The 56,937-nt window shown below is 69.0% G+C and carries 51 protein-coding genes, 4 tRNA genes and 2 pseudogenes (1 of these 57 running past the window's edge); 30 read left to right on the forward strand and 27 right to left on the reverse strand.

Going from position 1 to position 56,937, the window contains the following annotated elements:
• Both LX16_RS05515 and LX16_RS05520 read left to right on the forward strand, forming a co-directional pair.
• Window positions 1-1,983, forward strand: the 3' portion of a protein-coding gene (locus LX16_RS05515) for an FtsX-like permease family protein (RefSeq protein ID WP_211354296.1). 375 nt of this gene lie to the left of the window's left edge; 1,983 of the gene's 2,358 nt are visible here — the last part of the coding sequence; its start codon lies beyond the left edge, outside the window; the stop codon is at window positions 1,981-1,983.
• A gap of 14 nt (window positions 1,984-1,997) precedes the next feature.
• The gene (locus tag LX16_RS05520) at window positions 1,998-2,765 is read left to right on the forward strand and encodes an ABC transporter ATP-binding protein (protein ID WP_147134058.1); all 768 of its coding nucleotides are present in this window, start codon (window positions 1,998-2,000) and stop codon (window positions 2,763-2,765) included.
• Window positions 2,766-2,942: 177 nt separating this feature from the next.
• Here the strand turns inward: LX16_RS05520 and LX16_RS05525 are convergent, their stop codons facing one another.
• The gene (locus LX16_RS05525) at window positions 2,943-3,998 is read right to left on the reverse strand and encodes a hypothetical protein (RefSeq protein ID WP_147134061.1); all 1,056 of its coding nucleotides are present in this window, start codon (window positions 3,996-3,998) and stop codon (window positions 2,943-2,945) included.
• 363 nt (window positions 3,999-4,361) lie between these two features.
• On the opposite strand from LX16_RS05525, the gene LX16_RS05530 reads away from it, so the two are divergent.
• Window positions 4,362-4,676: an AIPR family protein gene (locus LX16_RS05530; RefSeq protein WP_147134064.1), complete on the forward strand. Its 315-nt coding sequence runs from the start codon at window positions 4,362-4,364 to the stop codon at window positions 4,674-4,676.
• 191 nt (window positions 4,677-4,867) lie between these two features.
• On the opposite strand, the gene LX16_RS05535 is transcribed toward LX16_RS05530, so the two are convergent.
• Window positions 4,868-4,956 (reverse strand) — tRNA-Leu (locus tag LX16_RS05535).
• Window positions 4,957-5,359: 403 nt separating this feature from the next.
• Here LX16_RS05535 and LX16_RS28170 point away from each other — a divergent pair.
• Window positions 5,360-5,443, forward strand: coding sequence for a hypothetical protein (locus tag LX16_RS28170; RefSeq protein WP_425304418.1), 84 nt, complete (start codon window positions 5,360-5,362; stop codon window positions 5,441-5,443).
• Here the strand turns inward: LX16_RS28170 and LX16_RS05545 are convergent.
• Window positions 5,430-6,617: an MFS transporter gene (locus LX16_RS05545; protein WP_147134070.1), complete on the reverse strand. Its 1,188-nt coding sequence runs from the start codon at window positions 6,615-6,617 to the stop codon at window positions 5,430-5,432. The two genes, LX16_RS28170 and LX16_RS05545, sit on opposite strands and share 14 nt — an antisense overlap.
• Window positions 6,618-6,838: 221 nt before the next feature.
• Here LX16_RS05545 and trxA point away from each other — a divergent pair, with 221 nt between their 5' ends.
• The 4 genes from trxA to LX16_RS05565 all read left to right on the forward strand — a co-directional run bounded on the left by trxA (window position 6,839) and on the right by LX16_RS05565 (window position 10,136).
• The gene (gene trxA / locus LX16_RS05550) at window positions 6,839-7,204 is read left to right on the forward strand and encodes a thioredoxin (protein ID WP_147134073.1); all 366 of its coding nucleotides are present in this window, start codon (window positions 6,839-6,841) and stop codon (window positions 7,202-7,204) included.
• A 115-nt stretch (window positions 7,205-7,319) separates the two neighbouring features.
• Window positions 7,320-7,802: a cation:proton antiporter regulatory subunit gene (locus tag LX16_RS05555; RefSeq protein WP_147134076.1), complete on the forward strand. Its 483-nt coding sequence runs from the start codon at window positions 7,320-7,322 to the stop codon at window positions 7,800-7,802.
• Between the two features lie 9 nt (window positions 7,803-7,811).
• Window positions 7,812-9,005, forward strand: a complete 1,194-nt coding sequence (locus tag LX16_RS05560) for a cation:proton antiporter (protein WP_170283844.1) — start codon at window positions 7,812-7,814, stop codon at window positions 9,003-9,005.
• Window positions 9,006-9,125: 120 nt separating this feature from the next.
• Window positions 9,126-10,136: a lactonase family protein gene (locus LX16_RS05565; RefSeq protein WP_147134080.1), complete on the forward strand. Its 1,011-nt coding sequence runs from the start codon at window positions 9,126-9,128 to the stop codon at window positions 10,134-10,136.
• A 14-nt stretch (window positions 10,137-10,150) separates the two neighbouring features.
• Here LX16_RS05565 and LX16_RS05570 read toward each other — a convergent pair whose 3' ends face one another.
• Window positions 10,151-11,695, reverse strand: a complete 1,545-nt coding sequence (locus LX16_RS05570) for a molybdopterin-dependent oxidoreductase (protein ID WP_147134083.1) — start codon at window positions 11,693-11,695, stop codon at window positions 10,151-10,153.
• Between the two features lie 193 nt (window positions 11,696-11,888).
• Between LX16_RS05570 and LX16_RS05575 the strand changes: the two genes are divergently transcribed.
• Together LX16_RS05575 and LX16_RS05580 are read left to right on the forward strand one after the other, a co-directional pair.
• The gene (locus LX16_RS05575; protein WP_147134086.1) at window positions 11,889-13,220 is read left to right on the forward strand and encodes a M20/M25/M40 family metallo-hydrolase; all 1,332 of its coding nucleotides are present in this window, start codon (window positions 11,889-11,891) and stop codon (window positions 13,218-13,220) included.
• 13 nt (window positions 13,221-13,233) lie between these two features.
• The gene (locus LX16_RS05580) at window positions 13,234-13,896 is read left to right on the forward strand and encodes a hypothetical protein (protein ID WP_147134089.1); all 663 of its coding nucleotides are present in this window, start codon (window positions 13,234-13,236) and stop codon (window positions 13,894-13,896) included.
• A 7-nt stretch (window positions 13,897-13,903) separates the two neighbouring features.
• On the opposite strand, the gene LX16_RS05585 is transcribed toward LX16_RS05580, so the two are convergent.
• From LX16_RS05585 to LX16_RS05595, 3 genes are all read right to left on the reverse strand, one after another.
• The gene (locus LX16_RS05585) at window positions 13,904-14,119 is read right to left on the reverse strand and encodes a DUF5703 family protein (protein WP_147134092.1); all 216 of its coding nucleotides are present in this window, start codon (window positions 14,117-14,119) and stop codon (window positions 13,904-13,906) included.
• Window positions 14,120-14,213: 94 nt separating this feature from the next.
• Window positions 14,214-14,927 (reverse strand): type 1 glutamine amidotransferase, encoded by a 714-nt coding sequence (locus LX16_RS05590; protein WP_147134095.1) that lies wholly within the window; start codon window positions 14,925-14,927, stop codon window positions 14,214-14,216.
• Window positions 14,917-16,140, reverse strand: coding sequence for a MurT ligase domain-containing protein (locus LX16_RS05595; RefSeq protein ID WP_147137079.1), 1,224 nt, complete (start codon window positions 16,138-16,140; stop codon window positions 14,917-14,919). The genes LX16_RS05590 and LX16_RS05595 overlap by 11 nt, the downstream gene beginning before the upstream one ends.
• A 318-nt stretch (window positions 16,141-16,458) precedes the next feature.
• On the opposite strand from LX16_RS05595, the gene mraZ reads away from it, so the two are divergent.
• The 4 genes from mraZ (at window position 16,459) to LX16_RS05615 (ending at window position 20,742) form a co-directional block, all read left to right on the forward strand.
• Window positions 16,459-16,890, forward strand: a complete 432-nt coding sequence (gene mraZ / locus LX16_RS05600) for a division/cell wall cluster transcriptional repressor MraZ (protein WP_147134099.1) — start codon at window positions 16,459-16,461, stop codon at window positions 16,888-16,890.
• Between the two features lie 146 nt (window positions 16,891-17,036).
• Complete coding sequence (gene rsmH, locus LX16_RS05605) at window positions 17,037-18,062, forward strand: 16S rRNA (cytosine(1402)-N(4))-methyltransferase RsmH (protein ID WP_147134102.1); 1,026 nt, start codon at window positions 17,037-17,039, stop codon at window positions 18,060-18,062.
• Window positions 18,059-18,634 carry a cell division protein FtsL gene (ftsL, locus tag LX16_RS05610; RefSeq protein ID WP_147134104.1) on the forward strand — a complete coding sequence of 192 codons (576 nt, stop codon included), beginning with the start codon at window positions 18,059-18,061 and terminating at the stop codon, window positions 18,632-18,634. Before rsmH ends, ftsL begins: the two co-directional genes overlap by 4 nt.
• A 101-nt stretch (window positions 18,635-18,735) precedes the next feature.
• Window positions 18,736-20,742 carry a peptidoglycan D,D-transpeptidase FtsI family protein gene (locus LX16_RS05615; RefSeq protein WP_211354413.1) on the forward strand — a complete coding sequence of 669 codons (2,007 nt, stop codon included), beginning with the start codon at window positions 18,736-18,738 and terminating at the stop codon, window positions 20,740-20,742.
• A 48-nt stretch (window positions 20,743-20,790) separates the two neighbouring features.
• On the opposite strand, the gene LX16_RS05620 is transcribed toward LX16_RS05615, so the two are convergent.
• Window positions 20,791-22,260: an MFS transporter gene (locus LX16_RS05620; RefSeq protein WP_244615689.1), complete on the reverse strand. Its 1,470-nt coding sequence runs from the start codon at window positions 22,258-22,260 to the stop codon at window positions 20,791-20,793.
• Window positions 22,261-22,429: 169 nt separating this feature from the next.
• Here LX16_RS05620 and LX16_RS05625 point away from each other — a divergent pair, with 169 nt between their 5' ends.
• Window positions 22,430-22,807, forward strand: a complete 378-nt coding sequence (locus LX16_RS05625) for a winged helix-turn-helix transcriptional regulator (RefSeq protein ID WP_147134113.1) — start codon at window positions 22,430-22,432, stop codon at window positions 22,805-22,807.
• A 63-nt stretch (window positions 22,808-22,870) separates the two neighbouring features.
• A complete protein-coding gene (locus LX16_RS05630; RefSeq protein WP_147134118.1) occupies window positions 22,871-23,830 on the forward strand; it encodes a hypothetical protein in 960 nt (319 codons plus the stop codon).
• A gap of 243 nt (window positions 23,831-24,073) precedes the next feature.
• On the opposite strand, the gene LX16_RS05635 is transcribed toward LX16_RS05630, so the two are convergent.
• Window positions 24,074-26,413 (reverse strand): Tex family protein, encoded by a 2,340-nt coding sequence (locus LX16_RS05635; RefSeq protein WP_147134121.1) that lies wholly within the window; start codon window positions 26,411-26,413, stop codon window positions 24,074-24,076.
• Between the two features lie 148 nt (window positions 26,414-26,561).
• On the reverse strand, window positions 26,562-27,077 hold the full coding sequence (locus LX16_RS05640; protein WP_147134124.1) for a methylated-DNA--[protein]-cysteine S-methyltransferase: 516 nt from the start codon (window positions 27,075-27,077) through the stop codon (window positions 26,562-26,564).
• 155 nt (window positions 27,078-27,232) lie between these two features.
• On the opposite strand from LX16_RS05640, the gene LX16_RS05645 reads away from it, so the two are divergent.
• The 3 genes from LX16_RS05645 (at window position 27,233) to LX16_RS05655 (ending at window position 27,493) form a co-directional block, all read left to right on the forward strand.
• Window positions 27,233-27,305: transfer RNA gene (locus LX16_RS05645), tRNA-Gly, on the forward strand.
• Window positions 27,306-27,335: 30 nt separating this feature from the next.
• Window positions 27,336-27,406 (forward strand) — tRNA-Cys (locus LX16_RS05650).
• Between the two features lie 12 nt (window positions 27,407-27,418).
• A tRNA-Val gene (locus tag LX16_RS05655) sits at window positions 27,419-27,493 on the forward strand.
• Between the two features lie 762 nt (window positions 27,494-28,255).
• Here LX16_RS05655 and LX16_RS05660 read toward each other — a convergent pair.
• The gene (locus LX16_RS05660; RefSeq protein WP_147134128.1) at window positions 28,256-31,102 is read right to left on the reverse strand and encodes an Hsp70 family protein; all 2,847 of its coding nucleotides are present in this window, start codon (window positions 31,100-31,102) and stop codon (window positions 28,256-28,258) included.
• Window positions 31,103-31,776: 674 nt separating this feature from the next.
• Between LX16_RS05660 and LX16_RS05665 the strand changes: the two genes are divergently transcribed.
• Window positions 31,777-32,175, forward strand: a complete 399-nt coding sequence (locus LX16_RS05665) for a hypothetical protein (protein WP_147134131.1) — start codon at window positions 31,777-31,779, stop codon at window positions 32,173-32,175.
• Here the strand turns inward: LX16_RS05665 and LX16_RS05670 are convergent.
• Window positions 32,172-33,038, reverse strand: coding sequence for a GNAT family N-acetyltransferase (locus LX16_RS05670; RefSeq protein ID WP_147134133.1), 867 nt, complete (start codon window positions 33,036-33,038; stop codon window positions 32,172-32,174). The two genes, LX16_RS05665 and LX16_RS05670, sit on opposite strands and share 4 nt — an antisense overlap.
• A 184-nt stretch (window positions 33,039-33,222) precedes the next feature.
• On the reverse strand, window positions 33,223-34,164 hold the full coding sequence (locus LX16_RS05675) for a phosphotransferase (RefSeq protein WP_147134136.1): 942 nt from the start codon (window positions 34,162-34,164) through the stop codon (window positions 33,223-33,225).
• Window positions 34,165-34,551: 387 nt separating this feature from the next.
• On the opposite strand from LX16_RS05675, the gene LX16_RS05680 reads away from it, so the two are divergent.
• Window positions 34,552-35,193 (forward strand): tetratricopeptide repeat protein, encoded by a 642-nt coding sequence (locus LX16_RS05680; RefSeq protein WP_211354298.1) that lies wholly within the window; start codon window positions 34,552-34,554, stop codon window positions 35,191-35,193.
• 60 nt (window positions 35,194-35,253) lie between these two features.
• Here the strand turns inward: LX16_RS05680 and LX16_RS28175 are convergent.
• Window positions 35,254-35,343, reverse strand: a pseudogene (locus tag LX16_RS28175) (dihydrofolate reductase); the annotation flags it as partial.
• A 511-nt stretch (window positions 35,344-35,854) separates the two neighbouring features.
• Between LX16_RS28175 and LX16_RS05690 the strand changes: the two are divergent.
• On the forward strand, window positions 35,855-36,631 hold the full coding sequence (locus LX16_RS05690; protein ID WP_147134139.1) for a hypothetical protein: 777 nt from the start codon (window positions 35,855-35,857) through the stop codon (window positions 36,629-36,631).
• Window positions 36,632-37,651: 1,020 nt separating this feature from the next.
• On the opposite strand, the gene LX16_RS05695 is transcribed toward LX16_RS05690, so the two are convergent.
• The 7 genes and pseudogenes from LX16_RS05695 to LX16_RS05725 form a co-directional block, all read right to left on the reverse strand.
• Entirely contained in the window at window positions 37,652-38,233 is a 582-nt protein-coding gene (locus LX16_RS05695; protein ID WP_147134142.1) for a dihydrofolate reductase family protein, read from the reverse strand.
• A 27-nt stretch (window positions 38,234-38,260) separates the two neighbouring features.
• Window positions 38,261-39,175 (reverse strand): AraC family transcriptional regulator, encoded by a 915-nt coding sequence (locus LX16_RS05700; RefSeq protein WP_147134146.1) that lies wholly within the window; start codon window positions 39,173-39,175, stop codon window positions 38,261-38,263.
• Window positions 39,176-39,250: 75 nt separating this feature from the next.
• Complete coding sequence (locus tag LX16_RS05705; protein WP_147134149.1) at window positions 39,251-40,555, reverse strand: inositol-3-phosphate synthase; 1,305 nt, start codon at window positions 40,553-40,555, stop codon at window positions 39,251-39,253.
• A gap of 212 nt (window positions 40,556-40,767) precedes the next feature.
• On the reverse strand, window positions 40,768-41,385 hold the full coding sequence (locus tag LX16_RS05710) for a hypothetical protein (RefSeq protein ID WP_147134151.1): 618 nt from the start codon (window positions 41,383-41,385) through the stop codon (window positions 40,768-40,770).
• A gap of 223 nt (window positions 41,386-41,608) precedes the next feature.
• Window positions 41,609-42,224, reverse strand: a pseudogene (locus tag LX16_RS28180) (class I SAM-dependent methyltransferase).
• Window positions 42,225-42,376: 152 nt separating this feature from the next.
• Window positions 42,377-43,675: a GNAT family N-acetyltransferase gene (locus LX16_RS05720; RefSeq protein ID WP_211354302.1), complete on the reverse strand. Its 1,299-nt coding sequence runs from the start codon at window positions 43,673-43,675 to the stop codon at window positions 42,377-42,379.
• 81 nt (window positions 43,676-43,756) lie between these two features.
• Window positions 43,757-44,401 carry a hypothetical protein gene (locus tag LX16_RS05725; RefSeq protein ID WP_147134155.1) on the reverse strand — a complete coding sequence of 215 codons (645 nt, stop codon included), beginning with the start codon at window positions 44,399-44,401 and terminating at the stop codon, window positions 43,757-43,759.
• A gap of 294 nt (window positions 44,402-44,695) precedes the next feature.
• On the opposite strand from LX16_RS05725, the gene LX16_RS05730 reads away from it, so the two are divergent.
• Window positions 44,696-45,121: a barstar family protein gene (locus LX16_RS05730; RefSeq protein ID WP_158645494.1), complete on the forward strand. Its 426-nt coding sequence runs from the start codon at window positions 44,696-44,698 to the stop codon at window positions 45,119-45,121.
• Between the two features lie 47 nt (window positions 45,122-45,168).
• Here LX16_RS05730 and LX16_RS26495 read toward each other — a convergent pair whose 3' ends face one another.
• Window positions 45,169-45,315, reverse strand: a complete 147-nt coding sequence (locus tag LX16_RS26495) for a hypothetical protein (protein WP_158645495.1) — start codon at window positions 45,313-45,315, stop codon at window positions 45,169-45,171.
• Window positions 45,316-45,512: 197 nt separating this feature from the next.
• Here LX16_RS26495 and LX16_RS05735 point away from each other — a divergent pair, with 197 nt between their 5' ends.
• Window positions 45,513-46,115 carry a DUF7691 family protein gene (locus tag LX16_RS05735; protein WP_147134161.1) on the forward strand — a complete coding sequence of 201 codons (603 nt, stop codon included), beginning with the start codon at window positions 45,513-45,515 and terminating at the stop codon, window positions 46,113-46,115.
• 90 nt (window positions 46,116-46,205) lie between these two features.
• Here the strand turns inward: LX16_RS05735 and LX16_RS05740 are convergent, their stop codons facing one another.
• Window positions 46,206-47,003 (reverse strand): ABC transporter permease, encoded by a 798-nt coding sequence (locus LX16_RS05740; RefSeq protein ID WP_147134165.1) that lies wholly within the window; start codon window positions 47,001-47,003, stop codon window positions 46,206-46,208.
• Complete coding sequence (locus tag LX16_RS05745) at window positions 47,000-47,962, reverse strand: ATP-binding cassette domain-containing protein (protein ID WP_147134168.1); 963 nt, start codon at window positions 47,960-47,962, stop codon at window positions 47,000-47,002. Before LX16_RS05745 ends, LX16_RS05740 begins: the two co-directional genes overlap by 4 nt.
• A 211-nt stretch (window positions 47,963-48,173) precedes the next feature.
• On the opposite strand from LX16_RS05745, the gene LX16_RS05750 reads away from it, so the two are divergent.
• Both LX16_RS05750 and LX16_RS26500 read left to right on the forward strand, forming a co-directional pair.
• A complete protein-coding gene (locus LX16_RS05750; RefSeq protein WP_147134171.1) occupies window positions 48,174-48,941 on the forward strand; it encodes a GbsR/MarR family transcriptional regulator in 768 nt (255 codons plus the stop codon).
• 101 nt (window positions 48,942-49,042) lie between these two features.
• Window positions 49,043-49,432, forward strand: a complete 390-nt coding sequence (locus LX16_RS26500) for a hypothetical protein (protein ID WP_158645496.1) — start codon at window positions 49,043-49,045, stop codon at window positions 49,430-49,432.
• A 184-nt stretch (window positions 49,433-49,616) separates the two neighbouring features.
• Here the strand turns inward: LX16_RS26500 and LX16_RS05765 are convergent, their stop codons facing one another.
• Window positions 49,617-50,261 carry a TetR/AcrR family transcriptional regulator gene (locus LX16_RS05765; protein WP_147134181.1) on the reverse strand — a complete coding sequence of 215 codons (645 nt, stop codon included), beginning with the start codon at window positions 50,259-50,261 and terminating at the stop codon, window positions 49,617-49,619.
• A gap of 95 nt (window positions 50,262-50,356) precedes the next feature.
• Between LX16_RS05765 and LX16_RS05770 the strand changes: the two genes are divergently transcribed.
• Both LX16_RS05770 and LX16_RS05775 read left to right on the forward strand, forming a co-directional pair.
• On the forward strand, window positions 50,357-51,379 hold the full coding sequence (locus tag LX16_RS05770; RefSeq protein WP_147134184.1) for a glycoside hydrolase family 113 protein: 1,023 nt from the start codon (window positions 50,357-50,359) through the stop codon (window positions 51,377-51,379).
• Between the two features lie 172 nt (window positions 51,380-51,551).
• Window positions 51,552-51,974: a rhodanese-like domain-containing protein gene (locus LX16_RS05775; RefSeq protein WP_147134187.1), complete on the forward strand. Its 423-nt coding sequence runs from the start codon at window positions 51,552-51,554 to the stop codon at window positions 51,972-51,974.
• A 105-nt stretch (window positions 51,975-52,079) separates the two neighbouring features.
• On the opposite strand, the gene LX16_RS05780 is transcribed toward LX16_RS05775, so the two are convergent.
• Window positions 52,080-53,039, reverse strand: coding sequence for a GlxA family transcriptional regulator (locus tag LX16_RS05780; RefSeq protein ID WP_147134191.1), 960 nt, complete (start codon window positions 53,037-53,039; stop codon window positions 52,080-52,082).
• Window positions 53,040-53,091: 52 nt separating this feature from the next.
• On the opposite strand from LX16_RS05780, the gene LX16_RS05785 reads away from it, so the two are divergent.
• Complete coding sequence (locus tag LX16_RS05785; protein WP_170283845.1) at window positions 53,092-54,366, forward strand: APC family permease; 1,275 nt, start codon at window positions 53,092-53,094, stop codon at window positions 54,364-54,366.
• 184 nt (window positions 54,367-54,550) lie between these two features.
• On the forward strand, window positions 54,551-55,903 hold the full coding sequence (locus tag LX16_RS05790; protein ID WP_147134195.1) for a tetratricopeptide repeat protein: 1,353 nt from the start codon (window positions 54,551-54,553) through the stop codon (window positions 55,901-55,903).
• 299 nt (window positions 55,904-56,202) lie between these two features.
• On the opposite strand, the gene LX16_RS05795 is transcribed toward LX16_RS05790, so the two are convergent.
• On the reverse strand, window positions 56,203-56,721 hold the full coding sequence (locus tag LX16_RS05795; RefSeq protein ID WP_147134198.1) for a hypothetical protein: 519 nt from the start codon (window positions 56,719-56,721) through the stop codon (window positions 56,203-56,205).
• Between the last annotated feature and the right edge of the window lie 216 nt (window positions 56,722-56,937).

A 56,937-nucleotide genomic window follows, 5' to 3' on the forward strand; every position in this document is an offset into this window, starting at 1 on the left:
ATTCCCGAGCCCGCCGTCGGCGAGGTGTACCTTCCGGTGGGCTATCAGCAGTCCTTCGATCTTCAGGCCGGGGACGAACTGCGGATCCGCACCGAGTCGGGGATCCGGGTACTGCGGATCGAGGGCTTCGTGAGGGACGCGCAGATGGCGTCGCTCTTGTCATCGACTCGTTTCCTCGTGTCCACCGCCGACTTCGAAGCCCTCGCCGCGGCCGGAGGTGGTACGCCGGAGATCATCGTCGAGTACCGACTGGACGACCCCGGCACGGGAGCGGATTTCCAGCGGGTGTACGAGGCCGACGCCGCGGTGCCGAAGAACGGCCAGGGCGTCACCTACGAGCAGATCCGCCTGATCAACGCCTTCAGCGACGGCCTGGTGGCGCTGGCACTGGTCTTCGTGAGCATGCTCGTGATGGTGATCGCGCTGCTCAACGTGCGTTTCGTGATCCGGGGAATGCTCACCGACGAGGTCCGCGAGATAGGGGCCATGAAGGCCATCGGCCTGCCGGACCGCATGATCAGTGGACTCTACCTGTTGAAGTACCGGGCGATGACGTTGTCGGCCTGCCTCGTGGGTGGCGCGGCGGCCGTCGTCGCCACGCACCTGTTGACCGGAGGCATTGAGGACAACTACGCCGAGGCGGAGATCGGCCCGGCGACGTTCCTGGTGCCGACGCTCGCGCTCTCGCTGGTGTACCTGTTCGTGGTGGGGATCTGCCGGCGAGTCCTCGGTCGGGTGCGCCGGATCGAGGTCGTCAACGCCCTGGTCCACGGCAGCACCCTGGACGAGCGGCAGACCGCGCGGCGGGCCAGACGTCAGGCCCGGCGGGTCCGCCGCGGCCGCCTCGACGGGTACCGCGGCGGAAACCTGAATCGCCGATTGGCGATGCTGGAGCTGCGGTCCGAGGCCCGGAGCTGGTTGCTGATCCCGCTGGTCTTCTGTCTCGCATCGATACTGATGACCCTGCCCATGAACCTCTACACCACCTTCGACAGTTCTCGATTCGGGACGTACCTGGGGGTCCCGGACAGCGAGCTGCGGGTCGACCTGCAGTTCTCCGATGGCCTCGACGCACTTCGCGGGGACGTGCTCACGGCGATGGGGAACGACGACCGGCTGACCGGGGTCGAGTCCTACGCCAATCTCACGTACCGGATCGAAGGCGACGAGGGTTGGGAGACGTTCCGGGTGGAGGTCGGCGACTACACTCAGAGCACGATCGAATACATTCGGGGTGGACGCCCCGGTGCCGGGCAGATCGCCGTCTCCGCGTTGAACGCCGAGAGGTACCGGTTGAGTCCCGGTGACGTCCTGGCGATGAGACTCGGTGACGACGAGGTCGTTTCGGTCGAGGTGAGCGGCGTCTACCAGGACCTGACCGGTGGCGGATACACCGCCAAGATGCATGGCGAGGTCACGGCGGACGCCGCGGCCTACGTCGTCTTCGCCGACATCGTCGGCGGGGGCACCCCCGCCGCCATCGCATCCGAATACGGCGGTCGGTTCCCGAATGCCACCGTGCTCCCGACGAGGGAGTACATGAAGCAGACGTTGTCCTATGCCGTCGACTCCTTCCGTGGTGCCGCGCTCCTGGCCCTGGTGTCCGGGGTCGCCGTAGCGGCGCTCATCACGAGTATGTTCCTGAAACTGCGGCTCGCGAGTGACCGGCGCAGGATGGGCATGCTGTCGGCCATCGGGTTCTCGGCCCGCGAGCTTCGCAATCAGGTACAGGGCAACGCACTGGTCGCCATCGCCACAGGTGTCGTGGCGGGGGCGGTGCTCTCGGCCACCGTGGGGGAGTCCATGGTCGGTTCGCTGATCGCGATGGCGGGCCTGGGGATCACCGACCTCTCGTTCATTCCGAACCCGCTGTTGGTCTATGTGGCCTACCCGCTGCTGTTGATCGCCACGGGATACCTCAGCACGGTGTTTCTCACCGCCGGACTCCGCGGCGCGGACAAGAGCGGTTGGCTCACTTCATGAAGACGGGATTCGTAATGCCACAGCATGACCACGCCCCCCTGGCGTGCCGGAACCTCACCAAGACGTATCACTCCACCGACCCCGCGACCGAGGTCCTGCGCGGTGTCGACCTGACGGTCGGGCGGGGTGAGTTCCTCGCCGTGATGGGTTCATCCGGCTCCGGCAAGTCGACCCTGCTCTACAACATGAGCGGGATGGACCGGCCGACGAGCGGTACGGTGCACTTGGAAGGCAGGGAACTCACCACACTGAAGGACGCGGAGCTGAGCCGGGTCCGGTTGACCAGGATGGGGTTCATCTTCCAGCAGGCGTACTTCTTGAACAACCTGAACCTGCAGGACAACATCCTGCTTCCGGCGCTGAAGGCGGCACCCGGTGACTCGGAGGCCGTCGTCTCGCGGGTCGACTCCCTCATGGACCGGTTCGGGATCGACCACGTGCGGCGACACGGCGTCACGCAGGTCTCGGGGGGCCAGCTTCAGCGGGCTTCGATCTGCCGGGCCCTCGCGACCGAACCGGCGGTCCTGTTCGCCGACGAGCCGACCGGGGCGTTGAACAGCAGCATGACCACCGAGGTCATGGACGCGCTGACGGACGCCCACAGCGGAGGAACGACGCTGGTGATGGTCACACACGACCCGGTGTGCGCCGCCCGGGCCGACCGGGTCGTGTACCTCCGGGACGGTCGGATCACCGATTCCCGGGAACTGGGGCGCTGGCGTGCCGACGACGGGCGGCGAGAGGACGAGTTGTTCGCCTGGCTGAGCGGTAACGGATTCTGAGCCCGGCTGCGAGGCGTCGCGGTGCGGATGGACATGCGGCTCCTTTCGCGGTCGGTGACCATGAAAGGAGCCGCTTGCATCACCGAACAGGACCTGATCGTCTCGATGCCGGCCGACCCGAAAGGTGAAGCCCATGTGCCACCATGTTCACCCGGAACCGACAGTCACGGCCCCGCGCTATGCGGCGTATGCGAAAGCTTCGGCGATCAGGTGATTCGCGCCGACCGGCGAAAGACCGGTCACCTGATCGTGAGCACACAATGCCGCCGGATCCGCAGGTGTACGGTCGGCGAAGAAGGTACAGGCCCCGAACCATGCCATCTTGAACGCGTTGCCACCATCACCTCTGGCGGTACCGGGTTCGGGGATTTCGCCGGTGTCCAGATAGGCCAGCACTCGGTCACCGTGATGTGCGTACGCGGCGAGCAGCCGGTCGAAGGCATGTGGTTCGAGCGTGTCGCCTTGGGCCAGAATGGTTCGGGCGCCGTGGATCCAGGCGCCGAGCCCCATCGACACATGGCCGAGGTCTCGGGTGCGTTCGGCGTTCACCCCGTCGGGGAAGCGGGCCGGGTCGATCGGGGACAGATCGTTGGTTATCTGGGTGACGCCCCAGGTCCCGCCCCAGTGGTTCCGGGTGAGGCCCACCGAGGGCTTGCCGTTGGCGTCCAGTAGCGGCCGGACCCGGGTGCCGTCGTATCGGGAGTGGTAGATCGACTGCGCGATGCGCGTGTTGAAGTACGCCTTCGCGTCATTCCACAGATCGGTGTCCTGGACATAGGATGCGATCGCCAGCCGGGAGTCGGCGAAACTGGCGTGCCAGTTGCCGCCGTTGGACCAATCCAGGAGCGGATAGCACTCCTGGACCAGGAACCGTGTGAAGTCGGTGTCCTGGTAGTCGACCATGGCGGCGGCCTGAGCGAGGTTGGTGCACGACCAACCGGCCACGAGGCGGTATTGCTGGGCTGCGTCCGCCTGCCACGAGATCACGTTGCCTATGTCGTTGAGCCGTGTGACGACTTTGTCCCGACGGGCGGTATCACCGTCGGCGGCCCAGAGCATCGCCTGGACCTTGAGGTATCCCGATTCGTCTCTGAACAGATCACGTTCGGTGCTGCTGATCTCGGCACCGTAGGAGGCATACGACCGGTTCACGTTGCCGGCCCACGAACCGGCGAGCCGGGTGTACTCGTGAGATGTGGACGACCAGGCGTCGATCTCGGCCGGGGTGAACACCGGGTGGCCGAAGCTGAGTTGGGCTGCGGTGTCGGTCTCGAGTGAGACGGTCGATGCTTCGGCGAAGGGTGTGCTCGCCAGGAGCAGACCGGCGATGGCACTGAGGACACCGCCGGCGGCCAGGAGCCTTCGTTTTCTCCCGGCGATGCGGACCCGGGACGGGGACTGGCCGGTTTCGGTGCCTGGCCGGTGACTGTTCATGGGTGACATCTTTCGGCTGGGTGGAAACGGGATCCTCAACCTACCGGGAATCACCTGTTCGAGTCCGCCCCACGCATACCGACCGATGCCCGGTGACGCCTGACTCAGCCCGCCCATTCCCGCGCAGGAGGGCGTGGCGCACCGGTTCCGCTGCCGCGCAGCGTGGCTTTGATTTCATGCCTTGAGCACACCTGGGCATCGGTGAGATTTCGAGCCGCGCTGTCGGCGATTGAGCGCTTCTCGACGGTGATGGCCTTGAAACCGATCCCCAGTGCGGACGTTGCGAGGCGGCTCGGTGAGAACATTCGCGAATTCGAACCGGACGCAGAGGTGAACAAGGAGATCCGTGCGGCATTGAAAGACGAGGCGCAGCGCCGACGATTCGTGGTCTTGAACAATGGCGTGACGATCGTGGCGCGGTCGGTGAAGGAGTGGCCCGAGGACCCGGTGGTGATGCGGGACGTGCTGGGCTTGTGATGTTGCCGGCCGTACGAGACGGCCGGTGGTGATGTACACCCGCCGGCCGAGGGTCGGCTTCGATTGTGCGGTGGGGCGGCGACGGCGTTCCCGCGACCGGATGTCACCACCGTCCGGCGATCAGGTGCCGTCGTACTCGTGCCGGAATGCATGAAAAAGCCCCGAACCGTTATCCCGGTTCGGGGCTTCAGTGGTGCGCGAGGGGGGACTTGAACCCCCACGCCCGTTAATAGGGCACTAGCACCTCAAGCTAGCGCGTCTGCCATTCCGCCACTCGCGCATTGTGGTGGACGCCTTCCCTCTCGGGAGGCGCGGCATCACTGTACACCAGCCGCCGCACCCGCCGCCAAGCACTATCCGCCGCACCGACCTGTACCGGATGACGCCGCGGTGAACAGGGATGACACCCCGGCCCGGGGCCGATTAGGCTGACCTCCGAACCCCGATTCTCCGGAGGCCGACATGTTGACGTTGTTCGCGATGAGCCTGCCGGGGCTCGTCGTGCTGCTGTTCCTTCTCGCGTTGGTGGATCAGCTCGCGGTGCGCGCGGGCAGGACCCGGTGGATCCCGTGGCGGGGGAGTGAACGCACCGGTCAGGTCTCGTCCACGGGTTTCGCGCAGCTCCACGTCGCCTTCGAACCCAGCAAGGCCACGACCTGGAACAGCGCCACTCGCAGTCGCTGCTGCGCGAGGAGGACGGTGAGGGCGAACCGGGTGGCGACCACGTCGATCTGACGACCGGGTTCGCCCGGATCACCCGCCGCTAGCGGCGGCGGCCGGTTCCGCCTCGTCGGCCTGTTCCGGCCTGGCCCGTCCGATCCGCAGCGTGGCGAGTGTGGTGATCAGGGCGACGGCCGCGATCGCCGCCGACACGATCCCCAGCCACACCGGGTCGTTCTCGCGCAGGATGACACCGCCGACCGCGCCACCGGTCGCGATGCCCAACTGCAATACCGAGACGTTGAGGCCCAGCACCAGGGCGGCCGAGTCGGGTGCCCGCCGCACCAGTCGGTGTTGCTGCGGCAGACCCGTCAGCCAGCCGACCATGCCCCACACGGTCGCCCACACCATGGTCACGACCAGGCTGACCGTGACCAGCGGCGTCGCCGCGAGCGTCAGTACCAGCAGCACCAGGCCGATCAGCAGTATCCGGACCGGCCGGTACCGGTCGGTGAGGAAGCCCGACACCACGTTGCCAAGGATCGAGCCGACGCCGTATGCGACCAGGACCGCCGTCAACGACGCGGCCTCGCCGCCGGTGACGTCGGCCAACGCGGGTCCGATGTAGGTGTACAGCACGTAGCCGCTGGTGAGGATCCCCAGCGTGACCGCCAGGATCGCCAGCACTCCGGGGTCCCGCAACGGCTGGAGCCGGTCGCGCAGTCGTGCCGCCGGCAGGTCGATGCGTGGCAGCCCGAACGCGATGCCGACGCCGGCGACCAGTCCGAGCGCGGCTACCGCCCACATCGTGATCCGCCAGTCGGTGCCGCCGATCAACGTGCCCAACGGCACGCCCAGCGTCGTGGCGACCGTGGAGCCGCCCGTCACCAAGGCCAGGGCGCGGCCGTGCCGCTCGGGTGGCGCGATCGCGGTGGCGCTGGCCATCGCGATGGATGCGATGAGCGCGGCACCCAGCGCGCTGAGGACCCGTCCCAGCATGACGACGCCGAAGGTGGTGCCCACCGCCGCGAGCACGTTCCCCACCACGAAGCTCGCCAACCCCATGAGGAGCACCTTCCGGCGGTCCAGATGCGCGGTGGTCGCGCCCAGCACCGGTGCGGCGACCGCGTAGGTGAGGGCGAACACGGTGACGAGTTGACCCGCGCTGGGGATGGTGACGTTCAGCGAGTCCGCTATCGCGGGCAGCAGTCCCGCGATGACGAGGCTGTCGGTGGTGACGGCGAAGGTGGCCACGGCCAACGGGAGCAGCTTGCGATACACGGGGGCTCCGTATCGGTGGTGCGGGTGTTCAGGGGACCCTATGCGGATGTGATGGAAAGCGCAATCCCCGTGTTCGCGGCGGGAATATCGGCCAGGGGTGGGTCGCTGTGAGTCACACCATGTGACGGCGGGTAGGAATATGGGCGGGGCCTTCCGCCTTCTATACCCGTGGGAGGTATGGCTCCCGTGTTGACGCTCCGACCCGAAAGGCGGAAGATCCGATGGCGACCATCGACCTGACCAGCGAGACCTTCGACAAGACGATCAGTTCCGACGGCATCGTCCTGGTGGACTACTGGGCGGACTGGTGTGGGCCGTGCAAGCGGTTCGCCCCCGTCTTCGAAGCCGCCAGCGAGAAGCACGACGACATCGTGTTCGGCAAGGTGGACACCGAGGCGCAGCCGGGGATCGCGCAGGCGGCGAACATCCGGTCGATTCCGACGCTGATGGCGTTCCGGGACGGCATCCTGGTGTTCGCGCAGCCCGGGGCGCTGCCCGGGTCGGCTCTCGACGAGGTGATCGGCAAGGTCCGCGCCCTCGACATGGACGAGGTCCGGCGCAAGGTCGCGGAGGAATCGGGCAACTGACCTCACGCCGTCCGTGGGGGCGGGCCGGGCCTTGACGACCGGATGGCAAGATCGGGTCCGTTGTGCGACGCCGTGCGGGCGTCGGGCCCGCTTACCACCTGAGAAGGACGGATCAATGGACGTCGAGCGGACGGCTCTGCCGGGAATCGGCCTGCGCTACGAGTTCCAGACCCAGCGGGGACGCCGGATGGGTGTGGTGACACACCGGTCCGGCCGCCGCGAAGTCGTCATCTACGACCCCGACGATCCCGACTCGACGACGGAGTGTGTGGTCCTGTCGGGTGAGGAGGCCAACGTCCTGGCCGAGCTGCTGGGCGGTGCCCGCATCGTGGAACGGCTCGCCGAACTCGAACGGCAGGCGGTCGGGCTGGTCAGCCGTCAGGTGCGCATCCACAGCGGCTCCCCGTACGACGGGCGGGCACTGGCCGACACCCAGGCGCGCACCCGCACCGGCGCCTCCATCGTCGCCGTGGTCCGCCACGGCGAGGTAATCGCCAGTCCTCGCCCCGACTTCCGTTTCGAAGCCGGGGACGTGGTCGTGGTGATCGGTACCGAAGACGGCACCAGCGCCGTCGAAACACTGCTGGCCAACGGCTAGGGGCGCGCGGTGGAACATACAGCGCTGGTACTCCTCGAACTGGGCGCGGTGATCCTCGGCCTCGGCATCCTCTCGGCCGTCGCGGGCCGGTTCGGCATCTCGCCCATCCCGCTCTACCTGCTCGCGGGCCTGGGCTTCGGTATCGGCGGACTCGCGCCCCTCGAGGCCGCCGAGGGCTTCATCGACATCGGTGCCGACATCGGTGTGGTGTTGCTGCTGTTCACCCTCGGGCTGGAATACACCGCCGCGGAACTCTTCGGCACCCTGCGGAAGGGCGCCCCGATCGGTCTGCTCGACATCGTCCTCAACGCGTCTCCGGGTGTCGCCGTGGGTCTGCTGCTGGGCTGGGGGCCGGTGGCGGCGCTGGTGCTCGGCGGCGTGACGCTGGTCACCTCCTCGGGTGTCACCGCGAAGGTCCTCAACGACCTGGGTTGGCTCGGTAACCGTGAGACCCCCACGGTGCTGTCGATCCTGGTCATGGAAGACCTCGTCATGGCCTTCTACCTGCCGATCGTGACGACCCTGCTGGCCGGTCTGGCGCTCGCCCAGGCGAGTATCGGCCTGGCGGTGGCGGCGGCGGCGGTCACGGTGGCGCTGATCATCGCCGCGAAGTTCGGCGGGATCGTGGAGAAGTTCCTGGCCAGCCCGAGTAACGAGGTGCTGGTCCTGAAGGTGCTCGGCCTGATCCTGCTGGTGGCGGGCCTCGCCGAGCGCGTGCACGTGTCCATGGCGGTCGGCGCTTTCCTGGTCGGCATCACCCTGTCCGGCGAACTCGCGCACAGCGCGCGCGAGATCCTCGACCCGCTCAAGGACGTGTTCGCCGCCATCTTCTTCGTCTACTTCGGACTTCAGACGAATCCGGCGGACCTGCCACCGGTGCTGGCGATCGCCGCCGCGCTCGCCGTGGTGGGCATCGGCACGAAGCTCGTGACGGGCCTGGTCGCGGCCAAACGCGCGGGAGTCGGGAAGATAGGCGCCTGGCGTGCCGGCGTCCTACTGATACCCAGAGGCGAGTTCAGCATCGTGATCGCGGGCCTTGCCGTCGCCGTACCGGGGATGGCCAGCCAGTTGGGGCCGTTGGTCGCCGCGTACGTGCTGATCCTCGTCGTGGTCGGTCCGTTGGCCGCACGGGTCGTGGAACCGGTCGCCAAGTGGTTCATCAAACGCCGCCGGAGACCTCCCGCGGTGGCCCCCGCGGGCTGACCCCGATCGACGAGGACCCGGTCGCGACCGCGCGGCCGGGTCCTCGCGTTCCACCACGACGGTGCGCTGTGGACGGCGCGGAACGGCTCGGCACGCGCCGGCCTGTTCTATGATCGCCGGATGCGCCTGATCCTCGGAAGTCACGTCACCGTCGGCGTCGCCGACCCCATGGCCGGATGGATCCACCAGGAGATCGAGATGGTGAATCCGTCCTATGTGGCGGTCTCCTCGGATCGGCGGCACCTGTACGCCGTGAGCGAGGACCTGGCCGGACCGGGCAGGGTCCACGCCTTCACCGCCGACGAGTCCGGGACCTGGCGCCCTGCCGGTGCGATCCGGTCCTCCGGCGGTGACCAGCCGTGCCACGCCTCGGTGCACCCGTCCGGGCGGTTCCTCCTCGTCGCCAACTACGGCAGCGGAACCGTGGCGGTGCTTCCGATCGCCGACGACGGGTCACTGGAGGACCCGGTGTGCGTCGTGCAGCACGAGGGCGGCGGACCCGACCTGCCCCGGCAGGACGGCCCGCACGCCCACCAGGCCGTCACCGACCCGACCGGCCGGTGGATACTGTGCTGCGACCTGGGAACCGACCAGGTCGTGGTGTACCGGCTCGACGAGGAGACCGGCCGGCTCCACCGTCACTCGGCCGCGGACTTCCGGCCAGGACAGGGAGTGCGCCACCTGGCGTTCTCGCCGCGCGGCGACCGGGCGTTCGTCACCGCCGAACTCAGCTCCGAGCTCGTCCGCTGCGACTGGGACGCCGACGCCGGCGTCCTGACCCCCGGCGAGTCCGTCAACACCCTGTCCATGGACGGGAAACCGGTGGAACGCAACTACCCCGGTGCCGTGGTCGTCTCCGTGGACGGAAGCCGCGCGTACGTCACCAACCGGGGACACGACTCCATCGCGGTCATCGACACCGAACTGTGCGAACTCATCGGCACCCGCGACTGTGAGGGCGAGTGGCCCCGCGACGCGGCACTGTCGCCCGACGGACGGACCCTGTTCGTGGCCAACGAGAACAGCGGCACGTTGACCTGGTTCGACGTCTCCGACCGCACCCCCGAACACGTCACCGACGCCCGGCTCGACTTCCCCGGCGTCACGAGCGTGCTTCCACTGGCGGACTGAACCGGCGTGAGCGGCTAGTCCACCTGGACCGTCACCGAGTGCAGGCCGGTCGCGCCGTCCGGTGCCGGTGGAGCGATCTCCTCGGTCTGTGTCTCCCCGGAGTTGTCGGTGGCCCGCACCGTCAACCGGTGCCGTCCCGGCGTGGCACGCCACCGCCACACCCACTGCCGCCACGTGTCGGTCGACGCCACCGCCGACAGCTCGGCGGGCCGCCAGTCGCCGTCGTCGACCCGGACCTCCACCGCCCCGATGCCACGGTGCTGCGCCCACGCGACCCCTGCCACCGCGACCTCACCGGCCGTGGCGGTCCCACGGGGCGTGTCGATCCGTGACTGCGTCTTGATCGGCGCGGTCGCCGACCAGCCCCGTGGAATCCAGTAGGCGTCGTAGTCGTCGAACGACGTCAACTCCAGTTCGGTGAGCCACTTCGTCGCCGACACGTACCCGTACAGGCCCGGCACCACCATCCGCACCGGGAAACCGTGGACCGCCGGCAACGGTTCACCGTTCATGCCGACCGCCAGCATCGCGTCCCGGCCGTCGCGGCAGACCGACGTGGGAGCCCCCGCCGTGAAACCGTCGATCGACCGCCCCACCAACTGGTCGGCGCCGGGGTCCGGGCGCACCTCCGCCAGCAGGTCGGCCAGCCGCACCCCCAGCCACCGGGCGTTGCCGATCAAGCCGCCACCGACCTCGTTGGACACACAGCACAGCGTGATGTCGCGTTCGATCAGCGGCAGGTCGAGCAGCTCCCGGTACGTCAACTCGAGCGGAGCCGCGACCCGGCCGTGGATCCGCAGCCGGTATTCCGCCGGGTCCACGGCCGGAACCGTCAACGCGGTGTCGATCCGGTAGAAGTCCCGGATCGGTGTCCGCCACGGAGTCACCCCCGGAACGTCGAGCCGATGCCCGGCGGGCAGCTCCAGCGCCGGATCCGCCGGAGGCGGCAGGACCACCGCCGCCCGCGCCGCCTCGACGACCGCCCGTTGCGACCACCACCGGGACACGAAACCCGTGACGGCGGCCCCGGCCGCCAACGCCACCGCCGTCGTCAGGAACCGCCGCCGCCCCACCCCGTCCGGCGGCTCGGCCGCCACGACGACCGCCCACCGCGACAGCCACCACAACACCGCGCCGCCCGCCACACCTCCCACGACCGCCGGCACCACCGACACCGCCGAGGCGTCGGCGCGCGACACCGCCGCCGCGGCACCCGCCACCGCCAGGGCCGCGACCGCCGCGACACCCCACCACGGCCGCGTCGCCGCCAACCGCCCGATCCCGAACGACAGCGCCGCCAGCAGGACGACGATGCCCAGTTGCAACACCGGTTTGTCGGCGGTGCCGAACCAGTCGATCGCCAACCGCTTGAGCGGTTCCGGGACCCACGCGATCACGACGTCCCCGATCGCCGCCAACGGCGCGGCCCGAGGCGCGACGACCGCCGCCGCCAGCTCGCCCACCCCCACGGACACGAACGCGGCGACCACCCCCGACCAGCCCGCCCGGACGCCCCCGCCCGGCCGTCGCCGGGCCGGATCCTCGGATTCATGGGTCATGCCACCATCATGCGGCCGCCACACCCGCGGCGGCATCGGGTGATCGTCCGGCGCGCCGGAACCGCCCCCACACCGCGGTGTGTCGAGGATGGACGGTGTGGCCGGGATTCGGGCGACACGGGCCGCCAAGGGGACCGGGACGCGGCCAACGGCCCGATGATCACGCCGGTGTCGGCCCTGGTAGGAATGGCACATGAGTGCCGAATCCGCCAACGCCCCCGTGACCACGGCCGCCGACGAGGTCGTCGAACTGTGCCGCGACCTGATCCGCATCGACACCACCAACACCGGCGACACCCGGACCGCCGCGGGTGAGCGTGCCGCGGCCGAGTACGTCGCCGCCAAACTGGCGGAGGTCGGCCTGGAGCCGCGCATCTACGAGAGCACCAGAGGCCGCGCCAGCGTCGTCGCCCGGTACGAGGGCGCCGACCCCTCCCGCCCGGCGCTGCTGCTGCACGGGCACCTCGACGTGGTACCCGCCGACGCCGACGAATGGAGCGTCCACCCGTTCTCCGGCGAGATCAAGGACGGGTACGTGTGGGGTCGCGGCGCCGTCGACATGAAGGACTTCGACGCGATGCTCCTGGCCGTGGTGAGGCAGTGGAAGCGGGAGGGCCGGGTGCCGCCCCGCGACCTCGTGCTGATGTTCCTCGCCGACGAGGAGGCCGCCGGTAAGTACGGCGCCCACTTCCTGGTCGACGAGCACCCCGAGGAGTTCGAGGGCGTCACCGAGGCCGTCGGTGAGGTCGGCGGCTTCTCCGTGACCGTCAACAACGACCTGCGGCTCTACATGATCGAGACGGCGGAGAAGGGCCTGGAGTGGTTGCGGCTCACCGTGACCGACCGTCCCGGGCACGGCTCCATGATCCACGACGACAACGCCGTCACCCGGCTGAGCGAAGCGGTGGCCCGGGTCGGGCGCCACCGGTTCCCCGTGGAGCTGACCCCGACCGTCCGGGCGTTCCTCTCCGAGGTGTCGGAGGTGCTGCAGGTCGAGATCGACCACGACAACCCCGAGACGGTCATCGCCAAGCTGGGGCCGATCGCCCGCATCATCGGCGCCACGATCCGCCACACCGCCAACCCGACCGGTCTCACCGCCGGATACAAGGAGAACGTGATCCCCGGAAAGGCGGAGGCGGTCATCGACTGCCGGCCGCTGCCCGGCCGCTCCGAGGAGCTGCTGGCGCGGCTGCGGGAGATCGTCGGCGACGGTGTCCACATCGACCAGATCCACTCACAGCCGGGCCTGGAGACCACCTTCGACGGACCGCTGGTGGACGCGATGTCCGAATCACTGCGCCACCACGATCCGGCGGCACGTCCGGTACCGTACATGCTGTCCGGTGGCACCGACGCCAAGGCGTTCTCACGGCTCGGCATCCGCTGCTTTGGATTCGCGCCGCTGCAGTTGCCCGCCGACCTGGACTTCTCGGCGTTGTTCCACGGCATCGACGAGCGGGTCCCGGTGGAGGGCCTGGAGTTCGGGACGCGGGTTCTGGACCGGTTCCTGTCCAACAGCTAGTGGGGGCGGCCCTATGACCGATGAACTGACCGACGCGCTCGAAGTCATGATCGCGGCGGCGAGGCGGCACCTGGAGGAGGTGCGCGCCGCCGAGGGGCGTGTGGACGACGAATCGGTGTGGCGGGCCTACGTGGCGTTCAACAACTCCGCGTACGAGTACGACGAACTGCTGCGCACCACCTTCGACGAGGTGACCCCCTTCGACCTGGAACCGCTGCGGACCGACGACCTCGACACCGACTCCGACGGTGAGCCCTCGGTCGAGGAGGCCGTGGAACCGGACCCCGAACCGGCGGTCATCTCGGTGCGGCAACGCCGCGACTACCTCGTACCCAGTTCGGCGGCGCTGCTGCGCGCCGCCGAACTGGCGCGCGAACAGGTACCCGACCCCGACGGCGACGACCAGCCCATCCAGGGGATCGGGGACGCGGTGCTGGAGCTGCTGCACGCCGGCGACGGCACACTGCACAGCCTGGAGGTTCCGGAACTGACGCCCCTCGACGGGATCGTCGTCGTCAACGACGTCTCGGAGGGGCTGGACGTGGCCGCCACCGACGACGGCCACGAGGACCTGGCATTCGAGGTGTCCCCCGCCGACGCCATGATCGGCCGCCTCGACGAGCGCTCGTTCCACAGTGGTGTGGAGGCGGGCGTGACGGTCCGCGCCGACGACTGAACGGCTACTAGTAGGACAGACCGGGCAACAGCCGCTTGCCCGGTTTCCGGCGCAACGTCACCTTCCGGGTCCCGTCGGCGAACCGCAGCACCCGCGCCAGCTCCCACCCGCCGTACTCGGCGGCCACCGACAACTGCGCCTGCGCCGACAGCGTGTCGAGGTCCGACGGGAGCCTCAGAGGCGTGTACTCGTACCCGTCCGCCGCGCTCGAATCAACGTCCATGCGGTCATCTTGCCCGCCTGTCACGGATTTGGCCACCCGCAATGACCGATTCCATCGGATTGGTCACGATTCGGCCCGGCGGGCGCGACACCCGTCACACCAGGGCCGCGATCCGCTCCTGCCGCAACTGCTGGGCCCAACGGTCGTCCAACGGCGGCAACTCCTCGGGCGCCCGGCCCACCGCCCACGCCAACAGGAGGTCCGCCAGCGCCGGGTTGCGTGCCAACGCCGGGCCGTGCAGGTACGTGCCGACGACCTTGCCGCGGAACGCGCCCTCGGTCGACCCGTCGTTGCCGATGCCGTGACTGACGTTGGCCAACGCCGCCGTCTCCGGCCCCAGGTGGGTACGCCCACCGTGGTTCTCGAACCCGGTCAGGGTGGGAAGACCCAACGCCGGGTTCACCGGCCCCGCCAGTTCGCCGACCGCGCGGCTCGGGCCGCGATCCGACCGCATGTCCAGCAGGCCGAGCCCGGCGCACTCGCGGTCACTGGCGATGAAGGAGGTCCCCAGGATCTGGTAACCCGCGCACACCGCGAACACGACCCTGCCCGCGTCGGCCGCCTCGGCGACCGCGCCGTCGGCGATCAGCTTCTCGGCCGCCAGCGACTGCGGGCCGTCCTCACCGCCGCCGATCAGGTAGATGTCGGCCTGCCGGGGAAGCGCCTGGTCGGACCTGACCATGACCGACTCGGTCAGGATGCCCCGCGACTCCGCCCGGTGGGACAGGATCAGCAGGTTCCCACGGTCGCCGTAGGTGGACAGCAGGTCCGGGTACACCCACACCAGCCGCAGCATGCTAGTTGACACGGTCGAACTCCGCTCGGATGTCTTGGAACGCGGTGTAGTTGGCGATGACCTCGAGGTCGCCCGGCGGCACCGCCTGGATGGCGGCGGCGATGTCCTCCACCACCTCGAAACGGACCCCGTTGACCTCCAGCCGCACCGCCAGGTCCATCCGGCGGTCACCGATGGCCAACACCTGACGGCCCTGGACGGGGGAGAAGTCCACGTCGTAGATCCACGACGTGTCGAAACCGTCGACCTCGCGAGCGTTGAGCGCCAGCACCACCGGGCACCGGGGCTCCAGCATGTCGAACGCCTCCAGCCAACCGGCCGGGTTCTTCGACAACAGCAGCCGGACCCGGCGGCCGTCGCGCCGCACCACCGCGTACCGGCCCGCGACGGACTTGACCTCGCTCAACCGGGGCGCGGCCGCCTCGGGCGGAACACCGAACGCCGACGCCACCGCCAGCGCCGTCACCGCGTTGGCGCGGTTGACCTGACCCGGAAGCCGCAGATCCAGTGGGATGCGCCGCCCGTCCGGCGTGACCGCCGAATCACCCTCCACGGCCCAGTGGGGGCTCGGCCGGCTCAGGCCGCACGCGGTGCAACGCCAGAACTCCCCGTACCTGTCGAGGTGCTTGCCGCACTGCGGGCACACCCAGGAGTCCTCCTGCCAGCGTTGCCCGCCGGCGACCCACGTCACCCGGCTGCTCGCCCCCGCCGCCCAGGTCACCCACGGATCGTCCGCGTTGGCGATCAACGGCACGTCGGGAGCCGCCGACAGGGCGGTACGCCACTTCGCGGCCAGGCCCGACACCTCCATCGCGCGGTCCAGCTGGTCCCGCGACAGGTTGAGCAGCGCGATCACCTGCGGTGTCGCCTCGTTCAACAGCCGGGGAAGGTAGTGCTCGTCCACCTCCAGCACGCAGTTGACCGCGTCACGCGCCTTCGCCAACGCCGTCGTGTGCCCGGTCGGCATGTTGGCGCCGAAGGAGTTCGTCGCGACCGGCCCGGCGGCCTCCAACGCGGCCGCGGTGAACCGGGTCGTCGTGGTCTTGCCGTTGGTGCCCGAGATCAACGCCACCTGCCGACCGGCCGCCAGCATCGACAGGAGCCGGGGCTCGATCGTCAAGCCCACACGACCCCCGATGACCGATCCGTCGCCGCGTCCGCTGACCCTGGACAGCGTCGCGGCGGTGCGCAACATGGCGGTGGCGAACTTCGCCCGCGCCGACAGGTTGGTCACGTAGTCCTCGCAATCATCGAGCCGGGGCCGTCGAGAAAGTCTGACATACGCCGCCGACGGGCCGGGTCCGCGGCGGCTCGCCGACACCAGGTCCACACGCCCGCGCCCTGACGCCACCGTGGCGGATTTCGCTCCACTTCCCGCCACCCGCCCTGACCAGCCGATCTGACCCTGCGTACCGGTCACTCTCACCGAAATGCCCTATAGCCGTGGAGGGAAGTGGAGTAAGGTGGAGCGCGTTGGTGGGGCCGACGGTCCCACCGCCGCACCTTTCACCCGTCAGCGGGCAGGCCAGGGGGAGGGACACCGGTGTTTCTCGGTACCCACACTCCCCGGCTTGATGACAAGGGACGGCTGATCCTTCCGGCGAAATTTCGGGATGAACTGGCAGGTGGGCTGGTGATCACCAAGGGGCAGGAGCGTTGCCTTTACGTCTTCCCCATGCCGGAGTTCAGCCGCATCGCGGACGAACTGCAACGGGCGCCGATGACGAACAAGGCCGCGCGCGCCTACAACCGGGTGTTCTTCGCCAGCGCACATGACGAGACACCGGACAAACAGGGGAGGGTCACCATCCCCGCGCACCTCCGGGAGTACGCCGGACTGGACCGTGAGCTGGTCGTCATCGGCGCCAGCACCAGGGTCGAGGTGTGGGACGCCGACAGTTGGCAGTCCTACCTGGAGGAGAGCGAGGAGGCCTTCGCCGACATAGAGGAGGGACAACTGCCGGCCGGCCTCTGAGGCCGTGAGCAGGCGAGGCGGCGATCCGAATCACCTGGTCTCCACCCGCCCGCGACGCACCTGACACCACTTCCCCAGTGTCAGGCGCAGCCGCAGGCGGATGGGGTCCAAGTGGTTCGGAGTCGACAGATGAGGGGTCGGACGTCATGACGCAGTACGGTGCGCCGCACGAGGCTCACATCCCGGTCTTCCTCGACCGGGTGTGTGAGCTGTTGGCGCCCGCGCTGGCCCGTCCCGGCGCCGTCGCCGTGGACGCCACCCTCGGCGCCGGCGGCCACACCGAGGCGCTGCTGTCCTCGCACCCCGCGCTCACCGTCCTCGGTGTCGACCGGGACCGTGACGCCCTGGCCCTGGCCGGCGGCCGGCTCGCCCGGTTCGGGGAACGCTTCGTGCCGGTCCACGCCGTGTACGACCGGATTCCCGACGTGCTGGCCGAACGAGACATCCCCGGAGTCGACGGAGTCCTGTTCGACCTCGGTGTCTCCTCGATGCAACTCGACGTCGCCGGGCGCGGCTTCGCCTACGCGCAGGACGCGCCGCTGGACATGCGGATGGACCAGTCGACCGGGCCCACCGCCGAGGACGTCGTCAACGGCTACGACGAACGGGAACTGTCCCGGATCCTGCGCCTGTACGGCGAGGAACGGTTCGCGCCCCGCATCGCCAAGGCCATCGTCAAGCGGCGCAAGGAGTCGGCCATCCGGTCCAGTCGCGAGCTCGTCGAACTGGTTCGGGAAGCCGTCCCCGCCGCGGCGAGACGACGCGGCGGCAACCCCGCCAAGCGCACGTTCCAGGCGCTGCGCATCGAGGTCAACGCCGAACTCGACGTGCTGCGCCGCGCGGTCCCCGCCGCACTCGACGCGCTGCTTCCCGGCGGCCGCATCGTAGTCCTGTCCTATCACTCCCTTGAGGACCGGATCGTGAAGCGGGAACTGGCGGCACGGACGACGTCCTCGGCGCCGCCCGGTTTGCCGATCGACCTGCCGGGTACCGAACCCACCATGCGATTGATCTCCAAGGGCGCGCTACCGCCGTCCGAGGACGAGATCGCCGCCAACCCCCGGGCCGCCTCCGCGAAGTTGCGGGCGGCCGAAGCACTGCCCACCGATACGGAAAGCCCCGATACGCCATACCACGACCGCCGACGTTCTCTTGGGGAGGATGACACATGACCGACGCGAACCGGCGCCGCCGAGGCGCCCGCTCCCCGCACATCGACACCGACGAGATCATCCGCAGCGCGCGGCGCCGAGCCCGCGCCGCCGACTCGCGTAAGCGCGCCCTGCTGGGCGACACGTCGCAACCGGTGTCGGACGGCCAGTTGGCGTTGCAGCCCGTCATGGAACCCGAACCGGCGGTCGCGCCCGCGCCCGCGCCGCCCCGGCGGCAGACCGCCCCGGTCCGGCGGCCGCGGAAGGCGGTGGCGCCACCCGAACCGGTGGCCGTGGCGCGCGCACCCTTCGTCGTGTCCATCCTGGGCCTGATCGCGGCGGGCATCGTCGGCCTGCTCGTGTTGACCACCGCCATCAACGAGAACGCGTTCATCCTGCAGGACCTGCGCGACGAACAGGCGGCACTGGACGCCTCGGAGCAACAGCTGACCGACGAACTGGCGGACCTGTCGGCGCCCGGTAACCTCGCCGCCGCCGCCGAACGGCTCGGCCTGGTGCCCGCCGAGGAGGTCACCTACCTGCGGCTGCCCGACGGCAAGGAACTCGCGATGCCGACCCCGGGCGGTAACTGACGGTGGCACGAGACGACTCCGGCGAACGCCGCGACCCGCGCCGCGCCGATTCCGACCGTGGAATCGGAGCGGCGCGGCGCTACACCCCGCGTGGACAGTCGATGCGCGACGCCGCCGACGACCGGCGCCGCCGCGCCGCGACCTCCCGCCGCAGCGAACGCGACGCCTTCCGGCCCGCGCTGCGACTGGTGGAGGGCGGTGCCGCCAAACAGTCCCAGTCCCGGACCGCCGCGGCACGGGAGAGGGCGCGTCGCAAGGTGGCCACGGCCACCCCGGCGGCACGTATCCCGGCGGCCCGCAACACACGCAGCCGGCAGGCCCCCCGCGGACCGGCGGCCCGCGGCAACCCGACCCGGCGCCGCGTCATCAAACGCCGCCTCCCCCGGATCGGCGACCCGCACCGGCGGCTCCGCTTCGCGACCGTCGCGATGCTGCTCATCTTCGTCGTCACCGGCGGCAGGCTCATCCAACTCCAGGTGACCGACGCCGCCGCCTACGCCGCCGACGCCCTGGACCAGCGGCTCGTCGAGGAGGTCATCCCCGGCTCACGTGGCGCGATCCTCGACCGCGACGGCCGGCTCCTCGCGTTCAGCGCCGAGGCCCGCTACGTCTTCGCCGACCCGACGAAGGTCGAGAAACACGAGGAGACCGCCGAACTGCTGACGCCGCTGCTGGGAATCCCGGCGTCGGAACTGGTCGACCGGATGATGCCGCGCACCCGCAGCGACGGCACCGACTCGGAGTTCGAGTACCTGGCCAGAGGCGTGGACATCTCGGTGGGCGACGCCATCCAGGAACTGAACCTGCCCGGGATCCACGTCGCCTACGACGAACGGCGAGAGGTCCCCGGACACGACCTGGCGGCCAACATCATCGGCTTCGTCGGTACCGACGGCGAGGGACTGTACGGCCTGGAGGCCCGATGCGAGGGCATCCTCAAGGGAGTCGACGGGGAACGCCGGTACGAGAAGAGCGCCAGCGGCCAACGCATCCCCGGAGGCTACTACCGTGAGGAACCCGCCCAACCCGGTGACGACCTCCAGTTGACCATCGACTCCGACCTGCAGTACGAGGTGCAGCGCATCCTGGCCGACACCGTCGCCGCCAAGGACGCCGAGTTCGGCGCGGCGGTGGTCATGGACTCCGCGACCGGTGAGATCGTCGCCCTGGCCAGCGCACCCACCTACGACGCCGCCGACCCCGGCGACTACGAACCCGAGGACCGGATCGACTGGGCGACGGCCGCGGTGGTCGATCCCGGTTCCAGCCACAAGGCACTCGTCGTGGGAGCCGCGCTGGAGGAGGGCGTCATCGACGCCGACACACAACTGACCGTCGCGCCCTACACCCACAAGGGCGACGTCCGCTTCGAGGACAGCCACTACCACGTGGAACGTCCGATGAGCATCGGCGGCATCCTGGCGCACTCGTCCAACGTGGGCACCATCATGCTCGCCGACGAGCTGGGCGCCCAGACCCTGTACGACTACCAGCTCAAGTTCGGCCTGGGATCGCCCACCGCGATCGGGATGCCCGCCGAGGCCGCCGGACTGGTGCAGCCGCCCGAGAACTGGAGCGGCAGCAGCTACGGCTCCATCCCGATCGGCCACGGCGTCGCCGTCACCCCACTGCAGATGGCCGCCGGATACTCCGCCATCGCCAACGACGGCGTCTACATCCAACCGACCCTCATCAAGGGCACCGTGGACGCCGAAGGCGACCTGTCGCCCTACCAGACGCCGCAGACCCACCGGCTGTTCTCCACCGAGACCGCGAAGGACCTGCAGTACCTGCTGCAGGGGCCCGTCGCGGTACCCGACGGCACGGGAACCGCCGCCAGGCTCGACGACTACCTCGTGGCGGGGAAGACCGGTACCGGCCTGTTGACCAAGGACAACGAGTACGCGCCCGGCGAGGTCGCCAACTTCGTCGGTTTCGCGCCCGCCGACGAACCGCGCTACACCGTCGCGGTGTTCGCCTACACCCCCGGCGGCGGTGGCGGCGCCGTCACCGGTGAGGCGTTCGGCGACATCATGAAGTTCACGCTGGAGCACTTCCGGGTCCCGCCGTCGTCGGAGGCCCCGGCCGACATCACCGTCTTCCCGTGACCCGACGTCTCGCCCGGCACCGCGCGGTGCCGGGCGGAACGTCGTACGTCAGGCGGGTGTGGCCACCGGCCGGGACTCACGCCCGGCGGGGGCGGCGCGCAGTAGCAGGCCGGCGATGAGCCAGGCTACGGCGACGAACCCGCCGCCCAGCCAGAACGCCGCCCGGTAACCGCCCGCCAGTGCCGCCGCCTCGGCGACCCCCTCGGCCCGAAGCGCCTCGGTGCGCGCACCGACCAGTGTCGACAGTACGGCCAGCCCGACCGCCCCGCCCACCTGCTGCGTCGTGTTGAACAGGCCCGAGGTGACGCCGCTGTCCTCGGCGGCGACATCCGACATGGCCAGCGACATCAGCGACGGCATGGTGATCCCGAATCCGAACGCCATGACCACCATCGCCGGACCGACCGAGACCTCGTAGCCGAGGCCGGGGGAGACCTGAGCCAGCATCACGAAACCGGCGGCCAGGATCGGCAGGCCGGTCAACGTCGTCCGGCGTGCCCCGAACCGGTGCATCAGCCTCGGCGCCACCGTCATGGACACGACCGCGATCACGGCCGGAGCCGGCAGGAACGCCAGCCCCGCGATCAGCGGGGAGAAACCCAACACCTGTTGCAGGTGCAGCACCGTGAAGAACATGAAGCCGAACAGCGCGCCCACCATCAACGCCTGCACCAGGTTCGCGCCCACCACGTTGCGCGACCGCAGCACCCGCGTCGGAACCAGCGGAGTCGTCGCGAACCGTTGCCGCAACGCGAACCCGGTCAGCAACACCACCGACACCGCGCCGCCGCCGAGGGTGACCGCCGAGCCCCAGCCCTGCGACTCGGCGTTGATCAGTGCGTACACCCCGAGGACGACACCGGCGGTCACCAGCACGGCACCGACGACGTCGGCGCCGGCGCGCACTCCGACACCACGATCGACCGGAAGCAGCCGCCACGCCATCACCCCGACGACCACGCCGATCGGGACGTTGATGAAGAAGATCCAGTGCCAACTCAACGCGTCGGTGAGGACGCCGCCCACCACGGTACCGAGCGCGCCTCCGCCGGCGGAGGCGAAACCGAACACCCCGATCGCCCTGGCCCGATGCCGGGGTTCCGGCAGCGACGTCACCACCATCCCGAGCAGCCCGGCCGAGGTCACCGCCCCACCGACGCCCTGCACGAACCGGGCGAGCAACAGACCGGTCTGGTCGTCCGCCGACCCCGCCCACAGCGACGCCGCGCTGAACAGCGCCAATCCGGCCAGGAACACGTACTTGCGGCTGATCAGATCCCCCAACCGGCCAGCCAGCAGCAGCAGGCCCCCGAACGGAATCACATAGGCGTTGACCGTCCACACCAGATTCCCCGGCGACAGCCCCAGATCGTCCCGGATGGCCGGAAGCGCCACGTTCACGATGTTCTGATCCAACACGATCATCACCTGGGCCGCACTCAGCACCAGGACGGCGAGCCACCGGCGGCGTAGATCAGCGGCGGCGGAGAAGTACGACATGACGGTCCCCTCACTCAACGGGGCACGATTTGTGCCCGAGGACATCCTGTGTTCCAATCGGTGAAGGCGGAAGAAGGCACTTTCGTGTTCCAGGGGGCACATCCGTGTACCTCTCCAGGCCCGCCGGGCATCACCGGCCGATGAGATCCGCACCACTGTGACCCGCGTCTTCGATAGGAGCGACCGCATGGCCACCCCGCACTCACCCCTGCAGTCCGAGGCATGCCCCATCGTCCAGGTCATCGACCGCGTCGCCGGGAAATGGGCCGTCTCGATCCTGATCGCCGCCACCAAGGCACCCGTCCGCTACACCGAGCTCGAACGGAACATCCCCGGCATCAGCCGCCGAATGCTCACCCTCACCCTGCGGAACCTGGAACGCGACGGCCTACTCGTCAGGACCGTCTACCCCACCGTTCCCCCCAAGGTCGAGTACACCGCCACCGACAGCGCCCGCGAGCTGTACCGGCACCTCGTCGGCCTCACCGAGTGGGCCGAACGCCACCAACCGGACATCATCCAGGCGCGCATCGCGTACGACAGGGAACACGCCACGGCGGCCTGAACCGCCCACACGGCCGCCCTCACGGGCATCCGATCGCCGTCGCGGGGCCCATAACGTGGACCCATGAGCCTGCTGGCGACAGAGCACGCGGCCACCGAACCCCCACGGCGCCGACCCGCCGCCGCCCCACCGGAACCGGGACTCCACCGACTGCAACGCAACGCGGGCAACTCGGCGGTCGCCGGACTCATGGTGCAACGTGACCTCGCCGCCTACACCCGCGAACACCTCGACGTCACCGCCACCATGCCGCAGGCGCCGCCGATCCTCCACACCACCACCGCCGACGCACCCGCCATCGAGGCCGCCCTACGCGCCCTCATCACCTCCGGGGACATCGGCCACCGCACCGTCCGTCACCTCCGGCACTTCTGGTCGAACGGCGCCACCCACGCCCAGATCACCGCCGCCCTTCGCACCGCCCGATTCGCCCGCGCCGACGAGATGGCCACCCACCTGTTGGACGGACACCGCGTCACCCTCTACTCCGACCGGCAACTCAGCTACATCCCCGGCATCATCTGGGACACCACCATCAGCGACACCCACGACAACCTCGACGTCCAGACCCGGCGCGGCCTCACCCAGACCGAACGCGCCGCCGCCACGAGCGTCTACGGCGGCAGCCTCGCCTACGACGACATCGTCCTGGAGGACGCCCCCATCATGGGCATCGGCGGATACGCCCGCACCACCCCGTGGCAGATCAACTTCCCGACCGGAACCCTCTCCGGCGGAGGTCCCGGTCTGCGTTGGCTGATCCACGAACTCGGCCACTCCTGGCAGTACGCGCGCGGCGTCTCACTCGCCACCACCCTGTACCACGCCGTCCGGGGCGTCTACGACTACGGCGGAGAACCCGCCCTTATCCGCAACACCGCCGCCGGCAACGGACTGTCCGCCTTCAACACCGAACAACAGGCCGACATCGCCGCCGACGCCTACGACGTCCTCAGCTCCGGGGGCGCCGCGGCCGCCTACCAGCCCTACCTCACCGAGTTCCGGTCCGGCACCTACCGTTGACCGGCACCGCACCGACCGTTCGCCGTGCGGCGGACACCTGCGTACGACCGGGCAGCAGGCGAACCAGGGCCGCCCCACGACGGATGTCCACAAGCGATTCACCGCGGGTGTGCGGACCACCACGAGCGTCCGGCCCGGCATCGGATCCCGGATCCACGCGGCGGTGCCGACCCACGGGCGAACGACACACGCGCGGCCCGCCCGGGGCGTGCCGCCCGGCCGGACGGCACACCCGCACGAGCGTCAGGCCAACCCGGCGCGGCGCAACGCCTCCGCCATCGCCCCCTGCGGCTCCGGACGACGCTGCTGACGCCCCGGCTTACCGCCGCGCTGGTTCCCGTCACCCTTGCGGCGACGGTCGCCGCCTCGGCCGCCCCGGTCGCGGTCACCCTCGGCCGGCTTCTCCACCTTGTCGTCCAAGCGCATCGTCAACGAGATCCGGTTACGCGCCTCGTCGACCTCCAGCACCCGCACCTTCACGATGTCACCGGGTTTGGCGACCTCACGCGGATCCGACACGAACCGGTTCGACATCGCGGAGATGTGCACCAGACCGTCCTGGTGGACCCCGATGTCCACGAACGCGCCGAACGCCGCCACATTGGTGACGGTGCCCTCCAGGACCATCCCCACCGTCAGGTCCGAGGGCTTCTCGACGCCCTCGGCGAACTCCGCGGTCTTGAACCCCGGGCGCGGGTCCCGTCCCGGCTTCTCCAACTCCGCGAGGATGTCCGTCACGGTGGGCAGCCCGAACGTGTCGTCGACGAAATCCGTCGGCCGCAACCGGGTGAGCACCCGCGAGTTGCCGATCAGCCCCGACACGTCGCCACCGGCGGTCTCCGCCATGCGCCGCACCACCGGGTACGCCTCCGGGTGGACACTTGACGCGTCCAGGGGGTCGTCACCGCCACGGATCCGCAGGAAGCCCGCGCACTGCTCGAACGCCTTCGGCCCCAGCCGCGGCACGTCCTTCAACGCCTGCCTCGACCGGAACGCCCCCACCGAGTCCCGGTGGGCGACGATGTTGTCCGCGAGGCTCTGACTGATGCCCGACACCCGGGCCAGCAGCGGAGCCGAAGCGGTGTTCAGGTCCACGCCGACACCGTTGACGCAGTCCTCCACGACCGCGTCCAGGCTGCGGGACAGCTTCGCCTCCGCCACGTCGTGCTGGTACTGGCCCACCCCGATCGACTTCGGGTCGATCTTCACCAACTCCGCGAGCGGGTCCTGCAGCCGCCGCGCGATCGACACCGCGCCACGCAACGACACGTCCAGATCCGGCAGTTCCCGCGACGCGTACGCCGACGCCGAGTACACCGAGGCCCCCGCCTCCGACACCGTCACCTTGATCGGCTTCTTCCCCTCGACCAGCCGCACCAGCTCACCGGCCAGCCTGTCCGTCTCCCGGGACGCGGTGCCGTTGCCGATCGCGACGAGCTCCACGCCGTGCCGGACGACCAGTGCCCCCAACGTCGCCAGGGCCTCGTCCCACCGCCCCTGCGGCTTGTGCGGGTAGACGGTGGCCGTGTCCACGACCTTCCCGGTGGCGTCGACCACCGCGACCTTGACGCCGGTGCGGTAGCCCGGGTCCAGGCCCATGGTGACGCGGGTGCCGGCGGGAGCCGCCAACAGCAGATCCCGCAGGTTCGACGCGAACACCTCGACCGCAGCCTCCTCGGCCGCCTGCCACAACCGCACCCGCGTGTCGACCGACAGGCCCACCGAGATCCGGGTACGCCACGCCCACCGCACCGAGTCCAACAGCCAACGGTCGCCCGGCCGGCCCTGATCCGACACGCCGAACCGCGCCGCGATGGCCCGTTCGTACTGGTCCGGACCGGCCTCCGGAGCGTCGGAGTCGGACGTCTCCAGCGAGAGCTGAAGCACCTCCTCCTTCTCACCACGGAACAACGCCAGTACGCGGTGGCTGGGAAGACTCGTGAACGGCTCCGCGAAGTCGAAGTAGTCGGAGAACTTGGCGCCCTCGGTCTCCTTGCCCTCCCGGACCTTCGCCGTCACCCGGCCCGACGACCACATCCGCTCGCGCAACTCCGCCAGCAGGTCGGCGTCCTCCGCGAACCGCTCGGTGAGGATCGCGCGGGCACCGGCCAGGGCCGCCGAGATGTCCGGCACGTCCTTGTCGGGCGAGATGTAGTCCGCCGCCATCTGCTGCGGAATCAAGTCGGGGTCGGCGAGCAACCGGGTCGCCAGCGGCTCCAGGCCGGCCTCCCTGGCGATCTGCGCCTTGGTGCGCCGCTTCGGCTTGTACGGCAGGTAGAGGTCCTCGAGCCGCGCCTTGGTGTCGGCGGCCAGGATCTGCGCCTTCAGCTCCCCGGTGAGTTTGCCCTGCTCGTCGATCGACTGGAGGATCGCGTCCCGTCGCTCGGTCATCTCACGCAGGTAGCGGAGCCGTTCGTCGAGAGTGCGGAGCTGAGCGTCGTCGAGAGTGCCGGTCGCCTCCTTGCGGTACCGCGCGATGAACGGCACCGTGGCGCCGCCGTCGAGCAGGTCGACCGCCGCCCGCACCTGGCGTTCGGCGACCCCCAGTTCCGAGGCGATCCGTTGGTGAATCTCGGTGCTCACAGTTTCCCCTCCACAGGCGATCGATCTGATGCACGATTGTGCCCTCCCCACCGGAGGAGTCGGGCACCACCCACGCCGAACCGGGCCGACCGGTGCGACACGGTCCCCGTCTCGCACCGGTGCCGCGCACACCCGGCAACGACGCGCCCTAGAACAGCGTGGGAGGGGCCGACCCCTCCAGTTCCAGCAGCCGCCGCTTCGTCTCCACCATGCGGCCCCCACTGCCGGCGAAGCCCCCGATACCGCCGTCCGCGGCGACGACCCGGTGACACGGCACCACCACGGGTACGGGATTGCCCGCCATGATCCCGCCCACGGCCCGGGCGCCGTCCGGGCGACCCGCCAGCGCGGCGAGCCCGCCGTAACTGACGGTCTCGCCGTAACCTACCGCCTCGAACAGGCGGCGGCGGACCGTGAGCGGCCACCCGTCACTGAGCGACCAGTCGACCGGCGTGTCGAACCGGGTGCGCGCGCCCGCGAAGAACTCCGTCAGCTCCCGGCACACCGAGGCCAGATGCGCGGCGGCGTCCGGCGAGGCGGGGCCGGGTGGCACGTCGGCGTCGGGCAGCGGGCCGAACGAGACCCGGCGCACACCGGCGGGTGAACAGACGACTCCGACCGGGCCGATGGGGGAGTTGACGGTGGTGCTGGCGAGTCCTGGCATCCCGCCATTGTCGCCGCCGGGTGTGACGCCTGAACAGCGCCTCCGACCCGCCCGACACGAAAAGGGCACCCCCCCGTTTGGCACTCGTGGAGGGAGTGAGCTAAAGTTCTCTCCGTTGCCGAAGCGGGAAGCAAAACCGCAGAAGCACACGAAATGCGGACGTAGCGCAGCTGGTAGCGCGTCACCTTGCCAAGGTGAAGGTCGCGGGTTCGAACCCCGTCGTCCGCTCGGAGGCCGAGCCGTACGGCACAGGCCCGCGGTGGAGTGGCCGAGAGGCGAGGCAGCGGCCTGCAAAGCCGCGTACACGGGTTCAAATCCCGTCTCCACCTCGGAGATTTCCCGGACGATTAGCTCAGCGGGAGAGCGCTTCCCTGACACGGAAGAGGTCACTGGTTCAATCCCAGTATCGTCCACCAGCAAAAACCCCTGACGGCCAAGCCGCCAGGGGTTTCGGGCCTAATTGAGGGCCTATCGATTCAAAGAGTGCCTAGTCTTCGGTCGTGAACGCCGTGTCCAGAGTTCCGCGCCCTCGGTGATGATGCGGCGGCTGGACGTTGACCTGGTACTGCTGCTGGGCCTGTAGCTCGGCACCAACTCGCCGCCCGCATCGAGCTGGTGCGGGCAGCGCCGTGTCTCACGATATTTATGGCCGCGAGACAGCCTGTCCCACGAGATGCCTCACGGGTTGACGGACGGCCGCGCCGATGTCTCAGGAGAACGTCTCAATGTCTCACTGGGTGTCTTACGTGAGACATTGAGACGAGAGGGCTGCCAAGTTCGACCCGTGGCGGCTGTAAATTCGGCGCTTGGCAGTGGTGAGGCATCGGGTGATGCTGGCGTCGGTGGCCGGGTAAGGAACCTGCCGCAGACATTTGAGTTTGCGGCCGTCGAGTCGCCGTTCACGGCTCCGGTGTCGGCCGACGCCGCCCACGGCGCGCACTGAGTCAAGCCGATCCTGCCCGTCGAAGTCGCCTACGGATCGCTGCAACCGGTCGGTCGACATCCGCGGCTGGTGGGGGTGAGGATCGGCCTTCTCCCGTGGGCTACTCCTGGCCGTCACGACGTCTGTACGGCGGGATGTGGTGTCCTGGGGATCTGCCGCCTGGACGGCGTCGGTCGGGCGGTGTCAGTAGGCGACAAAGCCGAAGACGTCGGCGACGTTGACAGCGATGGGTGGCTCAGCATGGTGATGGCATTGACACGCCATGGTGGCGTGCGGCTTGCACGGCGATGTCGACCAGGATGCTGTTGCGGTAATGGTTGTCCTTGGGGAGTGATCGGGCCAGGTGTTCGGCGCGGTCACGATCGATCGGTATCCATGCTTGGGCGAGGTCCGCGCGGAGGCGGTCGCGGTATCTTCCACTTTTCGACTGAATGAGGCGCTCGGCTTGGGTGAGGACACAGGTGGCGGTTGCCGGGTCGATGCGGGCCGCCGCCGCTCCGATGGCGATGAGCGGTTCCGGCAGCCAGCGATCCTGCAACTCGCTCGCCATCTGTGTGGCTTCCCTGAGAAGGCGACCTGCCGCCTTGGGGGTGTTTTCGGCGTATCCGGATGCGACTGAGGCGAGTGCGCAAATGACCTTGGCTTCACTCGCGTATCCCGTGATGGCGCGAGCCCAACGTTCCGCGCGTTCGGGATTGCTGGGAGCCCAACCCTTGGCCAGCGCCAGTTTAGGGGCAGATATCTCGTCGGAGAGACGTGTGGCGAGTCGTTCGGCGGCCGCCAGGTCCACCTTCGCGAAGCGCTCGACCAGGTCTGCCATGGCGAACTCCCAGTCGTCGAGGCGTCCGTGAGTCGAATGTGCGGTCCGCTCGGCAGCCTGGACGTCGATGTCGAGGAGGTCCTCAGTCAGGTCAATGGCCGACTCGGCATGTTCGTCGGGGATCAGCCGGTAGAGCTGTGCAGCGCGTACCGGATGAGCGGCGGCCAGTTCGTCGACGAGGGATCGCATGACCCACCGGTTGAACGGTTCGCCGTGAAGCGGGTTGGCGAGAAGGTACTCGGCTCGCCCGGGATCGGTGACCGCCCAGGTCTCGACGAGCTGTTGAAACCCCCGCTGTTGTTGGTGTTCCTGCATGAGCGGGAATCGCCGCTCGGCTTCGGCTGACAGGAGTCTGGCCTGTTCGGGGTTCTCCGTCACCCGGGCGAGCAAGGTCAACGCGTGAACATGATCTCCGGGATCCGTCATGTTCTGGCAGAGTGCTTCGGCGTGTGGCAGGTCGACCACGCTGACCCAGCTCACCATGGATGTTAGGTCGTAACCGTCCTTTTCGATGTCTGCTGCGCTCTGCGCCAGCGCGATGGCAGACGGGAGGACGCGTGCCGCCCGGGCCGGGTCGGTGGCGGCAAGCGGACGGATCGCCGCGCATAGTGCGCGGTATCCGCCGTGCTCATTCCGTTCACGAGTTGCCAGGAGGCGGCGTTCGTGCGTCTCATCGGCGGCAGCGCTCCAGACGGCGGCATTCCTCAGCCGATCGATCGCGGTCTCTCTGGTGGGGTCCGGGGTCGAATGAAGCACATGATCGCATTCCTCGAAAAGGTTTGCCGCGGTCTCCGGGGACCTCGGTGCGATGACCAGAGCCGCTTTGAACAAGGCGCCGGCCCGGGCAGGGTGGTCCCCGGGGATGGCGTCGAGCGCGTCGGTCATCGCCTCCGCGTCATCGGCCAAGGCCACGAAGACGTGATTGATCAGCTCTTCACGATTCAAGGTCCGGACCCGCTCGACGGCACCTTTTGGATCAGACCGAGCCAGCAGCTTCATCGCAGCCGACATTGCGTCGGTCAAGTAGCCCCTTTCCTCCTCCAGGGCCAGCTCGTCCCGCAGGACCGAATCCACAATCCGAGCGGACTGAACCGGCAGGGCGACGCGCGCTCGTACGGGTCGCGGTACTGCCTGTGTTGAGGTGCCCGAGGGAACCGGTCGAGGACGCGGCTGGGGTCTTGGAGTGCGGTGGTGGGTGGCGGCGTGGTCGACGGGAATGGCTCCGTAGGCGACGACGGTCTCGGGTTGTTCGATGACCGTGGGAGCGATACCGGTGGCTCGATGCAGAAGCGTCCCGACCAGAGGCATTCGGGATGCCCCGCCCACAAGGAACAGTCCGGCGATGTCGCAGGAATCCGCACCGCTCGCACGAATCAGAGCCTGCGTGAGTCGCACGGTCTTGTCGATGAGCGGTCGGGCGAGCACCTCGAGTTCGTCGCGGGTGAGGTGCGCTTCCTTCTCGACCAGTGGAATCAGCAGACTGACCTGGTTGTCGCGGGAGAGGCGTTCCTTGGCGGAGCGGACGTCGTCGAGGAAGTGCCGACGCTGCCGACGTTCATCGGGTGTCTGAGGAGCCAGCAAGCGGGACCACTGTGTGCTTTCGCGGTGAGGCAGACCCAGATGCGTCATGAGGGCGTGGTCGACGTCCACACCACCGACATCCGCCGCGCCGTCGGCGGCCAGGACATCGAAACCCGAGGCGATCCGCTGCACCACCGAGATGTCGAAGGTTCCACCACCGAGGTCGTAGACCACGATGGCCGAACCGACCGCCATGTCGGTTGCCTGCCGCTCAGCGAAGTAGCCGGCTGCGGCCACCGGTTCGGGCACCAACCGCGACACCGCCGTCCCCGCCGCGTCGGCCGCGTCGACGAGGACCTGACGCCGGACCGGCCCCCATGTGGCCGGATGAGTCAGCGTTACCGGAGGCAGAGAGCCTGTCACCCGAACGCACTCGTCTCGCACTCGCTCCAAGATCGCCGTGAACATCGCCTGCACACTGATCTCGGCATCGCCCAACAACACGGAACCGTCATCGATGCGGCGCTTGGGATGCGGCTCGAAACGCTCCGGCGCCAACCGCGCCGAATGCACCGCGTCCCGCCCAACGGACAGTGTTCCGTCAGGCCGGGCGTACACCGCCGACACCAGCAACGGCGATCCATCGAACAGCAACGGGCTCACCGCGCCGTTCCGCCCCCGCAATACCGCCACCGTGTGAGAGGTACCCAAATCCACGCTCAAACCCGCTGGCAAGGACATGAAACCAATCTACCGCCCACACCAACAAGGCAGCACCACCGATCCACCCCGGCGGAAGGGTTGGGCACGTTCAATATCGAAGAGGGACCGGCCATGGCTGATGCCCTCGGACCTGGTGTTGTCCTGCATTGGAGGAACACCGGGTTCGGCACAGCTCCACGGGCCGCTGGGACTCACGTGATTGTGTCTGGCCGGTTGAGCTCCTCGGCCGTCGTATCCGGCTTGTGCAGGGCGCCCATGCCCTCCATAAGTGGTGTGGCAGTGGATCTTGCAGGCCCGCACCAGGCCGGGTGGGATTTGGGAAGATGTGTACGGCGGTGCCGTCTGGACGCCGGCTTGCCGGCTTCAGCCGGGCGTTTTGGTTGCTTGTGGCCGAAGAATCGGAGGGGGGAAGGGCTCATTCCTCATTACTCCTGTGCTTTCAGACGCAAGCCTCTCCAATGCTTCCTTCGTGGCTTCCTGCATTTCGGCGACCGATTCGGAGTAGGCGGCCCTGTGGCGGGTTTCGTAGTGGCGGCCCATCCGCACCTTGACCGCAGGGGTGGCGCCATGCACCACAAGGGCCATCTGCTCGTCGGTGGACGGGGTGCGGATGTCCTGCGCGGCGATTGTTTCCGGTCCTGGAGTTGTGTGCTCATGCCAGTGCTGCCTCGGGAGTGTTGGGGTGTGGTGAGGTGCTCGCGGTAGGTGCCGGCCGGGTCGGCGAACTTGCTCAGTTCCTCACCGGTCCGCCCGCCCAGCGCCTGCTGGTCGCCGAGCGAGGCGGCCTTCGCAACGTGTTCCGTGGCCTCGTCGAACTGGTCAAGACGACCGAGTGCCGCGCCGAGCGCGAAGTGGGCCTCCGCGTGTTCGGGTCGCATCGCGAGGCACTCGCGCAGCGGACCGACTGCGTTTTGCGAATCGCCCATATTGAACAGGGAGGCTCCCAAGAGGAACTGCGCGTTCGGCACGTCGGTGCCATATCCCGGACCCTGATTCGGGCATCGCGCCAGGCCAAACCGCGACGTTTGTCTCTGACGCGCAGGACGAGCCGTTCGCGCCGCTGGACCGCAGCGCTTTACCGGGCGCTCTAGCCGACTCGGCGTAGGTCTCGCACCGCCGGTCGGGGCTGGTATCCGGCGGAGCGGTATGTGGTGACGGCCGCGGTGTTGGAGGCCTCGGCGCATACGGTGGCGCTGGACGCACCCATGTCACGCAGGGCCGCCGCGGCGGCGACCGCGATCGCCTTGCCGTAGCCGCGTCCCCGGTGGTCACGGTGCACGCCGAGGGGTTCGAGCAGTCCGGGCCTGCCGGGGCCGGCCGACCAGACGGTTGTGGCCGCGACCGCGTCGCCGCGGTCGTTGAACCCGAGGAGACATCGGGCATCGGCGTACGGTGTGCCCGCGGCCATCGCATGCCAGCGCCGCGCGTCGAACTTCGATCCCTCGAACGCACTGCGGTGAACCGTGACTCTGTCGTCGACGAGTTCGGAGCCGACCACCTCGATCCGCAGGCCGCCATCGGACACGGGTTCGCTCAGGTCACGAATCATCGGGATCCACGGATCGTCCGGCTCCCAGCCGCCCTCTTGCAGGACCTCACGGAATCGGCCCTGCCAGAGTGCTTCGACATGGGCCTTACCCGCCGACAGAACGCCCCGATCGGGCCGCGTGACATCGTCGACCATCTGCAGGGCGAGCTCCTCGTCGTCATGTGCTTCCGGGAGGATGGCCAGCCGCACCAGTTCGGGACCGTCGATCAGGCCGACACCGACGAGCCGTCCCTCGCGTCGCCACGTCCGCAACGCCGCGGCGGTCCGTTCCGGGCCGAACTGCCAGTAGTACCCGACGTCACCCGGGTGCAGTTGCATCGGGGCGCCTTCACGCCGCCACTCCGCCAACGCACGCACGACTTCGTCCAGGTCGCCGACACCGGGGGTACTCAACAAGACGGTCATGCCGTGATCGAACCCGATCATCCCCGACCCGTCCAATGATTAAGTATCCGGAACGCCGTCGCTCGCGGTCGAGCTTGAATGGTCCTGTGCGCTCCGGCAGCGTGACCGCCGGGAAGCGGCAACCCGAGGCCGGCACGGCAGGCCGTTGTGGCACCGGGCGCGCGCCACCTCCATCCGGCGGCGGTCAGCGAAGGGTGTTCAGTTCATCGAGGGCACGGTGGCCGCGCGAGACCACACCGGAAACGACATCGTGGCGCTCGTGACGGATGAAGAACTCGAGTTGGTGGAGGATCTGTGTCGCCGTGAGCACCGCGGCCCCCTTCCCGCCGACCAGGTCGAGGATTTTCGTCCACAGTCGGCCTCGGGCGCCGTCCAGCGCCGGATCCTGGAAGGTGTGCCACAAGAGGGTGGTGAGGTCGGTCGCCCGCGTGCCGCTACCCGCGTACCCGATGTCCACTACCGCCACCACCGCTCCGTCACGTACCAGGACGTTGCCCGGGTTGACATCGGCATGGACCATGTCGGGTGCCTCGGGTGGTGGTGGGGCGTCGGCACATGCGCGCCGGAGGCGTTCGACCAGCGCCGACACCGCGGAGGAGTACCCGGGCAGCCCGGCTATGGCGCGCCGCAGCGACGATTGCTCGGGCGTCTCGACGACATCCGGTCCGGCGACGGTCGCGTCCCGGCCCATGGCGACCCGCCAGGCGTACGACCAGTGGTCGTAGGGCTCGGAGACCTGGCCGGCCTGGAGTTCGATGATCTGCATGAGCTGCCCGATGAGGGACGGGGAGAGCTCTGACGCCGAAGCTGCGTCGACGAACTCCATCAGGTGCCATACATGCGTAGCGGTGGCTCCCACTCCGAGCCAGGCCGGGGTGGGATAGCCGCGCCGGCGCATGTGCTCGACCACTCGCCGGGCGCGCGATGTCTCGTCCAGGTGGCCGGGGTGTGCCCGGGGCACCGTCTTGAGCACCGCGTGTACCGTTCCGGCCAACACGACGCGCATGGCGCCCACGTGGAGGCCCCCGGGTAGGCGACCGACGAGGGTGACCTCGGCCCCGACCACGCCCGCCACGTCCTCCAGAACCTCGGCCGGCGGCCCTTCGGGACGGGAGAACCGGTTCATCGGCTCGGAAGGCCGGTGGCCGCGACCGCATCGCTTCGCGTCATGAACGCTCGCCGATCCTGACGGATGAGTTCGGTTCGTTCCGGGCAGAGCTGTATGGACAGACGTGCGTCGTCATCGACGCCACCGCCGGTAATCCGTGAGACATCCACGTACGCCACCTAACCAGATGCGAGGCCGACAGGCACTCGGATTCGATGGTGGCTTGTCGGCAACCGACGCGGTAGACGACTCGCTCTGCGGCAGTCGAGCCGGGAAGCGACCAACCGTCTTCGGAACGGGTCAGGTACCGATGAGCCCGAAGGTAATCCTCCTATCCGGTCACCGATCCGCGATTCACCGCTCGCACCGGTAACATCGGCGGTGCGAATCCACTCAGGAGGCACTGTGAAATCGGGAGATCGGCTCGCCCGCGCCAAGAGCCTGTACTGGGACGCCGTGTACGGAGGCGAACCGGGCCCTTTGGCCGAGGCCGACCGGCTCCTCGACGGTGTCGAAGCGGATCTGGCGCTCGCCCGTGGCAGGATCGTCCACACGCGCTTCCTGCGACACGGAATCGAAGACCCCCGGGAAGGGGAGTTGTTCTCGCGGGCGCTTGAGTTGTACCGCGGGATGGGGGAGGTGCGGGGCGAGGCCGAGGCCCTGTTCTGGCTGGGTACCTGGCGGCAGTTGATCGAAGGAGACCTGCCGGGCGCCGAGGCGGATTTCGCGCGGGCCCTTGAGCTGGCTTCCGAAGTCGATGACGCCGGGATCATGGCCGAGGCCACGCGGCACTTGGGAATCGTGGCTCACCGTGAGGGACGGCTCGAGGAGGCGCGGCAGCACTTGGAAGAGTCCAACCGGCTGCGTCGCCTGCACGGGCCGCCGGCCGGGGTCGCGGCGAATCTGGTCGGGCTGATCTACATCGCCGCCGCCCAGGACCGTCGCGACGACGCGCTCGATCTTGTGGCCCAGGCACGGGAGATCTGCGCCGAGCATTCGGCCGCGGCCATCGCAACGCAGGTCGAGGAGGCCGCGTCGATCCTGTAGTCCGCCTGCTCCCTTGATGCACCTGGCCGAAGACGGCACCACTGTGCTGCTTTGCGACGCACCGGATCCGAACACGACGGGCACGACGTCCATGCGTACCTCGTCGACCAGGCCCGCGGCGAGCACCTGGCCACCGACGTCGCCAGAAGCCGGCCAGATGCGGGCAACCGGTCGGTGGCCCGTTCGGGAGCAAGACGGTGACCATCGGGCGAAGCGGTTCTCGGGTGCGGGTGTGGATGTGCTCGTCACCGGGAATGCGGACGGTGAGTCGATTCTTCCGTCCTGGACACTGTAAGCGGAGTGTCGTGCTGTGTGTGACCATGCAGTACCATTTCCGTTTCCACGGGAAGGGGAAGGACATACCCCTGATGATCCGCAGGATTACCAGGTTCACACGTCGCTTCGCTGAGCACGATGGCGCTCAGGAATGTCTTGGCCGCCACCGCCGTGGCAGTTGACAATCACGTCACGCCCGAGACCGTGCCGGGTGCATGGAGCGGGGCGAATGAGGTCATCCCGGCGAACCGGTGTCCGGAGCCGTGACCGAACCGGCCCGCCGATACCCGCCGTTCAGCGCTCTGATCGCCAACGACGCCGCCCTGCCACTCATCATCGACCGCAAGCCAGTCGAATGACCACATACACCAGACAGGAACGACACATGACCCGCATCGCCATCCGCCGCGGCACCGCCGCCGGAACCATGGTCGCCTGCCTCGTCCTCGCCGCGACCGTCATCACCGCCGGCACCGTCCTGTCGCCACCGGCGGCCGCCGTCGTGCCCAGCCTCTACGACCAGGCCATGGAGCAGGGACCACCCGCAGAACCCCTGCCCGGCCACGACACCGCCACGACCCGCTGGTACCCCGGATTCGACTCCACCAACCTGTGTACCTACATCGACTCCACCCGCATCGAGGAGTTCACCGGCGAACGCACCAGCGCCGACCACATGGTGTTCCAACCCACCGACCCATACCGCGCCGGAGTCCACATCGGCTCAGGATGCCGAATCCTGTTCGCCGGCGAATCCGACATCCACGGCGACCCCGTTTCCGCCTGGTACTCCCTCGACGTCGGCGCCACCGTCTCGACCCCGATCCCCAACATCTACCTCTACGGCGCCAACTTCGAGGCACGACGCAGCCTCGACATCGACGCCTGCGAGATCCACAGCGGGTGTGAGTACCAGGACCTCGACAACGTTCCCGGCGCCAACGACGCATACAGCGCCACCTTCGTCTCTCTGCGCCCGCACACCGATAACGAACTGTCCTACCTGTATGTCGTGTGGGCGGGCAACCTCATGATGACCGTGCGCCTCACCGGCGGAATCGCCACCGACGTCGACGGCACCGAATACACACCCCACGTCCACGCGATCGCCGAAGACCTCCTGGACCGCCTCTACGACCAACGTCCCCTCGTCGAGGAGTAACCTCCGCCGGTTCCTCACCTGTGTCCCGTCGTCGGGTCTGAGGTCCGGCATCTCGATGAGGTAATGGAGTCGACTTTGCTCGGTGGACGGTGTAGTCGGTTTCTGGCGGGCATGGCGCATCATGGCGTTAGGATTCACGACCTCGACGATCCACGACTACGCCCGGAACCAGAGCATGCGCTCTTCGTCGCGGCCAGATGGCACCTGACACGGTTGATTCGCATGTCTTGGCGCCGACCGACCGATCTGTCGAGACTGGACTGGACTTTGCGGTGGGATGACGGCAGCGAACGTGTATACATTCTCGGCACCCCGCCCGCCCTCGACTCCGGGCCACCACCACCGGGTAGACCGATCTATCAGCGTTGGGCTGAACGCCTTGAGCTGACCGCCATGCCCAGCACCGACACCACTGAACGCGTACTGCGAGGCCACGCACGAATCAGGCGGCGACCGGCGATCTGGGTCCAGATCACCGTCCCCCTCGTCCCCGGCGAAGCTTGACACCCGATGTGAGTGCCGGCTCTCGAGGATGTCCGCCCACTCGGACGTGGTCAGCTCTGTTGGTCCCACGATCAAAAGCTTCCGTTGCCGATGGGAGGCTTCCCGGATGATCTGCTCGAAATAGTGCCAGTGGGCTCGGTGGCTACAGTGCGGCACTTGTTCGCGTTGTATGACGCACCGCGAAGACCAGGTGGCCGATCCATGAGTTGACGCGCTCGACTCTGCCGACCGACCGCGTCGAGAATCCTTCTCGCAGATCGCGTAGCCGATGGTTGATCGATCATGGCCGGCATCGTGAAGTCTGCATCCGATTCAATGAAGGCGTCCGCGCCTCCGGGCCACGAGTCCTCCCAGTACGCAGGTTCGGGAGAGCACCCACCAGAAGGTGGTGTCGATCGTTTCACGATCACTCGGAGGCGAGTCGCAGTGTCCCTTCGCCCTTGCCCTCGATCGCGGTAAGCGGGCCGCGCGATCGGTGGCAACGTGTTTCGTGACCTCCCACACGTGTCCGCTGGGTCAGCGGCGTACCTGGAAGCGCAGGTGGAGTACGCGGTCGCCCTGGATCACCACGTCGGGGTCCTCCAGAAGGTGTTGCGCGTCGACCGACCCGAAGTAGCGCTTACCGGATCCGAACACGACGGGCACGACGTCCATGCGTACCTCGTCGACCAGGCCCGCGGCGAGCACCTGGCCACCGACGTCGCCGGCGGCGACCTCGACGATGCGGTCACCCGCGAGCTCCTGGGCCCTTGCCACCGCCGCCTCGACGCCGTCTACGAAGTGGAACGGCGCCTCGGGGTCCCAGTCCTCGGGCGGCGGCCGGTGCGTCACGACGACCACGTGCGCGATCCCGCCGGGAGGCTCACCTCCCCAGCCGTCCGTCATGTCGAAGACGTGCCGTCCGGCGATCGTCACCCCGATCCGGTCCCAGTAGGGCCGGGTGTAGTCATAGGACGTCTGCGAGACCTTGATCTCGCCGCTCTCGTCCAACGGGACGTCACCGCCGGTCAACCACTCGAACAGCGGTCCGGGCCGGTCGTTCTCGTCCGCGACGAAACCGTCCACCGACACCGAGCCGTACATGACCACCTCGCCCACGGACCCTCCCTCGTCTTGGTGTGCCCCTCAACCTAGTACCTGCTCGGCCATGGGTCTTGTAAGAAAACAATCGGCCGGCAGTGGCCAACCGTCCAGTATGTGGCCGGGATGTTCGCGTAGGAACCGCTGCCGCACTTCGAGGTACCGGGTCGGTGTGAGCCCGGTGAACGCCCGGAACTCGTGGCCGAAGTGTGCCTGATCGAAGTAGCCCGCGTTGCCAGCGAGTTCGGCCCAGTCGACCGGTCGCGCGGGGTCGATCGAGAACACGGTGGCGGCGAAGCGGTAGGTGCGGGCCAACCGCTTCGGAGTGACACCGATGAGTTCCTTGAACCGCTGTGCCAGGTGGGTGCTGCTGACACCAGCGGAAGTCCTCAGGTCGCCGATCGCGACCGCCCCGCCGGTCGCGGCGATGACGCGGCTCGTGTGCCGGACCAGTCCCAGGCCGGCCGTGTCGCGCAGCCGTCGCCGCAGTTCCCCTTCCAGAAGCGTCAGCATCTCCGGCGGTCGATTCGCGACGGCCAACCGGTCTCGGAGTTCGGCGGTGGCGGCCCGGCCCCAGACCTGTTCCAGGGTCACCGGCCGGTCGCGCAGTTCCGCCGCGGGCATCGACAGGAACGGCGCTGGTCCCCACGGCGTGAAGTGCACGCCGACCGAGCGGGTCGGGTGTGGGTAGTGGAACTCGAACGCGCGGGTGGGTGTGGTGATGACGCACCCGTCGGCGTATTCGGCGGCCTCGGCGTCGGTGCCGGCGCGGATGCGGAACGGCGCTCCCAGGTTGACGATGAGTAGCGCCGACGGCATCGGCGGCAACGTCAGCCGGGCGTAGGGCGGCGCGCCTTCCAGGTAGTAGAGGTCGTCGATCAGCCCGTCCAGCGGAGGTCGCGGCACTCTCGACACGTACTCCACGGGTTCAGTATCACCGAGTGCCCGCCCCGGGCACATCCGCCCTGCGAAGCACCGGAACCGCCCGTGATGGTGTGGCGCGTGCCCGTCGGTGACGGGCACGCGCGTGTGAGGTCAGTCGTCGTGGCCCTCCGAGTGGGCGACCCGGTCCTCGCCCAGGAGCCGGCGGAGTGTGTTCTTCAGGTCGGCCTGCTGTCTGAACAGGTCGTGCTCGGGAGGGACACCGGGTGTCTCCTGCGGGCTCTTGAAGTACAGCGACAGCCAGTCCTGTACCCCCGTCAGTCCCGCCCGTTGGGCGAGGTCGGTGAACAGCACCAGGTCGAGTACCAGGGGGGCGGCCAGGATCGAGTCCCGGCACAGGAAGTTGACCTTCATCTGCATGGGATAGCCGAGCCATCCGAACATGTCGATGTTGTCCCAGCCCTCCTTGTCGTCACCGCGAGGCGGGTAGTAGTTGATGCGTACCTTGTGGTGGAAGTCGCCGTAGAGTTCGGGGTGGAGGTCGGGTTCCAGGATGTGTTCGAGTACCCCGAGTTTCGTCTTCTCCTTGGTGCGGAAGCTGTCGGGGTCGTCGAGGACCTCACCGTCGCGGTTACCGAGGATGTTGGTCGAGTACCACCCTGACAGCCCCAGCATGCGGGCCTTCAACATCGGTGCCAGCGCGGTCTTCACCAGCGTCTGTCCCGTCTTGAAGTCCTTGCCGCCGACGGGTACTCCCGCCGTCTCGGCCAGCTCGGTCATCGCCGGAACGTCGACGGTGAGGCTGGGCGCCCCGTTGATGAACGCCACTCCCTCCTTCATCGCCGCGTATGCGTAGAGCATCGAGGGTGGGACGCTCGCATCGTCGGCGTCGAGCGCCGCTTCGAACGCCCGCAGGCTCTGGTGAGCCGGGCCGGGTTCGGTGAAGACCTCGGTGGAGGCGCACAGGATCACCACCATCCGGTCGCAGGAGTGCGCCGCCTTGAAGTCGCGGATGTCGCGACGCAGGGCCTCGGCGAGGTCGCGCCTGCGGGTCTCGGGCTTGACGTTGGTGCCCTTGATCCGCCGCACGTATTCCGGGTCGAAGGCGGCCGGCATGGGTGCGACCGCTTCGAGTGCCGCCGCGATCGGCTCCACATGGGTGTACCGGTCGAGCACGCCGCACTTGACGGCGGCTTCGTAGGCGGTGTCGGGGATCGGGTCCCAGGCGCCGAACACCAGCCGGTCGAGGTCGGCCAGTGGCACGGCGTCGCGGATGAGGGGCGCGCGGTCGCCGAGGCGGATGGTGCCCATCTGGGCGAGCGATCCGACGGGTTCGGCGAGACCTCGGCGGATCAGCTCGACGCCGGCGATGACGGTCGACGCCACGGCTCCGAGCCCCACGAAGAGGACACCCAACCGGCCGTCGGCCGGTGCGATGTGGTGCGGTGATGTGTCCACGAACTCTTACCTCCAGGAAGATGCCGCACCGGCGCGCGCGGGCGCCGGTGCCGGCGAGAGTGAATGAAGCCTTACTTTCCGTGATGTCGATGGCCGCGTTGATCGGCTGAGCCCGCTCGTGTGAACCGGCCCGCGGTACAGGTGTGCCCCTTGGCGGGCGTCTCTCTGCGGTCCGGGGTTGTCCGCGCGCCGTCCCGGCCTCGAAGTGCGTCTCAGAGCATGGAGCGGACCTCGCCACCGAGTGCGGCGAGTCGTTGCAGGGTGTAGGCGGCGGCGTCGAAGGCGGTGCAGCCGTGGTAGAGCCGTCCGTTGTCGTCGAACAGCCGACCGATGAACTCGTTCTCTCCGACCTCGGCCGGGCTCCAGCGGTCCCACAGCACGCGTCGCACCGCTTGTACCGGGTCGGTAGCCGGATCCTGGAATACGATCTCGCAGCCCTGGTCGCGCAGGGCACCGATCAGGTAAGCGGCCGCCTCGGTCTGCATGCCGTCGGCGAGTCGCCCGTCCTCGTACCTGACGCCCGGGAAGTCGATCGGCGCCGAGGCGAGGTCGTCGGGGCGCAGGAACCGGAAGATGAACGTGCGGCGGACCGTCTCCTGCACGTGCTGGGCGAGCATCGTGCGGCGGCCCTGCCCGGGGCGGCGGCTCTCCCAGACCCGCAGTTCCTCCGCCCTCTCCGGGTCCCAGCCCGCCGTGCCGCCGACGGTGACGTCGGGTTCGGGGAAGTCCCCGTAGCGCAGCCGCCACATGCTGACCGTCTTCGGTTCGACGTTGAACAGCACCGCGATGTCGGCCACGCCGAGCATCTCCTTCACCATGTGGCGCCCCATCTCCCGGGTTTGTAGATTGTGATCTACAAGGTAGTGGGGCGGAACGAGTTTGTCAACCAACGTCTACAAACCGGTGGGTGAGGCCGCGTCACCGGCCGTTCGGGCGTGGCACGTCGAATCGAATCGTTACGGATCACGCCGCTGCGACGTTCCGTCCGGGAAGGATCACCGCCTGATCCGCCCTGGCCGTCACCGTGGTCGGTCTGGGATGTGAGGTCGGCTCTCAGCCCGGGCGGCGCGCGAAGAGGAACGCCTGTGGAACCTCCTCGTCGGGGCCGCACAGCCATTGGGCCTCGATCTCGAACCCCGCGTCACGCAAACCGGCGGCCACCTTCTCGGGCCGGCGGTGGTGAACGTGGACCGCCATCGGGCGACCTCCGTAACCCCGCGTCTTCAGCCGTGTGGTGTCACCGACGTGGAAACCGAGCTGCAACGGTCCGCCCGGACGCAGCACTCGGTGGAAGTGCGCGAACACCGTCGGCAACTCGTGGTCTGGGATGTGGATCAAGGACAACCAGGCGATCACGCCCGCCATTGACGTGTCACCCAGGCGCAGATCGGTCATCGAACCCACCTCGAACCGCAGGCCGGGGTGGTCACAGGTCGATGCCGAACGCGTCTACACCGAGACCGGACAGGTGGGCGGTCACGTGTCCGGGTCCGCAGCCGACGTCCGCGACCGGACCGCCGCCGGTGGTCCGCACCCGATCGGCGAACACCGCGAGTGCGGCCTGGAGGTGGGGATCACCGGCGACGGCATCACGCAGCCGGTCGGAATAGCCGTCGGCGACGGAGTCGTAGGAGGTCCGGGTGTCGGCCGGCCAGTCGTCCGTCGTCACGCGCGACACGATACCCGGTGGTCATCGGTAGTCGTATCCGTCGCGGGACCGCCTGATACGTCCTATGAGGAGTCACGGGCGCCCGGCGACGCCGGAACCATCGGGTGACGCGGCGCCCGATCCGGGCCCGGTGGCCGGACGGGCGCCGCGCCTCAGAAGCCGAAGGAGTTGTGCGGTTCGGGGTCGGTCCGGAACATCCGGGACAGCGCGTCGACCGCGCCATCGGTGTGCGGCGTGACGTGACCCGCGTATGCCAGGTGATGCGCCGACATGCCACCGAAGTAGAGGGAGCCCAGTGCCGCCGGCGTGATGGTCATATCCGGTGTCGCGTCGGTCGGTACACAGGTGGCGGCCGTATCGTCGGTCGTCCTCAGCTGCCACGTCCCGTTGTTCGCGGGGCACATCCGGTCGCCGTCGATCGTGAACTTGAGCTCTCCGGGCGTCGAGTACGACCGTTGCGTCAGGGCGCGGGGAACGTCGAGCAGCCTGGCCCAGAGGTTGTCGGTCTGGCGGGTGACTCGCATCGCCCTCGGGTTGGTGAGCATCCACCGCAGCGGCTCGTCGCGCGGGCGGGCCGCCGCCACGACGGTCTTGGTGAGGTCGAAGTCGATCAGCAGCTCCCACAGCGCCCGGTAGGCCACCGGGTTCGTCGCCTCCAGGGCCTCCACCACGAGTGTTCCGGCGTGCGCGGCGGTCGGCGACCACGGCAGCCGGAAGTTCGCGACACCGTCCACATGGCCGTGACGGTCGCGGTGGAGGAGGTAGCGCATCGGCCCGTTCGTGCCGTCCGGTTCGTCGGACAACCCGTCCCAGCGCCCCGGCTGCGGACGCAGTTCCCCGACACGATTCCGGCGCACCTCCGCATGCACCGGCGGCCACGCCTCCTTCGCCCGGGCGGCGTCAACCAGTTCCAACGACCCGGGATCGGGCTCGGCCGGACGGAGCACGGCTTCATGACGGGCCAGTTCCCACCGGGTGCGGTGTGTCGCCGGCGAGAATCCGAAACGTCCGTAGATGCTCCCCTCACTGGCGCTGAGCATCGCCAACGGTTCGCCGCGCTCCAGGGCCGCGTCGAACATCGCCTGCATCATCCTGCGCAGGTAGCCGCGCCGGCGGTGCGTCGCGACGACCCCGGTCGCGGTCACGCCCCCCATCCGCACCGTTCCGCCGCCGGGAACCGTCACCTCGAACGAGATCATCGCCGATCCACCGACACAGACGCCGTCGACGAACGCCCCGATCGGGTGGAACGCGGTGTCCCGGAGGTCGGCCGTGGCCCACGTCTCAAGCTGTTCCGCGCTCGCGGGAGACCGCTGCGGCGGCCAGGGCTCCGGGCCGCCGTGCCACGCCGCGTCGGCGGGCTCCCAGCTCGGGTACCCGTTCGCGTAAGGCAGCACCCGGTAGTACGCGGTCATCTCGTCGGAGCGCGGGGGGCGGAACTCGGTCACCATGAGGACATTGCACCCATCGCCGCCGCATCCGGCAACCCGATATCGGTCGATCACGGATGTGGTCGCGCCCCGGCGTCCGGGTCAGTCGCGTCCGCAGCGCGCGTCGATGACCGACTGCGCGTCGCCCGGCAACGTCGACGGGTCTTCGAGGAAGCGCGCGGACTGACAGACCCGTACCAGGCCGTCCCACAGCTGCCGGTACAGGAGGAGGTCCGCCTGCAGCTGTTCCGCCTGCCGGGGCGTGAGCGGGAACCTGTAGTTGCCGTCCCAGTGGCCCTGCCCGACGTCGAGATCGAGCAGGTACGCCGTGCCCCGCCTGATGATCCCGGGTGCCCAGTTCCACTCGGGCCCCTGCGGCCGGAAGACCGGCTCGTCGTCGTCGGGAAGCCGGAGTGAAACGGCCCGGTCTCCGTTCACGCCCTCGACGAGCGCCGGAGCGAGCGTCATCCACACCACCGTGTCGTCCCGGACGCCCAGGTGGGTGGCGACGTAGCCGTTCGCCGGAGGCGCGGCGGGGAAGTCCCACGCCAGGGTCCGTGCCACGTCGGGGTCGTAGCGGGCGGCCGTGTACTCGATCGGGCGGACCTCGTAACCGCCGCCGAGCGCCGCGATCACCTTCCGCACCTCGACGGCGTCGACCGGTTTCCCGAGTGCCTCCGCGAAGGTCTCGTACGGGACCGCCGTGAGTGTCGCCACCTGCTTTCGCCCGGGCTTCTTCATGGCCATGCGGACACGGTAGCCGCTGCACTCCACCGCAGCCGTGCCGTCGGCCGTCTGCCGTCCTACACGACGGCGGGTGGAGCGAAACCGGTACGCACGACGCGCCCATGCGACGAGGCGGCCACGACGCCGATCCGTTCCACCTGCGGGCCGGTTTGGATACCAGGCCCCGACGATCACCGGCGACACGGCCACGCCGGGCACGAGCCCACCACGTCTGAACGTGTCATAGGCTGCGATGGTGATCCGCCGACGGCCCCACTCGCGGTGTCCATGCCGCCCCGGCTTCACCGGAAACCGGTGAGCCCCATGCTGGAGATCGGCGTGACCCTGTCCGGTGCGGATGACGCGGCCGCGTCGATGCGGGAAGCAGTGGACGAGTCGTTCAGGGTGTTCCCGCTCGAAGTGAGACCCGAGTCCGGCGTGGCCGGATTCTTCGCGGCGGTGCGTCGCGGTCTTCCCTTGGATCCCCCGCTGCACTCCGACCGCGGTTGGGACGCACTGGCGGATTCGCTGTGGGAGGGGCTGCATTCGATCGATTCCGGCAGGGTCTTGATCCACTGGCGGAAAGCCACGGGCTTCCGAGACACCTGCCCCGAGGTCTTCGACATGTGTCTGGAAGTGCTCGGGAATACAGCGGCGTCCCTCGCCGATCGCCGAGCCACCGGAGGAAGGACCACGCACGTGACGGTGTTGATCGAGGTCTCATCGCTGTCTGCGAAATGACGCCGCCGCCCCTCCTGGAGAAGGGCCGTAGGCCGTGGACGACGGTGTCAGTCGCCGTCCATTCCCGGGGGATAGTCGTTCTCATCGCCGCCGCCGGTGTGCTTCTTACCGGATCGGGATATCGCGATGAGTGCGATCACCGCGATCACGAGGAGACAGCACCATTCACCAGCGGCGAAGGGGTCGCCGTCCATTCTCACCTCCGAGCCGCCCACCGGGCCGGGTGTCGGGTGGCGTCGATCCGTTGCGGCTGCGTGGATCCCGACGGGTGAGCGGGGTTGTACCGTGGGTTACATCCTACCGGGGAATCGCCCGTGGCTGAAGTACCCGTTTCCACGTACTGCCGACACCGGCACGGGAGATGTCGGTGGGCTCCTGAGAGGATCGGCTCGTGAGTTTTTCACTGAGCCCCTACCTGGTCGACCTCAGAAAGGCCCGTGGCGCCATCGGGTCCGAGGACGAGAAGTTGCGCCGTATGATCGGCGGGAAGTTCAAGGCCGCGATGGCCCACGCCGACGACTGGTTCGCCGACCAGATCGCCGGTGGCGCGCCGACGCGCTACGACGCGTTGCGTGCGGTCGTCGACGGCGGTCCCTTCGACGACGCATACGGCTTCCAGTACGGATACGCCTTCGAGATGATCTGCGGTTTCTTCGGCAGGTCGCTGAACAACAACGCGTTCTCGCCGTTCCGCAGCGGTTGGTTGGCACGGGTCGACGAGGGACTCGCCGCGTTGGGCGTCACCGCGGTCGAGGTCTCGGAGTTCTCCTATGGGTCTCCGCCGGCACCACTGCCGAGGCCCGCCGAGTTCGTGCCCGCCTACGGGGAGTGGAGTCCGAAGCAGTGTCGCACCGCGCTGGCCCAGTGGAACGCCGCCACCGCCGAGGCGCGTGAGGCACTCGACCCGGAGGTGCTGGAGGCCGTCGAGTCCTGTGTGGCCTGGATGCGTGAATCCGTCGCCAACGGCCGTCACGTGGTGGCCTTCCACTTCTGACGAGCCGAGCGCGCCCGGTCGGTCGTGACCGGACCGCGTCGGGGGGGCGTCACGTCGCGTGACGTGACGCCCCCCGAGAGACCCCATGGCTCACCTGGTGGGTTCGCGGTTGTAGAGCCGCTTGGCCCACAGGTAACCGCCCAGGCCGATCGCGGCGCACCAGCCGACCGTCAGGATCAAGCCGTCTCCCATCGGGGTTCCCATCAGCAGGCCGCGCAGGGTCTCGATGAACGGGGTGAACGGCTGGTACTCGGCGAACCACCGCAGCCCGGTGGGCATCGAGTCGGTGGGTACGAAGCCGCTGCCCGTCATCGGCAGGATCATCAGGGGCGTCAGCATGTTGCTCGCGGTGGCGACGCTCTTGGCGACCATGGCGAGCGCGACGGACAACCAGGTGAGCGCGAGGACGATCATCGCCAGAACCCCGATGGCGCCGAGCCACTCACCGAGGGCCGCGGTCGGTCGGAAGCCCACCAGCAACGCGACGCCGACGACGGCGGCGATGCTCAGCATGGTCTGGATCAGGCTTCCCAGCACGTGACCGGTGAGCACCGAGACGCGGGCGATCGCCATGGTGCGGAACCTGGCGACGATGCCCTCGGTCATGTCGATGGACACCGAGATGGCCGTGCCCTGGGCCGCGGTCGCCACGGTCATCAGGACGACGCCGGGAACCACGTAGTCCACGTAGGACATGCCGCCGGCGGTCCCGACGCCGTCCCCCAGGGCGCCGCCGAGCACGTAGACGAACAGCAGCAGGATCGCCACCGGAACGCCGGCCGCCGTGAGGATCAGAGTCGGATAGCGCAGCATGTGCCGCAACCGGCGGCGCAACATCGTCGCCGAATCGGCGAACGCGATGGAGACGGTACTGGAGACGTTGCTCATCGAATGGGCTCCTGACGTGCGGTCGGGTCGCCCGTCAGGACGAAGAAGACGTCGTCGAGGTCGGGGGTGTGTATCCGGAGTTCGTCCACTGTGAGTGCGGCGTGGTCGAGCCGGTCGAGTAGTCGCCGCAACGACCCGACGTCACCCCGGCCGGGGACCTTCAGGGTCAGCGCCGATTCGTCGCGGGAGATCACGTCCAGGATCCGGGCCGCGGCGTCGTACTCGTCCGGGTCGGCGAACCGGAGCGTGACGTGTCCGTCGCCGACCTGTCGCTTGAGCTCCTCCGGTGGTCCTTCCGCGACCAGCCGCCCCCGGTGCAGGACCGCGACCCGGTCGGCGAGTCGGTCGGCCTCCTCCAGGTACTGGGTCGTCAGGAACATGGTGACGCCCTCGTCGGTGACGAGTCGGCGGATGACGTCCCACATGGTCCGTCTGCTGCGGGGATCGAGTCCGGTGGTGGGCTCGTCCAGGAAGACGACCCGGGGTTTACCCACCAGGGTCATGGCGAGGTCCAGGCGCCGGCGCATCCCGCCGGAGTACGTCACCGCGGGCATGCCGGCGGCGTCGGTCAGTTCGAATCGCTCCAGCAGGTCCACGGCACACCGCCACCGTTCCCGGCGCGGGAGACGGTTCAGGTCGGCCATCAACATCAGGTTCTCCTCGCCGGTGAGGAAGCCGTCCACCGCGGCGAACTGCCCGGTGACACCGATCGCGGCCCGCACCGCGTCGGGTTCCCGGTCCACGTCGTGGCCGCAGATCCGCATCTGTCCGCTGTCGGCGCGGATCAGCGTCGACAGGAGTTGGACCATGGTCGTCTTTCCCGCGCCGTTCGGTCCGAGCAACGCGAAGACCGTCCCCGAGGGGACGTCGAGATCGACGCCGTCGAGGACGACGTGGTCGCCGTACGACTTGTGTACCGCGGTCGCCGCGACGGCGGGTGAATGGAGGTGGGTGGTCATCGGTTGTGCTCCGTGTGGTGGGATCCGGTAGGGCTTTGATCGTTTGCCATTTCGTGAAAATTACGTTGCATACACGAATCCGGCAATACCGTCGCCGGAATACGACGGAGTATTCGCAGGTCAGGACTCTGTAATCGTTGCACAATGGGTGTCGACTAATGCAATGTTCGCGTTGCATTAACCTGGAGACGACGACGAGATGGAGGTTTTGATGCCCGGTGACAGACTCACCCTTCAGGACCGACGGAGGATCGCGACGGGGCTGCGCGACGGATTGACCTTCGCCGCGATCGGCCGCCGCATCGCACGGCCGACCTCCACCGTCACCCGCGAGGTGACGCGCAACGGCGGGCCGCGCGGCTACGACTCCGAGCAGGCTCACAGGACGAGCGTGCGACCGGCGCGCCGGCGTGGGACCACCGCGACGGAGTCGGCGTCGAACGACGCCGCCGCCGACGGGCGCCGTACGGAGTCGATGGACGAGGTGGTCGCGCAGACCACGGAACTGATGATCCAGGCCGGACTTCCGCACATGATGGCCAGAGTTCTCACGGCGCTGTTCATCAGTGACAGCGGCAGTCTCACCTCCGCGGAGCTCGTGCGCCGGCTGCGGGTGAGCCCCGCCTCCGTCTCCAAGGCCGTGGGCTACCTGGAGGGTCAGGCGCTCATCACGCGGGTGCGTGACCCGCACAGTCGCGCCGAACGTTACGTCGTCGACGACGATGTGGCGTTCCGGTCGATTCTGGCCAGTGCCCGCGTGCAGGCCCGGATCGCCGAGGTGTGCCGGGCCGGAGCGCGGCGACTCGGTCCCGGCACGCCCGCCGGCGCGCGGCTGGAGAACATGAGCCGTTTCCTCTTCCACGTGATAGACGACCTCGTCCGCTCCGTCGAGCATTGGCGCCGCGTCTACTCCGTATCCTCCGCCGAGGCGGGAGACGACGCCACCACCGGGACACCCGAACCCGTCGGCGGTTCCTGAACCCACGCCGGACGCCGCTGCGCGTCGCCCTTGTCTGGTGTCGGTGGTGGTGTCAGTGTCGGCTCAGGGCGGTGAAAGGACGGGCCTCGATAGTTGCGGACATGACGCACAACAACAACACCACCGCCATCCGGTTCTCCGACACCGAGAAGAACACCATCCGCATCGCCGCATACGGCGCCGTCACCCTCATGGCCGCCGCCACCACCGCGAACGGATCACCCCACAAGACCGCCACCCGCGGCAGCATCGCCCTGGCCTCGACCACCGGCCCCATCGGACACATCCTCGCCGTCTACCCCAAGGGCAAAGACCTCGGAGGCAAGTCCGTCGCCGCCATCGCCGACCGGGTACTACCGGCCCTCACCGAATCCATCACCCTGCTGCACGCCAAAGACCCCACCTCGCCGACAACCTCCGCACCGCCATCACCACCGCCCTGGCCACCGCCACCGGCGACCAACCGGCCACCCCCACCACCACCGACATGATCGACCAGATCACCACCGCACTCAACACCTGACCCAACACCACCGCCGTGCCACGGACCCCGGAAACCCGACCGTGGCACGACGGCATACCGGCACCGGTCCAGCGCGGGTCACGGGCCGACGAGACACGGGGCGTCCCCATCGGACGGGCGACGTCGTCGATGCTCCGAGAACCGGTGTGGGTTCACGACTCCGCGCGTCGGCGCGCCCGTTCCTCCGCGGCGTCGAGGGCGGGTTCCAGGGTGGCGAGAGCGGAGCGGAGCAGTTCCGGCAGCGAACCGGTCGGTACGACGAACCCGGTCGCGGCGAGGGACGCGGCCGACGGCCGGAGCCACTGCTGGAGTGCGACACGGACCGCGGCGGCCACGCTCGCCGCCAGCACACGGACGGCGGTGCCGGTGTCGCCGAGACGTTCGCCGATCGCGGTGGCGAGGGGGTCTTCGATCGCCGTGGCGGTGTCGAGAAAGGTCTCTCGCAGTGCGGGGCTGGTGGTGATCAACAGCAGCGCGTCCTCGTTCCGCGGCCGGGTGTACTGCTCCACCACCGCGTCGGCCAGTACCTCGGCGAGGCGAAGGCCCTCGGGTGCGGCGGCCAACGTCGCCGCGAGGCGCGACTCGCGTTCGGCGGTGACGGCGGCGACGATCGCCTGTTCTCGGCTGGAGAAGTAGTTGTTGTATGTCCTCGGTGACACCCCGGCCGCCTCGGCGATGTCGTTGACTCGGACGTTGTCGGCGCCGTGTCGGAGTGCCAGCCGCAGTGCCGCCTCTCGCAGGGCCACCCGGGTAGCCTGCTTCTTCTGTTCCCGCAGTCCGGGGCTCCTGGTCGTCACCTTCCCATTATGGGCGCTTCGATACGCGCACGCAAACTTGCGTGCACGCAAATTCTGGTGCTACGCTTCCGTCCCTCCGACGAGAGGTGAGACGCATGCGCGCCAAGGGCATCTGCTACGACACCGGGTTCGTTCGCGACGGCGGCGACTCCCGCGAACACTTCGACCCCGACCTGGTGAAACGGGAGCTGACCGTCATCCGCGACGACCTCCACTGCACCGCCGTCCACATCACCGGCGGTGACCCGGACCGCCTGGAGGTCGCCGCCCGCCACGCCGCCGACCTGGGACTGGAGGTCTGGTTCTCGCCCTACCCCCTGGAACTGACACCCGATGAGATCCTCGCAATGTTCGCCGACTGCGCCGAGCGGGCCGAGAGACTACGGACGCGGGGAACGGAGGTCGTGTTCGTCACCGGCGTCGAGCTGAGTGTCATGAACCGCGGCTTCCTCGAAGGCGACAGTACGAGCGAACGCGTCGCGCTGCTGCTGAGCGACCCGGAACGTCGGCCCGAGAGGCTCGCCGCGGTCGGCGCCCGCCTCAACGCCTTCCTCCGGGAGGCCGTGGCGGTGGTCCGCGCGCGCTTCCACGGGAAGGTCACCTACGCCGCCATCCAGTTCGAGGGCGTCGACTGGGACCCGTTCGACTTCACGACCTACGAACTCATCCGATCCGCCGAGGTCGCCGACCGGTTCCGTGACGCCGTGCGAAGCCTTGTCGCCCAACCGAAACCGGTCGCGATCACCGGCTTCGGCACCGCCACCTGGCGCGGTGCGGGCGACGTCGCCCCTCGGAGCATGGAGATCCTGGAGAACGACGCCTCCGGCGCGCCACTCCGGCTGACCGGCGAGTACGCACGCGACGAGGAGGGCCAGGCGACGTACCTGAGAGAACTGCTCGAAATCTTCGACGACGAGGGCGTCGACAGCGCGTTCGTGTTCCTCTTCGCGCTCTACAACCTGCCCCACCGCCCGGACGGCGATCCCCGCGACGACCTAGACCTCGCCAGCCTCGGTGTCGTCAAGGTCCTCGAAGGCCGTCGCGGTGACACCTATCCGGACATGCCCTGGGAACCCAAGGCCGCCTTCGCCGCGATCGCCGACCACTACCGCGACTGAACCGGTCCGGCGTCGGTGTCCCCGCTCCGGACGGTCCCCGGCCGCTGAGCAGCGATAACGTGGATTCCGTGGCCTGAGGCCCCGGATACCGTGCTTTCCATGGTGGAACCCGCCCAACTCCGGGAGAACTCCCTTCCCGGACCGGCTCAACGCTCGTAGGCTTTGCGCCGTGATGGATACAGCCGAACAGTACTTCCGGGCCAAGCTCGCCTTCCACACCGACGTCACCGACGTCCACACCGCGATGGAGTCCGGTGAACCGGGCTTCGTCCTGGTCGACTCGCGAGGCGTCGACTCGTGGCGGGCGGGGCGGATCCCCGGAGCGGTGCACCTGCCCACCGACGACATCGCCGCCCACGCCGAACGGCTGCTTCCCGCCGGGACCCCCGTCGTCGTCTACTGCTGGGGACCCGGCTGCAACGGCGCCACCCGCGCCGCCGTGGAGTTCGCGCGGCTGGGCCGTCCGGTGCGGGAGATGCTGGGCGGCTTCGAATACTGGGTGCGGGAGGGGTTCGCGGTGGAGACCGACACCGGGCTCACCCGCCGGCCGGCCGACCCCCTGACGGCACCTCCGGGTATGACCTGCGCCTGCTGACCGCCGTCGTCGTGTGGCCGCGTCCGAGGTGCCGGACGCGGCCATTACCGTTGCGGGACACCGGAGGCCGCGTCGCACTCCACCGATCCGCTGTGGAGTCGGTGATCACCTCGCCCACGCCGCCCGGTAGCGGCTCGGGGAGACGTGCAGGTGCTTGGCGAACGCGGCACGCAGCCCGGCGGCGGTACCGAACCCGCATTCCGCGGCGATCGAGTCGACGGTCAGCGACGTCGCCTCCAGCAGCTCCTGGGCACGCCGGAGACGTTCGCGGGTGAGCCACTCCCCCGGGGTGCGACCGAACTCGGCGACGAACCGCCGGGCGAGTTGCCGCTCGCTCAGGTGGGCGCGGGCCGCCAGGTCGCGCAGTCGTATCGGCCGGGCGAGGTTGCGGTGGACCCATTCGGTGACGTGGTGCAGTGAGGACACCGAGGCCGGCGCGACCGGGCTGACCATGTACTGCGCCTGGTCACCGCCCCGGTGCGGCGGGGTGACCAGGCGACGCGCCAACGCGTTGGCGACGGCGGTGCCGTGATCACGGCGGACCAGTTCCAGGCACAGATCGATTCCGGCCGCGGTGCCGGCGGAGGTGAACACGCCGTCGTCCTCGGTGTAGATGACGCGGGCGTCCAGCAGGACCCTCGGGTATCGACGCGCCAACTCCTCGGCGTGCATCCAGTGTGTCGTCGCGCGGCGCCCGTCCAGCAGGCCCGCCTCGGCGAGCAGGAACGCACCCGAACAGATCGACGCGATCCTGGCACCGCGACGATGTGCCTCCCGCACCGCCGCGACCACCTCCGGCGGTTGACGGTCGTGAACACCGGTACAGGCCGGAACGATGACCGTGTCCGCTGTGGACAGTTCCGCGAGGTCGCGGACCTCTCCGGCCACGAATCCGCCGGCCACCGTGGTGCCGGGCTCGGCCGCGCACATCACGAACTCGTACCAGTCGGCGGCCAGATCCGGCCGGGCCACGCCGAAGACCTCGCACGGCACCGCCAGTTCGAAGATCGGCGCGCCCGGCGTGATCACCATCGCGACGCGATGCGTGTCTGTTTCCTTGCGCATGACGGCAATGATGACACTCGCCGAGACGCCGCCGATGGCGTGAGATCGACGGGTGACCGACACTCGACACCACGATCCCGCCACGCGGACACAGACCATCGGACTCGCGCAGGGCGTCGCCCTGTACGTGTGTGCGCTCCTGGGCGCCGGTGTCCTCGTCCTACCGGGCCAGGCCGCCTCCCTCGCCGGCCCGGCCTCCCTGGTGGCGTGGGCGTTCAGCGCGCTACTCGGGGTGCCGCTGGCGTACACCTTCGCCCGGCTGGCCTCGAACCATCCCGACGCCGGAGGTGTCGCCACATTCACCACCCGCGCCTTCGGCGGAACGGCCGGCGGAGTGACCGGGTGGTGGTACTTCATCGCCGGTTCGGTGGGGCAGACCGTCGTGCCGTTGACCGCGGGCTACTACGTGACGACGGCGTTCGGCGTGAGCCAGGACTGGGCGCCCGGAATCGCCGCGGCTCTGCTCGCACTCGCCACCGCGGCGAACCTGGCCGGAGTCCGGATGGGCGCGGCCGTACGCATCGGGCTGGCCGTCGGTGTCGCGGCGATCCTCGCCACCGTGATCGTCGTGGCCCTGCCACAGGTGCGACTGTCGGAACTGACTCCGGTGGCACCGCACGGTTTCTCCGGGATCGGGCGGGCCGTCATCGTGCTGTTCTTCGCCTTCGCCGGCTGGGAGGCCGTCGCGCACCTGTCCGGGGAGTTCCGCGACGTGAAACGCACCCTGCCACGGGCGACGGCGCTGACCATCGTCATCGTCGGCATCCTCTACCTCGGGGTGGCGTTCGCCGTCGTCGCCACCGGTGTCTACGGAACCCGTGAACTGGACAGGGTCTCACTGGGCGTGATCCTGGAACGTGGCATCGGTGTCTCGGCGGTCTGGGCGGTCGCCGTCGCGGCGGTCGTCATCTGCCTCGGCACCACCAACGCCTTCATCGCCTCGGTGTCGCGGCTGGGTTTCGCGTTGGGCCGCGACGGATGGGCTCCCCGGTTCCTCACCCACCTCGACCGGCGCCACTCCCCCGGCCGCGCGATCGTCGGCGTGGCCGCCGTCGGGGCCGCCGGACTCCTCGGCGCGGCGCTGTTCGGTTGGGGTACCGAGGACATCGTCTTCCTGCCGTCGGTCCTGGTGTTGGCGACCTACCTGTTCGGTGCGGCGGCGGCCGTGCGACTGTTCGGGGGCCGTGACCGGGTGATCGCCGCCGTCACGGTGGTCCTGCTGCTGGTCACGGTCCCGTTCGCGGGTTGGCACGTCCTCATCCCGGTCTCGGTGGCCGTCGCCGTGGTGTGCCTGAAGGGTTTCGGCCACCGCCGGGGACGGGCATGACACCGCTCGCATTCGGACTGAGACGGGTTCTCGTGTGGCAGCGGTGTCGGGCGGGCGGACCGGCGCATCGCCGGGCTACGTGACACGGGCCACGGTGGATGAGACGGCCCGTGTCTGTCCGGAGTGGAAGCGCGGCCGGAACCGAGGCGGGCCGGCGAACACGGTAGGGCTAAGGTGCTCTGCCATGGACGCCACCGATCTGGACCGCCGGGCGAGAACCGAGGCCGGTTGCATCCCACCGTCCCTGGTCGCACGGCTGCTGGAACGCGGCCACCTGGACCGGGTGGAGTTCCACGCCGTCCGTGGCGAATGGTTCTGCGCGCGTGAGTGGGTGCGGCTGCTGGGCGCCCGGGATCGGTGGGAGGAGGCGTCGGCGGTGCTCGCGCCCTACGTCGCCACCGGCTGGTGGCCCGCCGCCAGGGCGCAGGCGGAGGTCCTTGAGGCCATGGGGCAGGTGGAGGAGGCGATCGCGCTGGCCCGGCCCTACGCAGAGTCCGTCTTCCGCGCCCTGGAGTTCTTCGCCCGCCTGCTCGCCCGGCACGGTCGCGCCGACGAGGCCGTCACCGAGCTGATCACCGGAATCGACGACTGGTTCCTCGCCACCGCACTGGTCGAGGTCGCCGACGGCACCGGCCGGGACGAGGAGGTCGCCGCGCTCCTCGCCGACCGGATTCGACCGGGGCACCGCTGCGTGGAGCCGTGGTGCTGCCGTGGACTCGATTCCGATACCGCGCTCGAACTGCTCGCGGTGATCCGGGAACGTCAGCGCCGCGTCGACGAGGCGATCGCGCTACTACGGCGCCGACAACTCACGTCCGTCGACAATCGCGACCGGCTCACCGACCTGTTGGCGAGACACGACCGGATCGAGGAACTTCGCGCGTACGCGGCGGAGGACTCCTACGTGCATGCCACGCGGCGCCTCGCCGCACTGCTGGAGGAACGCGGCGACGTGGAGGGCGCGATCGCGTCGTACCGGCGGCCGGGCGCCTCGGCGGCCGACGAACCGCACGGTGCGGTCGAACTGGCGGAACTGCTGTTGGCCAGGCACGGCCGGGACGACGAGGCCATCGAGGTGATGTGCGCGGTCGTGGACGCCCCCGGCGGCGTGCAGGACTGGCTCGTCGACATACTGTGCACCCGGTACGCCGAGTCCGGTCGCGCTCGGGACGGCATCGCCCATCTCGACCGGCTGGCGGCGCGGTACGAGTGTGAGCAGGATTGGGATCTCCTGAGGAACCGGCTACCGCTCATGGCCGCCTCGGGGATGCTCGACGAGGCCGTCACCCTGGCGCGGCCCCACTCGGAGTCCGACCCGTACGCGGCACAACTCGTCGCCGATCTGCTCGCCGCGGCCGGCCGGGTGGCGGATGCCGTGGCCGTTCTCGAACCACACGGCATCAGCGCCGGCCACGCCCTGGCGGGGTACCTCGTCGATCTCGGCCGGGTCGATGACGCCGTGGCACTGTTTCAACAGCGCGACACCGCACCCGCCGAGTTGCTGTGGAGGGGGACGTTGCGGCCCGAGCCGTTCTGACCTCGGCCATCCCCGATTGGGCGGCGGCGCCCGAAGAAGGGAGCACACTCCGCCGATCATCCATAGGGGATCGCCGGGTGGACGTGTCCTCAAGCCCGGAGCGGCCCGAAGACGAGGCGATGTGGTGCGAGTGGCGGCGGACCGATATGCGCAGGCTCAACCGTTCAGCCACAGTAGACAACCGTTTCGCCACCGACGTCACGGCGTGAACCTCGCCGTCACGTACTTCTCGACCGTCACCCCGGAAACGACCGGTGTCACGGGGAGGCAGGCGCGTCCGGTCGCGGTGTCGGCCGGGTTCAGTACCCGTCCGGCGAATCGTCCAGGTCGTCCTCCAGGTCCGCGATTGCGTCGGCCAGATCGAGGACGTCGTTGGGGTTGGCGGTCGGCTGCGCCGCCTTCAGCTCCTCCAGGGTGGCCCTCGCCATCCACCGTTCCATCTTGTAACGCCGCCGCTCCTCCCGGAGCTCGGCCTCCGAGGGGACGTACTCGGCGTCGGGGTCGTCTCCGGCCGCGGCGGCGACGTCGTCGGCCGACGCCAGCAACCGGGCCGCCAGGTCCCGCAGGACCGCCACGGCGGCGGCCTCGTCCTCACCGCCGGACGACGCGCCGCGGACCTCCAGGTCGTCCCACATGGCCTCGAAGTGGTCGGCGAGCACTTGGCGCGCCCACACCTGCGCCGCCCGCTGATCCAGCGTGCAACGACGCAACAGCGCCTCGTCGTACTCCGCCACCGCGTCGCCCAGTCGCTCCGCATCGGGTACGGCGCGCGAATCGGCGGGTTCGGTCGTGAGTGTGGTCGGGTCGGATGATCCCATCAGGGCTCCCAGCGTCGGAGGTCTCGGAATCACGCGCAGGCCGCGTGTCGCGACCCGTGGCGGAATCCTCGTTGAGGTGAATGGCGAAAGGTGGGAGGCCGTCATGGTCGCTCCGCCACGTAAGCGAACTGCCCACACTAACAGGCCGTCAACCCGTCGGCCGGTCGAAACGGCCGCCCACACCCGGCCGAACGCCACCCGCCATGTCACACCGTC

The organism is Stackebrandtia albiflava (assembly GCF_007994225.1).
Classification (GTDB): Bacteria; Actinomycetota; Actinomycetes; order Mycobacteriales; family Micromonosporaceae; genus Stackebrandtia; species Stackebrandtia albiflava.

Bases quoted from the DNA above. Each gene is read 5' to 3' on its own strand.
- LX16_RS05520 (WP_147134058.1), top strand. From the start codon at position 1,998: ATGCCACAGCATGACCACGCCCCCCTGGCGTGCCGGAACCTCACCAAG.
- trxA (WP_147134073.1), top strand. From the start codon at position 6,839: ATGGCGACCATCGACCTGACCAGCGAGACCTTCGACAAGACGATCAGT.
- LX16_RS05555 (WP_147134076.1), top strand. From the start codon at position 7,320: ATGGACGTCGAGCGGACGGCTCTGCCGGGAATCGGCCTGCGCTACGAG.
- LX16_RS05565 (WP_147134080.1), top strand. From the start codon at position 9,126: ATGCGCCTGATCCTCGGAAGTCACGTCACCGTCGGCGTCGCCGACCCC.
- LX16_RS05570 (WP_147134083.1), bottom strand. From the start codon at position 11,695: ATGACCCATGAATCCGAGGATCCGGCCCGGCGACGGCCGGGCGGGGGC.
- LX16_RS05575 (WP_147134086.1), top strand. From the start codon at position 11,889: ATGAGTGCCGAATCCGCCAACGCCCCCGTGACCACGGCCGCCGACGAG.
- LX16_RS05580 (WP_147134089.1), top strand. From the start codon at position 13,234: ATGACCGATGAACTGACCGACGCGCTCGAAGTCATGATCGCGGCGGCG.
- LX16_RS05585 (WP_147134092.1), bottom strand. From the start codon at position 14,119: ATGGACGTTGATTCGAGCGCGGCGGACGGGTACGAGTACACGCCTCTG.
- rsmH (WP_147134102.1), top strand. From the start codon at position 17,037: ATGACGCAGTACGGTGCGCCGCACGAGGCTCACATCCCGGTCTTCCTC.
- ftsL (WP_147134104.1), top strand. From the start codon at position 18,059: ATGACCGACGCGAACCGGCGCCGCCGAGGCGCCCGCTCCCCGCACATC.
- LX16_RS05615 (WP_211354413.1), top strand. From the start codon at position 18,736: ATGCGCGACGCCGCCGACGACCGGCGCCGCCGCGCCGCGACCTCCCGC.
- LX16_RS05625 (WP_147134113.1), top strand. From the start codon at position 22,430: ATGGCCACCCCGCACTCACCCCTGCAGTCCGAGGCATGCCCCATCGTC.
- LX16_RS05630 (WP_147134118.1), top strand. From the start codon at position 22,871: ATGAGCCTGCTGGCGACAGAGCACGCGGCCACCGAACCCCCACGGCGC.
- LX16_RS05640 (WP_147134124.1), bottom strand. From the start codon at position 27,077: ATGCCAGGACTCGCCAGCACCACCGTCAACTCCCCCATCGGCCCGGTC.
- LX16_RS05660 (WP_147134128.1), bottom strand. From the start codon at position 31,102: ATGTCCTTGCCAGCGGGTTTGAGCGTGGATTTGGGTACCTCTCACACG.
- LX16_RS05670 (WP_147134133.1), bottom strand. From the start codon at position 33,038: ATGACCGTCTTGTTGAGTACCCCCGGTGTCGGCGACCTGGACGAAGTC.
- LX16_RS05675 (WP_147134136.1), bottom strand. From the start codon at position 34,164: ATGAACCGGTTCTCCCGTCCCGAAGGGCCGCCGGCCGAGGTTCTGGAG.
- LX16_RS05690 (WP_147134139.1), top strand. From the start codon at position 35,855: ATGACCCGCATCGCCATCCGCCGCGGCACCGCCGCCGGAACCATGGTC.
- LX16_RS05700 (WP_147134146.1), bottom strand. From the start codon at position 39,175: ATGTGCCCGGGGCGGGCACTCGGTGATACTGAACCCGTGGAGTACGTG.
- LX16_RS05710 (WP_147134151.1), bottom strand. From the start codon at position 41,385: ATGGGGCGCCACATGGTGAAGGAGATGCTCGGCGTGGCCGACATCGCG.
- LX16_RS05720 (WP_211354302.1), bottom strand. From the start codon at position 43,675: ATGGTGACCGAGTTCCGCCCCCCGCGCTCCGACGAGATGACCGCGTAC.
- LX16_RS05725 (WP_147134155.1), bottom strand. From the start codon at position 44,401: ATGGCCATGAAGAAGCCCGGGCGAAAGCAGGTGGCGACACTCACGGCG.
- LX16_RS26495 (WP_158645495.1), bottom strand. From the start codon at position 45,315: ATGGACGGCGACCCCTTCGCCGCTGGTGAATGGTGCTGTCTCCTCGTG.
- LX16_RS05740 (WP_147134165.1), bottom strand. From the start codon at position 47,003: ATGAGCAACGTCTCCAGTACCGTCTCCATCGCGTTCGCCGATTCGGCG.
- LX16_RS05745 (WP_147134168.1), bottom strand. From the start codon at position 47,962: ATGACCACCCACCTCCATTCACCCGCCGTCGCGGCGACCGCGGTACAC.
- LX16_RS05750 (WP_147134171.1), top strand. From the start codon at position 48,174: ATGCCCGGTGACAGACTCACCCTTCAGGACCGACGGAGGATCGCGACG.
- LX16_RS26500 (WP_158645496.1), top strand. From the start codon at position 49,043: ATGACGCACAACAACAACACCACCGCCATCCGGTTCTCCGACACCGAG.
- LX16_RS05770 (WP_147134184.1), top strand. From the start codon at position 50,357: ATGCGCGCCAAGGGCATCTGCTACGACACCGGGTTCGTTCGCGACGGC.
- LX16_RS05775 (WP_147134187.1), top strand. From the start codon at position 51,552: ATGGATACAGCCGAACAGTACTTCCGGGCCAAGCTCGCCTTCCACACC.
- LX16_RS05780 (WP_147134191.1), bottom strand. From the start codon at position 53,039: ATGCGCAAGGAAACAGACACGCATCGCGTCGCGATGGTGATCACGCCG.
- LX16_RS05790 (WP_147134195.1), top strand. From the start codon at position 54,551: ATGGACGCCACCGATCTGGACCGCCGGGCGAGAACCGAGGCCGGTTGC.
- LX16_RS05795 (WP_147134198.1), bottom strand. From the start codon at position 56,721: ATGGGATCATCCGACCCGACCACACTCACGACCGAACCCGCCGATTCG.